At 41.5% G+C, this 57671-nt stretch carries 55 protein-coding genes (2 of these 55 running past the window's edge); 42 read left to right on the forward strand and 13 right to left on the reverse strand.

All coding sequences use genetic code 11. The annotated features are described in order from the left end of the window. Both ACXAC4_RS04330 and ACXAC4_RS04335 read left to right on the forward strand, forming a co-directional pair. On the forward strand, window positions 1–56 hold the end of the coding sequence (locus ACXAC4_RS04330) for a flagellin N-terminal helical domain-containing protein (RefSeq protein ID WP_475159287.1). The gene continues 730 nt to the left of window position 1, outside the view; only the last 56 of its 786 coding nucleotides appear in the window; its start codon lies beyond the left edge, outside the window; it ends in the stop codon at window positions 54–56. A gap of 163 nt (window positions 57–219) precedes the next feature. After that, on the forward strand, window positions 220–1662 hold the full coding sequence (locus tag ACXAC4_RS04335; RefSeq protein WP_349287155.1) for a sigma-54 dependent transcriptional regulator: 1443 nt from the start codon (window positions 220–222) through the stop codon (window positions 1660–1662). 95 nt (window positions 1663–1757) lie between these two features. Here ACXAC4_RS04335 and ACXAC4_RS04340 read toward each other — a convergent pair whose 3' ends face one another. Continuing rightward, a complete protein-coding gene (locus ACXAC4_RS04340; protein ID WP_475159289.1) occupies window positions 1758–2363 on the reverse strand; it encodes a DNA-3-methyladenine glycosylase I in 606 nt (201 codons plus the stop codon). Window positions 2364–2712: 349 nt separating this feature from the next. On the opposite strand from ACXAC4_RS04340, the gene ACXAC4_RS04345 reads away from it, so the two are divergent. The 29 genes from ACXAC4_RS04345 (at window position 2713) to ACXAC4_RS04485 (ending at window position 31660) form a co-directional block, all read left to right on the forward strand. Continuing rightward, complete coding sequence (locus ACXAC4_RS04345; protein WP_475159291.1) at window positions 2713–3849, forward strand: sensor histidine kinase; 1137 nt, start codon at window positions 2713–2715, stop codon at window positions 3847–3849. After that, the gene (locus tag ACXAC4_RS04350) at window positions 3846–5255 is read left to right on the forward strand and encodes a sigma-54-dependent transcriptional regulator (protein WP_475159292.1); all 1410 of its coding nucleotides are present in this window, start codon (window positions 3846–3848) and stop codon (window positions 5253–5255) included. The genes ACXAC4_RS04345 and ACXAC4_RS04350 overlap by 4 nt, the downstream gene beginning before the upstream one ends. Before the next feature lie 200 nt (window positions 5256–5455). Beyond that, entirely contained in the window at window positions 5456–5794 is a 339-nt protein-coding gene (fliE, locus tag ACXAC4_RS04355) for a flagellar hook-basal body complex protein FliE (RefSeq protein WP_058029194.1), read from the forward strand. Window positions 5795–5815: 21 nt separating this feature from the next. Beyond that, on the forward strand, window positions 5816–7522 hold the full coding sequence (gene fliF, locus ACXAC4_RS04360) for a flagellar basal-body MS-ring/collar protein FliF (RefSeq protein WP_349287159.1): 1707 nt from the start codon (window positions 5816–5818) through the stop codon (window positions 7520–7522). Further along, on the forward strand, window positions 7515–8558 hold the full coding sequence (gene fliG, locus ACXAC4_RS04365) for a flagellar motor switch protein FliG (protein ID WP_058029196.1): 1044 nt from the start codon (window positions 7515–7517) through the stop codon (window positions 8556–8558). Before fliF ends, fliG begins: the two co-directional genes overlap by 8 nt. Window positions 8559–8561: 3 nt before the next feature. Beyond that, complete coding sequence (gene fliH / locus ACXAC4_RS04370) at window positions 8562–9380, forward strand: flagellar assembly protein FliH (RefSeq protein WP_475159296.1); 819 nt, start codon at window positions 8562–8564, stop codon at window positions 9378–9380. A gap of 18 nt (window positions 9381–9398) precedes the next feature. Next, window positions 9399–10730, forward strand: a complete 1332-nt coding sequence (fliI, locus tag ACXAC4_RS04375) for a flagellar protein export ATPase FliI (protein WP_475159297.1) — start codon at window positions 9399–9401, stop codon at window positions 10728–10730. Continuing rightward, on the forward strand, window positions 10730–11173 hold the full coding sequence (fliJ, locus tag ACXAC4_RS04380) for a flagellar export protein FliJ (RefSeq protein WP_475159299.1): 444 nt from the start codon (window positions 10730–10732) through the stop codon (window positions 11171–11173). The genes fliI and fliJ overlap by 1 nt, the downstream gene beginning before the upstream one ends. Window positions 11174–11259: 86 nt before the next feature. Further along, window positions 11260–13743, forward strand: a complete 2484-nt coding sequence (locus tag ACXAC4_RS04385) for a flagellar hook-length control protein FliK (protein ID WP_475159301.1) — start codon at window positions 11260–11262, stop codon at window positions 13741–13743. 45 nt (window positions 13744–13788) lie between these two features. Continuing rightward, the gene (gene fliL / locus ACXAC4_RS04390; RefSeq protein WP_138483370.1) at window positions 13789–14313 is read left to right on the forward strand and encodes a flagellar basal body-associated protein FliL; all 525 of its coding nucleotides are present in this window, start codon (window positions 13789–13791) and stop codon (window positions 14311–14313) included. Between the two features lie 10 nt (window positions 14314–14323). Then, on the forward strand, window positions 14324–15418 hold the full coding sequence (gene fliM, locus ACXAC4_RS04395) for a flagellar motor switch protein FliM (RefSeq protein WP_349287165.1): 1095 nt from the start codon (window positions 14324–14326) through the stop codon (window positions 15416–15418). Between the two features lie 23 nt (window positions 15419–15441). After that, window positions 15442–15840 (forward strand): flagellar motor switch protein FliN, encoded by a 399-nt coding sequence (fliN, locus tag ACXAC4_RS04400; RefSeq protein WP_475159305.1) that lies wholly within the window; start codon window positions 15442–15444, stop codon window positions 15838–15840. Continuing rightward, entirely contained in the window at window positions 15837–16235 is a 399-nt protein-coding gene (gene fliO / locus ACXAC4_RS04405; RefSeq protein WP_475159308.1) for a flagellar biosynthetic protein FliO, read from the forward strand. Before fliN ends, fliO begins: the two co-directional genes overlap by 4 nt. Next, entirely contained in the window at window positions 16228–16968 is a 741-nt protein-coding gene (gene fliP / locus ACXAC4_RS04410; protein WP_475159311.1) for a flagellar type III secretion system pore protein FliP, read from the forward strand. Before fliO ends, fliP begins: the two co-directional genes overlap by 8 nt. 1 nt (window position 16969) lies before the next feature. Next, the gene (gene fliQ, locus ACXAC4_RS04415) at window positions 16970–17239 is read left to right on the forward strand and encodes a flagellar biosynthesis protein FliQ (RefSeq protein ID WP_058029205.1); all 270 of its coding nucleotides are present in this window, start codon (window positions 16970–16972) and stop codon (window positions 17237–17239) included. Between the two features lies 1 nt (window position 17240). Next, window positions 17241–18020, forward strand: coding sequence for a flagellar biosynthetic protein FliR (gene fliR / locus ACXAC4_RS04420; protein WP_349287169.1), 780 nt, complete (start codon window positions 17241–17243; stop codon window positions 18018–18020). A 3-nt stretch (window positions 18021–18023) separates the two neighbouring features. Then, window positions 18024–19154 carry a flagellar biosynthesis protein FlhB gene (gene flhB, locus ACXAC4_RS04425; protein ID WP_349287170.1) on the forward strand — a complete coding sequence of 377 codons (1131 nt, stop codon included), beginning with the start codon at window positions 18024–18026 and terminating at the stop codon, window positions 19152–19154. A gap of 69 nt (window positions 19155–19223) precedes the next feature. Next, window positions 19224–21323, forward strand: coding sequence for a flagellar biosynthesis protein FlhA (gene flhA, locus ACXAC4_RS04430; protein ID WP_475159313.1), 2100 nt, complete (start codon window positions 19224–19226; stop codon window positions 21321–21323). A 22-nt stretch (window positions 21324–21345) separates the two neighbouring features. Next, window positions 21346–22815 carry a flagellar biosynthesis protein FlhF gene (gene flhF, locus ACXAC4_RS04435; protein WP_475159315.1) on the forward strand — a complete coding sequence of 490 codons (1470 nt, stop codon included), beginning with the start codon at window positions 21346–21348 and terminating at the stop codon, window positions 22813–22815. Further along, window positions 22808–23668 carry a MinD/ParA family ATP-binding protein gene (locus tag ACXAC4_RS04440; RefSeq protein WP_138483351.1) on the forward strand — a complete coding sequence of 287 codons (861 nt, stop codon included), beginning with the start codon at window positions 22808–22810 and terminating at the stop codon, window positions 23666–23668. The genes flhF and ACXAC4_RS04440 overlap by 8 nt, the downstream gene beginning before the upstream one ends. Before the next feature lie 26 nt (window positions 23669–23694). Continuing rightward, window positions 23695–24405 carry an RNA polymerase sigma factor FliA gene (locus tag ACXAC4_RS04445; protein ID WP_475164046.1) on the forward strand — a complete coding sequence of 237 codons (711 nt, stop codon included), beginning with the start codon at window positions 23695–23697 and terminating at the stop codon, window positions 24403–24405. A 38-nt stretch (window positions 24406–24443) separates the two neighbouring features. Beyond that, complete coding sequence (cheY, locus tag ACXAC4_RS04450; protein ID WP_010364893.1) at window positions 24444–24827, forward strand: chemotaxis response regulator CheY; 384 nt, start codon at window positions 24444–24446, stop codon at window positions 24825–24827. 21 nt (window positions 24828–24848) lie between these two features. After that, entirely contained in the window at window positions 24849–25622 is a 774-nt protein-coding gene (locus ACXAC4_RS04455) for a protein phosphatase CheZ (RefSeq protein ID WP_349287174.1), read from the forward strand. Window positions 25623–25637: 15 nt separating this feature from the next. Further along, a complete protein-coding gene (locus ACXAC4_RS04460; protein WP_475159318.1) occupies window positions 25638–27866 on the forward strand; it encodes a chemotaxis protein CheA in 2229 nt (742 codons plus the stop codon). Window positions 27867–27941: 75 nt separating this feature from the next. After that, complete coding sequence (locus ACXAC4_RS04465; RefSeq protein WP_349287176.1) at window positions 27942–29114, forward strand: protein-glutamate methylesterase/protein-glutamine glutaminase; 1173 nt, start codon at window positions 27942–27944, stop codon at window positions 29112–29114. Window positions 29115–29148: 34 nt separating this feature from the next. After that, the gene (locus tag ACXAC4_RS04470; protein WP_349287177.1) at window positions 29149–29919 is read left to right on the forward strand and encodes a ParA family protein; all 771 of its coding nucleotides are present in this window, start codon (window positions 29149–29151) and stop codon (window positions 29917–29919) included. Between the two features lie 7 nt (window positions 29920–29926). Then, on the forward strand, window positions 29927–30706 hold the full coding sequence (locus tag ACXAC4_RS04475) for a chemotaxis protein CheW (RefSeq protein ID WP_475159323.1): 780 nt from the start codon (window positions 29927–29929) through the stop codon (window positions 30704–30706). Window positions 30707–30730: 24 nt separating this feature from the next. Further along, on the forward strand, window positions 30731–31228 hold the full coding sequence (locus ACXAC4_RS04480; protein ID WP_138483340.1) for a chemotaxis protein CheW: 498 nt from the start codon (window positions 30731–30733) through the stop codon (window positions 31226–31228). Between the two features lie 84 nt (window positions 31229–31312). Continuing rightward, entirely contained in the window at window positions 31313–31660 is a 348-nt protein-coding gene (locus tag ACXAC4_RS04485; protein ID WP_475164049.1) for a DUF2802 domain-containing protein, read from the forward strand. Between the two features lie 37 nt (window positions 31661–31697). Here ACXAC4_RS04485 and ACXAC4_RS04490 read toward each other — a convergent pair whose 3' ends face one another. After that, window positions 31698–31994: an EscU/YscU/HrcU family type III secretion system export apparatus switch protein gene (locus tag ACXAC4_RS04490; protein ID WP_475159326.1), complete on the reverse strand. Its 297-nt coding sequence runs from the start codon at window positions 31992–31994 to the stop codon at window positions 31698–31700. Between the two features lie 11 nt (window positions 31995–32005). Then, window positions 32006–34786, reverse strand: a complete 2781-nt coding sequence (gene fliK, locus ACXAC4_RS04495; RefSeq protein WP_475159328.1) for a flagellar hook-length control protein FliK — start codon at window positions 34784–34786, stop codon at window positions 32006–32008. A gap of 60 nt (window positions 34787–34846) precedes the next feature. Between fliK and ccmA the strand changes: the two genes are divergently transcribed. From ccmA to ACXAC4_RS04545, 10 genes are read left to right on the forward strand one after another with little or no spacing between them, the layout of a single operon-like run. Beyond that, entirely contained in the window at window positions 34847–35509 is a 663-nt protein-coding gene (gene ccmA, locus ACXAC4_RS04500; protein WP_212747864.1) for a cytochrome c biogenesis heme-transporting ATPase CcmA, read from the forward strand. Then, complete coding sequence (gene ccmB / locus ACXAC4_RS04505; RefSeq protein WP_138559509.1) at window positions 35509–36195, forward strand: heme exporter protein CcmB; 687 nt, start codon at window positions 35509–35511, stop codon at window positions 36193–36195. Before ccmA ends, ccmB begins: the two co-directional genes overlap by 1 nt. A 1-nt stretch (window position 36196) precedes the next feature. Continuing rightward, window positions 36197–36934 (forward strand): heme ABC transporter permease, encoded by a 738-nt coding sequence (locus tag ACXAC4_RS04510; protein ID WP_138483332.1) that lies wholly within the window; start codon window positions 36197–36199, stop codon window positions 36932–36934. Window positions 36935–36936: 2 nt separating this feature from the next. Then, the gene (gene ccmD, locus ACXAC4_RS04515; RefSeq protein WP_058029222.1) at window positions 36937–37140 is read left to right on the forward strand and encodes a heme exporter protein CcmD; all 204 of its coding nucleotides are present in this window, start codon (window positions 36937–36939) and stop codon (window positions 37138–37140) included. Next, window positions 37137–37616 carry a cytochrome c maturation protein CcmE gene (ccmE, locus tag ACXAC4_RS04520; protein WP_475159331.1) on the forward strand — a complete coding sequence of 160 codons (480 nt, stop codon included), beginning with the start codon at window positions 37137–37139 and terminating at the stop codon, window positions 37614–37616. The genes ccmD and ccmE overlap by 4 nt, the downstream gene beginning before the upstream one ends. A 1-nt stretch (window position 37617) precedes the next feature. Then, window positions 37618–39570, forward strand: a complete 1953-nt coding sequence (locus ACXAC4_RS04525) for a heme lyase CcmF/NrfE family subunit (RefSeq protein WP_475159333.1) — start codon at window positions 37618–37620, stop codon at window positions 39568–39570. Next, window positions 39567–40139 carry a DsbE family thiol:disulfide interchange protein gene (locus ACXAC4_RS04530; RefSeq protein WP_475159334.1) on the forward strand — a complete coding sequence of 191 codons (573 nt, stop codon included), beginning with the start codon at window positions 39567–39569 and terminating at the stop codon, window positions 40137–40139. The genes ACXAC4_RS04525 and ACXAC4_RS04530 overlap by 4 nt, the downstream gene beginning before the upstream one ends. Next, entirely contained in the window at window positions 40136–40600 is a 465-nt protein-coding gene (locus ACXAC4_RS04535; RefSeq protein WP_058029226.1) for a cytochrome c-type biogenesis protein, read from the forward strand. The genes ACXAC4_RS04530 and ACXAC4_RS04535 overlap by 4 nt, the downstream gene beginning before the upstream one ends. A gap of 5 nt (window positions 40601–40605) precedes the next feature. Then, entirely contained in the window at window positions 40606–41880 is a 1275-nt protein-coding gene (ccmI, locus tag ACXAC4_RS04540) for a c-type cytochrome biogenesis protein CcmI (protein WP_475164050.1), read from the forward strand. Beyond that, the gene (locus ACXAC4_RS04545) at window positions 41881–42615 is read left to right on the forward strand and encodes an MlaA family lipoprotein (protein ID WP_349287185.1); all 735 of its coding nucleotides are present in this window, start codon (window positions 41881–41883) and stop codon (window positions 42613–42615) included. A 73-nt stretch (window positions 42616–42688) separates the two neighbouring features. On the opposite strand, the gene ACXAC4_RS04550 is transcribed toward ACXAC4_RS04545, so the two are convergent. Both ACXAC4_RS04550 and ACXAC4_RS04555 read right to left on the reverse strand, forming a co-directional pair. After that, window positions 42689–44704, reverse strand: a complete 2016-nt coding sequence (locus ACXAC4_RS04550) for a TonB-dependent copper receptor (protein ID WP_475159337.1) — start codon at window positions 44702–44704, stop codon at window positions 42689–42691. 137 nt (window positions 44705–44841) lie between these two features. Beyond that, complete coding sequence (locus tag ACXAC4_RS04555; RefSeq protein WP_475159339.1) at window positions 44842–46068, reverse strand: EAL and HDOD domain-containing protein; 1227 nt, start codon at window positions 46066–46068, stop codon at window positions 44842–44844. A 243-nt stretch (window positions 46069–46311) separates the two neighbouring features. Here ACXAC4_RS04555 and putP point away from each other — a divergent pair, with 243 nt between their 5' ends. Continuing rightward, a complete protein-coding gene (gene putP / locus ACXAC4_RS04560) occupies window positions 46312–47796 on the forward strand; it encodes a sodium/proline symporter PutP (protein ID WP_475159341.1) in 1485 nt (494 codons plus the stop codon). A 79-nt stretch (window positions 47797–47875) separates the two neighbouring features. On the opposite strand, the gene ACXAC4_RS04565 is transcribed toward putP, so the two are convergent. The 8 genes from ACXAC4_RS04565 to lptD form a co-directional block, all read right to left on the reverse strand. After that, window positions 47876–49513 carry a methyl-accepting chemotaxis protein gene (locus ACXAC4_RS04565; protein WP_475159343.1) on the reverse strand — a complete coding sequence of 546 codons (1638 nt, stop codon included), beginning with the start codon at window positions 49511–49513 and terminating at the stop codon, window positions 47876–47878. A 391-nt stretch (window positions 49514–49904) separates the two neighbouring features. After that, window positions 49905–51920, reverse strand: coding sequence for a HAMP domain-containing methyl-accepting chemotaxis protein (locus ACXAC4_RS04570; RefSeq protein WP_475159345.1), 2016 nt, complete (start codon window positions 51918–51920; stop codon window positions 49905–49907). A 113-nt stretch (window positions 51921–52033) separates the two neighbouring features. Next, complete coding sequence (locus ACXAC4_RS04575) at window positions 52034–52831, reverse strand: symmetrical bis(5'-nucleosyl)-tetraphosphatase (protein WP_475159347.1); 798 nt, start codon at window positions 52829–52831, stop codon at window positions 52034–52036. Window positions 52832–52833: 2 nt separating this feature from the next. Beyond that, window positions 52834–53223 (reverse strand): Co2+/Mg2+ efflux protein ApaG, encoded by a 390-nt coding sequence (apaG, locus tag ACXAC4_RS04580; protein ID WP_138483307.1) that lies wholly within the window; start codon window positions 53221–53223, stop codon window positions 52834–52836. Then, a complete protein-coding gene (gene rsmA, locus ACXAC4_RS04585) occupies window positions 53207–54013 on the reverse strand; it encodes a 16S rRNA (adenine(1518)-N(6)/adenine(1519)-N(6))-dimethyltransferase RsmA (protein WP_138483305.1) in 807 nt (268 codons plus the stop codon). The genes apaG and rsmA overlap by 17 nt, the downstream gene beginning before the upstream one ends. Next, window positions 54013–55002, reverse strand: coding sequence for a 4-hydroxythreonine-4-phosphate dehydrogenase PdxA (pdxA, locus tag ACXAC4_RS04590; RefSeq protein WP_475159351.1), 990 nt, complete (start codon window positions 55000–55002; stop codon window positions 54013–54015). The genes rsmA and pdxA overlap by 1 nt, the downstream gene beginning before the upstream one ends. 7 nt (window positions 55003–55009) lie before the next feature. Then, window positions 55010–56302, reverse strand: coding sequence for a peptidylprolyl isomerase SurA (gene surA / locus ACXAC4_RS04595; RefSeq protein ID WP_138483301.1), 1293 nt, complete (start codon window positions 56300–56302; stop codon window positions 55010–55012). 17 nt (window positions 56303–56319) lie between these two features. Next, window positions 56320–57671, reverse strand: the 3' portion of a protein-coding gene (gene lptD, locus ACXAC4_RS04600; RefSeq protein ID WP_475159356.1) for an LPS assembly protein LptD. Its footprint extends 898 nt past the window's final position; the window shows 1352 of its 2250 coding nt (coding positions 899–2250); the start codon falls outside the window, past its right edge — the gene reads right to left on this strand; it ends in the stop codon at window positions 56320–56322.

A 57671-nucleotide genomic window follows, 5' to 3' on the forward strand; every position in this document is an offset into this window, starting at 1 on the left:
TTGCTTTACGAGGCCAGGCGAATCAATCTGCCTCTTCTGTTTTAGGCCTTCTTTAACTCATTGATGTACATATCAATACAAAAGTATTGATATACCTCATACTTAGTGGCATTTTTTTGGCGATAGAGTCAAAAACTTGCCACTTAGGTATTGCATCCCTGACATACTCCCTTACAATCTTTTATTAAGTCACATTGATAGAAGCATTGGACTCCTTAAATGGTTTTAATCTTAGATAACAATAATAATCGCGCGAATGGTTTATCAGCTGCTCTTAACTTTGTAGGGCAACCTGCGCAAATGGTTTCTGAAAGTGATTTTCAGAAAGAGATGTCTAAGACTAAAGATGCCATAGTCGTCCTCGGTGCCCTTGCAGAGCTTGATCACGAACAAGTCATTAAAGCCTCTCCTGCGACTCCATTTTTGTTAATAGGCGAAACGCTCAAACCACTTTTAGATCTCGCTAACGTCATTGGTTTAATCTCAGAGCCATTTATTCATGATGTAACCATGCAATTGTTGCATGATGCTCAGCAATACCTTCGAATGCTACCTAACAAAGCTGATGCGACAGCGGGCAAGAGTTTCGATGGTTTAGTGGGTGAAACTGAGGCGGTTAAGCAAGTTCGCTTTTTAATTTCACAAGTTGCGAAAACTGATGCCAATGTATTGATTTTAGGTGAATCAGGCACAGGTAAAGAAGTCGTTGCACGAAATGTTCATCTTTTATCCAAAAGAAACTCAGGGCCATTTGTGCCGGTGAACTGTGGAGCCATTCCTGGTGACTTATTAGAGAGTGAATTATTTGGTCATGAGAAAGGCGCTTTTACAGGGGCGATTTCAGCACGAAAAGGCCGCTTTGAACTCGCTCAAGGTGGTACCTTATTTCTAGACGAAATTGGTGATATGCCATTGCAAATGCAGGTAAAATTGCTTCGAGTGTTGCAAGAGCGTAGTTATGAGCGAGTGGGCGGTACAAAAGCAATTCAGGCTGATGTTCGAATCATCGCAGCGACTCACAGAAATTTAGAAACCATGATAGAAGGTGGCAAGTTTCGTGAAGACTTATTTTACCGTTTAAATGTTTTCCCAATCGAAAATCCTTCTTTGCATGAGCGCGCAGATGATATTCCACTGCTATTAAATGAGCTTATGCGCCGCGTGCATGAGCAAAGTGGTAGCACAGCTAAGTTTACAGAGCGTGCAATTGAGAGTCTTAAAGCCCACCCTTGGCCTGGTAATATTCGAGAGTTGGCTAACCTTGTTGAGCGTATGGTGATTATGTTTCCTGAAAAGGTGGTCGATGTCACTGACTTGCCGACTAAGTATCGTCATATTGAAGTTGAGGCGTTTGAACCAGAGTACCCTGAAGAATTGCTTGAGAAGGATGCATTTAACGAATTATTTAGTAGTGGCTTTAGCGACTATGATGAAGAGTCGGTTGAGTTTGACTCTGGGTTCGATGACTCTGCAAATCAGTTTGGCCTGTTGCCAGATGAAGGTATTGAATTAAAAGAGTACTTGGCTGAATTAGAAGTGAGTTTAATTACGCAAGCTTTAGAGCGAAACGACTACGTGGTGGCCCGTGCAGCGGAAATACTAGGTGTACGTCGTACAACGCTCGTAGAAAAAATGAAAAAATATAATTTAAATAAAGACTAAACCAACTACCCATAGATATTGGTAACTGAGCCAGTGAATTATAGTAAAAAGCGCGTTCAATACGCGCTTTCTTATTTTCTTAAATCTTCTGTCTTTTACCTAAGTTCTTTTGCAAAGTCTTTATCGCAGCATAGATCAATGATTTCTTGCTTTCGAAAGCAGGCATTATCGTGATCGTTGACCATACCACAAGCCTGCATATGGGCATAAACGGTGGTTGGGCCTAAAAACTTAAATCCACGTTTCTTTAAATCTTTTGCAAATTTTTCACTGATCTCGCTGGTGGCTGGGTAATCTTCTCGGCTATGTATTTGATTCACGATCGGCTTATTGTTAACAAACTGCCATTGGTATTTCGCGAAGCTACCAAACTCTTGCTGTATCTTTATAAATGCCTTGGCATTGTTGATAGTCGCGGCAATTTTTAATTTATTGCGAACTATGCTTGGATCAGCCATTAAACTTTCTATATCTTCACCTGTCATAGCTGCAACTTTATTGACGTCAAAATTCTTAAAAGCAGCTCTGTAGCCATCGCGCTTTTTTAAAATAGTGTACCAACTCAGTCCTGCTTGCGCTGATTCAAGGGTGATAAACTCGAAAAGTTTTTGGTCGTCAAATACTGGGATACCCCATTCTTCATCGTGATAAGCAACGTAATCTGGTTTTGTTTCGTCTAGCCAAAGGCAGCGTGTGCACATTTTTTGTATCTCTGTTGGTTGATATCAATCCTCAATAATACTTAATCATTTTGAGGGGCTAAAACTGACGCTAGCTTTGTTGAAAATTTCTCATTTAGAACAACTAAATAGCAAAATTTTCGCCTTGCTATCGACAAATTTTACTTACCTCAAAATAGATAACTTAATTAAGAGGATTGGTATGAGTATAAAAAGAGTATATATAAGGCTGTATAAAAAAACAGTGTCAAAAATGTAACACTTAATAAATTGAGTTTTAAAGTCAGGTTAACCATTGAAAATAATAGCTTTTTAATTTTGGCACATAACCTGCTTTGTTGGGTTAGTTTAAAGTTTTGAGATTAACGTTATGGCACTAGCACAATTAGCCCAGACATCACATTTATCTCCAGTAACGCCTCTAAGTCGTCGACCTGATTTAGAGTTTAACCCATGTTTACTGCAGGAGGCTTATGTGGGGGAATTAAGCGACTTACGCCAACAAGCAAGTTGGTTAAGTCATCTAGTTGATACTATGCCTGCTGGCGTTGTGGTACTCGATGGTCAAGGTATGATTGCCAAAGCAAATCAAATTGCCATTGATATGTTGGGCGAGCCGCTAGAAGGTGAGAAATGGTTTAATATCATTCAGCGCTCTTTTAGCCCACAACAAGACGATGGACACGAAGTGTCATTGCGAGACGGTCGTTTGATCAAGCTTGATATTACTGCACTTGCACCAGAGCCGGGTCAATTAATTCTAATGACCGACCTAACAGAAACCCGTCGTTTACAGAAACGTATGGCGCACATGCAGCGTTTGAGCTCTCTAGGTAAAATGGTTGCATCGTTAGCGCACCAAGTTAGAACGCCACTTTCGGCAGCTATGCTGTATGCAGCTAATTTAGGTAGTAATAAAGTGCCTGAAGCATCTCGTTCACGCTTTCATGAAAAACTGATGTCTAGATTGAAAGATCTCGAATCGCAAGTAAACGATATGTTGCTGTTTGCAAAAAGCGGTGAGCAGCAAGTGATCGAAAAAGTGTCTATGCAGCAACTGCTTAGTGAAGTGAAAGCGGGTGCAGATGCCATGGTGGCGATGAATAGTAGTGAGCTTGAAGTAAATTTACCAGAACCAGACATTGAGATTTTAGGTAATAAAACAGCGCTCGCCAGTGCCATCCAAAACTTAATTCACAACAGTATTCAAGTGATTGGCAAACATGCCCACATCACATTAAGTGCAGCGCGTGATGAAGAGTCAGACAGAGTCAGAATTTCAGTGTCTGACAATGGCCCTGGTATCGATTTAGCGCTGTCAGAAAAAATATTTGAACCTTTCTTTACCACAAAAAGCCAAGGCACAGGCCTAGGTTTAGCGGTTGTTAGCTCAGTGGCTAACTCACACAAAGGTAAAGTAGAAGTCACCAATAATGAACACGGCGGGGCATGTTTTAGTTTATTACTGCCAATTTCATTCAGTACAAAGCAATTGGAGGTTGTATGAGTCATTCAATTTTAGTTGTTGAAGATGATGCAGGATTAAGAGAAGCATTAATCGATACACTTCAACTTTCAGGTTTTGATACGGTTGAGGCGAGCTCTGCCGAAGAAGCGGTGATGCTTTTGAAAAAGCAAACCTTCTCGATTGTGGTCAGCGATGTACAAATGGGCGCAATGAGTGGTTTGGATTTACTTAAAACCATTAAGCTTAACTACCCAGATTTGCCTGTGCTGATGATGACGGCTTATGCAACTATTGACGATGCAGTAGAGGCCATGCGTTTAGGTGCTATTGATTACATGGCAAAACCGTTCGCGCCAGAAGTACTTCTGAATATGGTTAGTCGTTATATGCCGGCAAAAGAAAAAGAAACAGAGGGCCCTGTGGTTGCTGATCCACAAAGTCTGCAATTACTTGAACTTGCCAATAAAGTCGCTAAATCTGATGCAAGCGTTATGGTGCTAGGGCCAAGTGGTTCGGGTAAAGAAGTATTGGCTCGATTCATTCACGATAAATCAGAGCGCAAAGATGAAGCCTTTGTAGCCATCAATTGTGCGGCTATTCCTGAAAATATGCTTGAAGCTACTTTGTTTGGGTATGAAAAAGGTGCGTTCACAGGTGCTATTCAAGCATGTCCGGGTAAATTCGAACAAGCACAAAAAGGCACCATTTTATTGGATGAAATCACCGAAATGGATTTAGGTTTACAAGCAAAGCTACTTCGCGTGTTGCAAGAGCGAGAAGTTGAGCGACTTGGTGGCAGAAAAACCATCGACTTAGACGTCAGAGTTTTGGCGACCAGTAACCGTGAACTTAAAGAAGCGGTGGCTGAAGGTAAGTTCAGAGAAGATTTATATTACCGCTTGAATGTTTTTCCTCTGATGTGGCTGCCACTGAATGAGCGCCCAGGTGATATCGTAGTGTTAGCTGAGCACTTGTTAGTAAGACATACCAGCAAAGCAGGTAAGCCAGCAGTGCAATTAAGTGATAGTGCAAAGCAAAAGTTATTATCACATTCTTGGCCTGGTAATGTCAGAGAGCTTGATAATGTGGTTCAACGTGCTTTGATCTTGCAGCAAGGCGATACTGTACATGGTGAAGATATTTTTATTGAAAATTACCAACCAAACTTAGTAACTACAAGAGCAACGAATATGGAAGTGGCGCCACAGATCAATGTGGAGCAACAGTCGCGACATGTTGAGCCTGAAATCAGCGACATAGAAAATTATGATGCTGCAAATTATAAAGCGACTTTACAAGATAAAGAGCATCAAATTATTTTAGATACGCTTCATAAGTGTAATGGTAAGCGTAAAGACGTTGCAGAGGTACTGGGTATGAGCCCAAGAACTTTACGTTATAAGTTGGCAAAAATGCGTGATATGGGGATCTCATTACCAGCATAACTTTTCTTCTCTATAAGAGGTCAAAATCTTGGCCTCTTTATTATACCTTGCCTCAAAATAGATCGCTTAATTAAGAGAGTTGGTATTATTGTCAAAAAGTCGACTCACATTATATTAACTTAACACACTGAAAATAAAGGGGTAATTTGTGGCACACTTTGTGCTTTTACAAGTTATATGTTTTTATTGGAGTGGGTGTTATGAAAATCCAACCAAACTCTCTTTATCAAGAAATGCAGTCTCTAGCAGTAGAGGCAACGAGAAATACCATTAAAACCAATGAAGTTGCAGTGCAAAAAACCGCGGCGACTTCTTCAGCGCAATTTGGCGATTTGCTGTCAGACGCAATCAATACGGTAAATGGTTTACAAAAAGATGCTAAATCAAAAGTAACGGCACTAGAGATGGGTGATAGAAGTGTTTCACTTGCCGAAGTCATGATAGCATCACAAAAATCATCAGTGGCTTTCGAAGCAACGGTACAAGTGAGAAATAAACTTGTAGAATCTTATAAAGAAATCATGAATATGCCAGTTTAATCTGGGTAGTGGAGTAGCACCGTGGCAACGAATCAATCAACCGATCTGACTTTAACCGATGGCACTGCTGGCGCTGGCTCTGAAGAGCAGCAAGAGCAAAAGTCGGGATATTTGAGCGCATTAAGTGGCGTTGATATGCTTCGCCAGGTGACTATTATCATTGCTTTAGCTATTTGTTTGGCAATAGCAATTGCGATTATCATTTGGGCACGCCAACCTGATATGCGCCCACTGGGCCAGTACCCAACCGAAGAGTTAGTCCAGACTCTAGACTTTCTAGATGCTCAAAAAATTGATTATGAGCTGGAAGGCAACACCATCATGGTTGCCGAAACCGATTACCAAACCATAAAACTACAAATGGCCCGTGATGGTTTCACACAAGCGCCAAGCTCTGGCACAGATATTCTGATGCAAGACATGGGCTTTGGTGTGAGTCAGCGCCTAGAGCGTGAGCGCCTCAAGCATAGTCGAGAACAGCAATTAGCTCGTACCATAGAAGAGCTGCAAGATATCAACCGTGCCAAAGTTTTGTTGGCTATTCCCAAAGAAAATGTATTTGCGCGTCGCGAGAAAAAGCCGTCAGCTACCGTGGTTATTACTCTAAAGCGTGGCAGAACGCTTGGCGGTGAAGAAGTTGATTCGATTGTAGATATCGTGGCTTCAGCAGTGCAAGGTTTAGAACCAGCTCGTGTTACCGTCACAGATCAAAACGGTCGTTTGTTAAATTCAGGTTCGCAAGACTCTCTGGCTGCACGCTCGCGTAAAGAGTACGAAATTGAACGTAAGCGTGAACAAGAATATTTAGAAAAAATTGATAGCATCCTTATTCCTGTTGTTGGCCTCGGTAAGTATACCGCACAAGTAGATTTAACTATGGACTTTAGCGCAGTTGAAGAAACACAGAAACGCTATAATCCAGACTTACCTGCTGTACGCAGCGAAACGACTTTCGAAGAAAGCAACATCGGTGGTATTACCGCAGGTATTCCTGGCGCGCTATCGAACCAACCACCAGTTAATTCAAATATTCCTGAGATTGCAGGTGGCGCTAACGGTCAAGGGTCATCGCCTTCTCGTTCACAAAAAGAAGCCACTCGTAACTATGAATTAGATACAACTATTAGCCACAAGCGTCAGCAAACAGGGGTTATTCGTCGCATCAGCGTGTCTGTGGCAGTGGATTATCTGCCAAAAGCAGATGAAGAAGGCAATATGACAATGGCACCACGTAGCCAAGAGGAGTTGATGAATATTCGTCGTCTACTTCAAGGCGGTGTGGGCTTTGATATGCAACGTGGTGATGCGCTAGAAGTCGTAACTGTCCCGTTTGTTCGTGAAGATATCATTGAGCAAGCTGATCTGCCTCTGTGGGAACAAGATTGGTTTATGAAAACAATCCGTCTTGCGCTTGGTGCATTGGTTATTATCGTGCTTATTCTAGCGGTTGTTCGTCCGATGCTGAAACGCCTGATTGACCCAGATGACACACTAGAAGACTTTGATGAAGATGCGTTAACAACCGGCGTAGACTTAGGTGATAGCACATTAGATATGCTGAACAATGAGTTTGATTCATCAGCAGTTGGCTTCTCATCAGATGGTACTTTACAATTACCAGACTTACACGGCGACGAAGACTTACTGAAAGCAGTAAGAGCGCTTGTAGCCAATGAACCAGAATTATCATCACAAGTTGTGAAAGCGTGGTTAACGGAAGATGAGTAACGAAGAAGAACAAAAACAGCTCCCAGCAGCTTTTGATGTTGAGAAACTCGATGGGGTTGATAAAGCCGCCATCTTATTACTGAGCTTAACTGAAGAAGATGCTGCACAAATTTTAAAACATCTTGAGCCAAAACAAGTGCAGAAGGTCGGTATGGCTATGGCAGCCTTAGACGATCTTTCACAAGCTAAGATCAGTGCGGTTCATAACCTATTTATTGAGCAGATCCAAAGCTTCAGTACCATAGGTTTCCAATCTGAAGACTTTATTAAAAAAGCACTTACGGCTGCACTTGGTGAAGATAAAGCGGCAAGCCTAATTGACCAAATTGTCATGGGTTCTGGAGCGAAAGGTCTAGACTCATTGAAATGGATGGACTCAAAGCAAGTTGCCAATATTATTCGTAACGAGCACCCGCAGATCCAAACCATCGTATTAAGTTATTTAGAGCCAGAACAGTCCGCCGAAATTTTGTCGCAATTCCCTGAAAAAGTCCGCCTAGATTTGACTATGCGTATTGCGAACTTAGAAGAAGTTCAGCCAGCCGCACTACAAGAGCTAAACGAGATTATGGAGAAACAGTTCGCAGGTCAAGCCGGTGCGCAAGCTGCGAAAATGGGCGGCTTAAAAGCGGCAGCAGATATCATGAACTACCTAGACACCAATGTTGAAGGTCAGTTAATGGATTCAATCCGTGAGCATGACGAAGAGATGTCACAGCAAATTCAAGATCTGATGTTTGTATTTGAGAACCTGATGGATGTTGAGGATCGTGGTATTCAAGCTATTCTGCGTGAAGTACAACAAGATGTATTGATGAAAGCAATCAAAGGTACTGACGATGCACTAAAAGACAAGATCTTAGCTAATATGTCTAAACGTGCAGCTGAGATGATGGCGGATGACCTTGAAGCAATGCCACCAGTGCGTATCAGTGAAGTAGAAGCAGCACAGAAAGAAATCTTATCTACAGCTCGTCGTCTTGCAGATTCAGGTGAGATTATGCTGGGAGGTGGTGGCGGTGAAGAGTTCTTATAATCGATGAGTGATAAAAAGTTTTATAAAGGCAGGCCGGTTGAAGGCGAAGCCATTGATGAATTGCTAAAAAGCTGGCCAATTCCGGATGTCAGCGAAGATCCGACCAAGTTCTCAGGCCGTTCTACGGCATTTGGGCAACCGCTTGAGCAAGTTTATCAAAATCAGCAGCATACGCATGAAGATGAACCAGAAACGCAAGAGCCAGAAGAGTTTCCTACACTGACGCTTGAAGAGCTTGAGCAGATCCGTCAAGACGCTTATGAAGAAGGCATCAAGCAAGGTCACGAACAAGGTTATATCGAAGGATTCGATAAAGGTGTTACAGAAGGAAAAGAAGCCGGTTACAAAGAAGGCCTAGAAATAGGCAAAGAGCAAGGATTGAACGATGCCAAGCCATTAATTGAAGAGAAGTTGCAGTACTTAGGTCAGTTAATTGAAGGTATGACTGCGCCTTTAAATAAGGTCGATGAAACGGTAGAGAAGCAACTTGTTCACCTTGCCAAATTATTGGCGGAGCAAGTGGTGTTTAAAGAGTTGCAAACTCATCCTGAGCTTATTTTAGTGGCGCTGAAAAAAGCTATTGATGCTTTACCTATGGGAGATCAAGCGGTCAAAATTCACTTGAATCCAGAAGACCTAAATTTAGTAGAAGAAGCCTATGGCGTTGAGCACCTTCAACAACAGCACTGGCAACTGGTGGCTGAACCAACACTAGACAGAGGCGGTTGTGAGGTAAAAACAGCCCAGTCTTCGATAGATATGACACTTAAAACACGATTAACCGAAATTATGGAGAAGTTTTTGCATGATAGTGGTATCTAATACCAGAAATTATCATGCATGAGTGTCCAAAGTCCTTTAGCTGAGCGTTTAACACGCTATCAAAAACACATTAAGCCATTTGCTACGCCTGTTGCTGGCAGCTTGACTCGCGTGGTGGGGTTGACCCTCGAAGCGCGAGGTTTGAGTGCACCAGTTGGCAGTCAATGTAAAATCGAAACCATTCGCGGTTTTGTCGATGCCGAAGTGATTGGCTTCAATGGCGATACACTTTATCTCATGCCAAACGATCACATTTCTGGTGTATTACCAGGTGCCCGAGTGATCCCACAATTAAACGAAACCGGTCTACCAGTTGGCATGTGCTTATTAGGTCGAGTCGTCGATGGCCTTGGAAGACCATTAGATGGTTTAGGTGCTATTGAAGCAGAGCACTATCTTAAGTTTGCTCAAGATCCAATCAACCCACTGGCGAGACGCCCAATCAGCCAACCTATGGATGTGGGTGTGCGTGCAATAAACTCGATCATTACTGTTGGGCAAGGCCAGCGTATGGGATTATTTGCGGGCAGTGGTGTGGGTAAATCAGTTTTACTTGGCATGATGACCCGTGGTAGTGAGGCGGATGTCATTGTTGTAGGTTTGGTGGGGGAGCGTGGCCGCGAAGTAAAAGAGTTTATTGATGAAATTTTAGGTCCAGAAGGTAGACGCCGGTCAGTTGTGGTTGCGGCTCCTGCTGATGCTTCTCCTTTGATGCGTTTAAAAGGCTGCGAGAGTGCAGTTACTATAGCAGAGTACTTTCGCGATCAAGGTTTAAATGTCTTATTACTTTTAGATTCAGTGACACGTTATGCTATGGCGCAGCGTGAAATAGCACTGGCAGTCGGTGAGCCGCCAGCGACTAAAGGCTACCCGCCTTCAGTATTTGCAAAGCTACCTGCGCTGGTGGAGCGAGCCGGTAATGGAGGTGAAGGGCAAGGATCTATAACGGCATTCTTCACTGTTTTAAGTGAAGGTGATGACATGCAAGACCCCATCGCCGACTCAGCGCGTGCAATTCTAGATGGACACATTGTTTTATCCCGTGAGCTGGCTGACAGCGGCCATTACCCGGCGATAGACATCGAAAAGTCTATTAGTCGAGTTATGCCACAAGTGGTTTCTGAGCCGCATATGCAGCAGGCTCGTGTACTTAAACAAGTTTATTCAATGTACCAGCAAAACAAAGACATGATCACATTAGGTGCTTATCAACAGGGAAGCGACCCCATGCTAGATCAAGCCATACAAATGATGCCGCAAGTGAATGGTTTCTTGCAGCAAGGTATGAAAGATGTACTGCGCTATGATGAATGCTTACAAGGCCTCGCACAGTTACTAGGACAAGGCTAATGGCTAAAAATAAATTAGAATTATTACTCAAACTTGAGACCGATAAAGAAGAGAACTTACGCATTAATTATGTGCAAGCGCAGCAAAACTTTGTCAGTAACCAACAAAAACTTCAGGGCCTAAACGACTTTCGATTGGAGTATAGTCAACAGCTTCATAACAGAGCCAAGCAAGGAATGAGTTGTGAAAGCATCAAACAGTACAATTCTTTCATCAACAAAATTGAAGAAGCGATAAACCAGCAAGCAACAACGGTGAGAACGGCGAAACAAGTTGAAGAGCAGCGTCGTAAATTGTGGTTAGCTCAACAAGCGAAAACTAAGGCGATTGCAAAGTTAATTGAAAAGAAAGCAATTGAAAAGCAAGCCAAAGAAAATAAAGCTGAACAAAAAATGTTAGACGAGTTCGCAACGAATATATTTATGAGACGGATTGCAAGCTAGCTTGGCTTAAATATTGCTTTATTTTTACAGGTTATAGAATTTAATACTAATGCGGCTTACGTTTGCCGCTCTGAAAAGGTGTAGATATGCTTAATTTAAAATTAGAAGTGGATCTAAAATTGAGCCAAGCTGAAAAAGCGCGATTTGCCAGTGAAAAAGAGCAAGCAGACAAAAACGCCTTTCATTCAGAGTTAGAGCGAGCTGAAAATGCATCAACGAGCATTGATTCAACGAAAGTTACAACTAAAAATAGTGCGAGTGAACAAGATGCTATTGAAATTACCCAAAAGCCAGTGAGTGAGCACAATGAGAAAGTCAGTGATGTAGACAAACTCATGGTGGCAGACTCTAAAAAAGCAGGGGCTTTATCTAATAGTGATCCAGAGCAGAAAGAGTCGAGTGAAACGCCTTTAGTAGAAAACGCTCGCGAAGCGAGTGAACAAGCTGTTGATGATAAGAAAAAAAACTTAGAACAAATAGCTACGACAAAAGACACTGAGCAAAAAGCAAATATTAGTTTTTATCATGGACAACAAGATCATGAGCAGGTGAGTGCCGAAGGTCAACAAGCGACTAAGCCAGTTACTGATAATAATGCTTTGAATGCTAGTCAAGTCGAACAACCTGAAGTTGCCAAGCCAAATAAACAAAATATTAATACACCTAGTCACACTGGTACGCTTACAAATGCTCAAGTTGAGCCTTCAACCTCTGATAAATTACTTGCTCAGATCCAAGCTTCGACAGCTCAAACTACCGATGTAAAACAGCACCTCGCGCCAGTGCCAAAAGCATTGAAAGACGTGCTAAAACAGTTTGATAGAAGTAAAGAAGTTCTGCCTGTAAACACTGAGAAAGAAGCGGATAAAATTTCACCACCAGACTTAGGGCGAGATGAAAATGAAGCGGTAAAAGTAATGCCTGCTAAATCTGAGCTAGTTTCATTACTTGGTGGGAAAATGCAAGTGGATACTAAATCATCTAGCCACACTGGTGAAGTCAACGCTACATCGTCATTAGCAAGTAAAGCAACTCAAGAACCTCAGGGTCTATCTAAAGACGGCAAACCGAAAATTTTAAATGAACAAATACAATCTCAACCTGTTGCTCAGTCAGGTAAGGTGAATGAGGAGCTTACGGAGTCGGTTAATAATCAGGCTAGTAAAAGTGAAAAGTTAATTAGCAATGTAGCGGTACAGCAAACTTCACCTAAATCAAGCGAAAAACCATCATCTATGCTAATGAATGAGGTGCAACCAGATGCTGATGTTAACCAAGTGTCAGATTTAAATGCGATTAAGAAATCTGATATTGATGTTACTCAAAAATCAAATGAACAAAACAATAGATTATCTCAAATACACGCTGATAAAAGGGTAGATACTTTAACAACTGACTTTAAGCAATCTGTAAAAGAGCCCACAGCAGATAATGTTTCTATTTCTAATGACGCAAAAGTAGTGACACATCTAGATAAGGTAATTGAACGCCAAGAAGGCAGTAACCGAGTTACAGATAAAGTGGTAAATTTGGCAGATAAAACCCCTGTCAACCCTAGTGCTTTAGAGCAGCAAATAAAGTCGCTGCCAAACCAAGAGAAACTTGCACTACAGCACTCATTACAACAGGCCGTTGATAGTGGAAAGTTAGATGATGTGCAATTGGAACGTGCTGAACAGACACTATCAATACTTAAATCAAGTATTGATATGCATGACCAAGATGCTAAAAAAACTGAACCAAAAACAGCCAGCGCTATTGGTGTTATGGGAACTCAGAATAAAGGCAATGCTGATTTAGCTAACTACAACAGTACAAAAGTAACAGCTCAAAGTTTATCTGAGACAGCTCAAGCATCTGTAGAACAAGCAAAGAATGAGCAAGTTTCAACTGCTGATTTATCAGACGTAATGCAGGCTAATAATGAACAGTTTACAAAGCAAGGCCGTAAAGCTGAGATGAGCCCGCAAACAGAGAATATTTTCAAGTCGATAATACAGCAGACACCATTAGCGAATATGCAATCAACACACGATTTAGATATTTCTCAATCAGTTCAACAGTTTGATAATGTATTGCAAAATGCGCAAACGCAGCAAAGTGCAGCCGTCACTCAAAAGGCAAGTACTGACCCAAATATTGCTCAAACATTTAACCTGCAGAAAAATGATGCGGTAAAAGCATTACATGACAAAGTAAATGCAATGCTGAACATTAATAATAAAGAAGCGGAGATTCGCCTCGATCCGCCAGAGTTAGGCAGTATGCAAATTCGCATTCGCAGTGAAGCAGAACAGGCCCAGGTGAATTTTGTGGTTCAAAACCAGCAAGCAAAAGAGGCATTAGAACAATCTATGCCTAAACTTAAAGAAATGCTTGCTGAGCAAGGTATCCAGCTAGGAGAAAGTAATATTCAACAGGATTCTGGTTCAAGTTCTGAGCAAGGTACTGATGAAGCTCAAGAACTTGGTAATTCAAAGCTTGCTAATCAGGAGTCACAAGCGCAAAATAGCCAACAAACTAGAACAAATTCATCAAGCAGTGAATCCGGCATAGATTACTACGCATAACTGCTGCTAATATTGATTAGATTAGAATAAACTTGAAGGCTAGGCATGGCAGAAGAAACTGATTTAGAAATTGAAGAGTCGGGTGGCGGCAAGAAAAAGCTCATTATTATCATTGCTGCGGCTGTAGTGTTAATTGCAGGTGCTGTTGGGGCTTTTTTATTTTTATCAGGTGATGAAGAGCCGGCTGAGACTTTAGCGGAAGAAACGGTTGCGACAGAGGCTGCTTCTGAGTCTTCAGGTGCAGAACTTGGTAGTGCATTATACGTGGCGATGCCAAGACCTTTCGTATTCAATGTGCCAGGCGCAAGCCGAGATCGAATTGTCCAAATTAAAGTACAACTTCTTGTTCGTGGTGACGTTAATGAAGAAGTTGCTAAGAAACATATTCCACTTATTGAAAGTACACTGTTAGGTGTGCTTTCAACTACAACTGCTGACGAGTTGAGTACGTCAGCGGGCAAAGAGACAATTCGTCTAACGGCCTTAGATAAAGTACAGGCCGCGATGGAAGCTGTTGAAGGCAGTAAAGTGATCGAACGCGTGTTATTCACCGGCTTTGTTATGCAGTAGCGAGGGTTAAGTGAGCGATTTATTATCCCAAGACGAAATTGATGCGCTCTTACACGGTGTTGATGAAGTCGAAGAAGACGAGATAGTTGAAGAGGGCGGCGAGTCCTCTGCTGGTGCACTGCAGTATGACTTCTCTTCTCAAGATCGTATTGTTCGTGGTCGTATGCCGACCCTTGAAATCGTTAACGAACGATTTGCAAGGCATATGCGGATCAGCCTATTTAATATGATGCGCCGTACCGCTGAAGTCTCTATAAACGGTGTACAAATGCTCAAGTTTGGTGAGTACATACATACCTTGTTTGTCCCAACCAGCCTCAACATGGTGAGATTTAGACCTTTAAAAGGTACTGGCTTGATCACCATGGAAGCGCGCTTGGTATTTATCTTAGTAGATAATTTCTTTGGTGGTGATGGCCGTTACCATGCAAAAATCGAAGGCCGAGAATTCACACCAACCGAACGTCGTATCGTGCAGATGCTTCTTAAAATCATCTTCGAGGACTACAAAGAAGCATGGGCGCCTGTAATGGATGTGTCTTTTGAGTACTTAGACTCAGAAGTAAACCCAGCGATGGCGAATATTGTGAGCCCAACTGAAGTGGTTGTTATAAGTTCATTTCATATAGAGCTTGATGGCGGCGGCGGTGACTTTCATATCTCACTACCTTACTCAATGCTTGAGCCTATTCGAGAGCTGTTAGATGCAGGTGTGCAATCAGATACAGAAGATACTGATTTGCGCTGGAGTAAAGCGTTACGTGATGAAATCATGGATGTCGAAGTAGAGCTATCTACGCAACTGTTAGAAATAGATTTATCATTAGAACAGGTTATGGGCCTCAAAGCTGGCGATGTTATTCCAGTTGAAATGCCAGAGCATATAACTGTTTTTGTTGAAGATTTACCAACGTTTAGAGCGAAAATGGGCCGTTCTAGAGATAATGTTGCACTACAAATTAGTGAAAAAATTAAACGCCCTGAATCTGTTAAGTCTGAGCTTCATGTTTTCACAAAAGGCGGGAAAAAGCTCGATTCTGACGCTGAGCTGGCAGAGCTAGAGGAAGATCTACACCTATCAGAGGGTGTGGATTTAGATTGGTAAGGTTAACTATTAGGTTTTAAGTTATGAGCGATGATCAAGATACTATGGATGAATGGGCTGCGGCCTTAGCAGAAGCAGAAGGAGCTGATGACGGCGGCGATGTTGCAATTGCAGAGCTCGATGAACTTCAAGATTCGTCTCAAAGTTTATCTGCTGAAGAAAAGCGTAAGCTTGATACTATTTTAGATATCCCGGTCACCATTTCGATGGAAGTAGGTCGTTCTAAGATTAATATTCGTAATTTACTTCAGCTTAACCAGGGGTCAGTTGTTGAGCTTGATAGAGTTGCGGGTGAGCCGCTGGATGTGCTTGTAAATGGTACGCTTATCGCTCACGGAGAAGTCGTTGTCGTGAATGACAAGTTTGGTATTCGTCTTACTGACGTTATCAGTCAAGTTGAGCGAATTAAGAAGCTACGATGAAAAAGGGGTTGCTTCCGGTTGCAGGGTTTTCCGCTCCGGCACTTGCTGGGTCAAGTAATATTGGTCTGAGTAGCGATTTAGTATCAATGAGCCTATCACTTTTTTTGGTGTTAGGCTTAATTGTTGGTATGGCGGTACTTTTAAAAAGGCTTAATCCTAGTCTAGGTAATAGCCCCGACTTTAAAGTTGTTAGAAGCTTTCCTTTGGGTAACAGAGAACGTTTGATGGTGATTGAGCTTGATGGCAAGCACCACCTCCTGGGGGTCACTTCTCAAAACATTAATTATTTGTATCAGCTCGAAACGCCCTTGAGTGACCAAAATACCCCTGCTTTTGCAAAAGAGTTAAGCCGCTTTATGATGCCGGCCAATAAGAAGAACAAAGCAGATGATTAAGTTAAGTATAGGCATATTATTTTTGCTACTAGCGCCTTTTGCTGGTGCAGAAGGAATAGAAGCGCTGAGTGTTACTACGAATCCAGATGGGTCCCAAGAGTATTCTGTAACACTACAAGTTTTGGCTTTAATGACAGCTCTAAGCTTTATACCTGCGGCAGTCATTATGATGACCTCATTTACACGTATTATTGTTGTGTTAGCCATACTTCGACAAGCAATCGGTTTACAGCAATCTCCTTCAAATCAGATTTTGCTTGGTATGTCGCTGTTTTTGACCTTCTTCATTATGGCGCCAATATTTTCACAAATTAATGAAAGAGCGGTTCAGCCCTATCTCAATGAAGAGCTCACTTCGATCCAATCACTAGAGCAAGCGAAAGAGCCAATTAAGGCCTTTATGTTGTCACAGACAAGAATCAAAGATCTTGAAACCTTTGCGAAAATTGCAGGCTATGACAAGCTTGATAGCCCTGAAGACACCCCCTTTGTGGTGATTATTCCGGCATTCGTGACGAGTGAATTACAAACCGCATTTATTATTGGTTTTATGTTTTTCATCCCATTTTTGATTGTTGACCTCGTCGTAGCCAGTGTTTTGATGGCCATGGGTATGATGATGCTATCGCCAATGATTGTTGCCTTGCCATTTAAGATCATGCTGTTTGTTCTTGTTGATGGTTGGGGGTTAGTTATGGGGACGCTTGCTCGAAGTTTTGGCCTAGGAGTCTGATATGGAACCAGAAGTTTTTGTCGACATATTAAGTGACGCACTATTTGTTGTTATCAAACTCGTTGCTGCTATTGTACTTCCCGGTTTAATGGTGGGCTTAGTTGTTGCTGTGTTTCAAGCGGCGACCTCTATTAACGAACAGACACTCAGCTTTTTACCTCGTTTGATTATCACAATAATTGCATTGATAGTTGGTGGTCATTGGATGACTCAGGTTTTAATGGACTATTTTCAAGGGTTGATAATGCAAATACCTGAAATCGCAGGTTAAAATGGAATTTACTTTTGCTGTAATTTTACAGTGGCTCAGTGACTTTATCCTTCCTTTAGTGAGAGTCACAAGCATGATGATGATTATGGCCGGTCTGGGTGCGAAAAGTGTACCGACTCGCATAAAGTTAGCATTGTGCGTTGTGATCACCTTTGCAGCGATGCCTATGCTGCCCAAGTCTCAATTTACAGACTTATTTTCTTTTGCCATGGTGCTGGTAGTCATAGAAGAGATGATTATTGGTTTTGCCATTGGCTTTGCGTCAATGCTGCTATTAAATACGTTTATCATTGCAGGTCAAATACTAGCAATGCAAACCGGCTTGGGTTTTGCGTCAGTTGTTGATCCTGCGAATGGCTTGAGTGTCCCCGCTGTGGGTCAGTTTTACCTGATCCTTTCAACACTACTCTTTTTTGTTTTTAATGGCCATTTGATGATGATCCAAATGGTGTTATACAGCTTTGAAAGTATCCCTATCGGTCAGTTTACTTGGTCAATTGATAATTATTGGCAAATCGTGAATTGGGGAGGGTGGATGTTTGCAACAGCCTTGGCACTTTCTCTTGCTCCCTTAACCGCGATGTTAGTGATTAATCTTTCATTTGGTATTATCACTAGGGCTTCACCCCAAATGAATATTTTCGCGGTTGGTTTTGCATTTACGCTTGTTGCTGGTTTAATGATTATATGGGCGACTCTGGGTAACTTCATTGTGCAATATGAATTTCAGTGGCTTAAAATGACAGAGTTACTTTGTAATTTAATTGGCTGTACGGTGTAGAGAATGGCTGAAGATTCTGGTCAAGAGAGGACCGAAGAACCCACAGATAAAAAAATAAATGAGTCTCGTAAGAAAGGGCAAGTTGCCCGTTCAAAGGATCTTGGCACTACTTTCGTGCTGATCTTCTCAGCGATTGCTTTATTAATGTATGGACCTGCAATCGCGAAAGGCCTCTATAACATTATGGGTCGTGGGCTAACATTGAATCGAAATGAAACTTACGACACCACGAAAATGTTCTCTGTTTGGGGAGAAATGTTTTCTGAGTTATTTTTTCCGATGGCTATGTTTGTATTTATCATCACAATCGCAGGTATCGTTGGGAATACTTTGCTGGGAGGCTTTAACTTCAGTTGGCAAGCAGCTGCACCCAAGGCAAGCAAGATGTCTCCTATGAAAGGGATCAAGCGTATGCTGGGTCCTCAAGCAGCCATAGAGTTAGTGAAAGCTATTCTTAAATTTGTATTGGTTGCTGGCTTCGCAATTTTATTAATACAAATGTTTTTTTATGAAATTCTACACTTGAGTATTGAGCAGGTCCCAAGTTCAATTATTCATGCCCTAGAAATTCTGGCTTGGATGTTTTTGGCGCTTAGTTGCACAATGATAATCATCTCAGCAATAGATGCGCCTTACCAAAGCTATAACCACCACAAGCAACTAAAAATGACGTTGCAAGAAGTGAAAGATGAGTACAAAAACTCAGAAGGTGATCCGCAAATAAAAGCGCGAATTCGACGAACACAACGCGAAATGTCACAAAGGCGCATGATGCAGGATGTGCCAGATGCCGATGTCGTTGTTACAAACCCGACTCACTATTCAGTTGCGCTTAAATACGACACAGAAAAAGCAGGAGCACCGATTGTGCTTGCTAAAGGTGTTGATGAGTTAGCAATGCAGATAAGGAAAATTGCTAAAGGTAATGAGGTCCCTATTGTTGAGTCTCCCGTCTTAACACGCTCACTCTATCACACCACTGAAGTTGGCGATCAAATTCCAGATCAACTTTTCACTGCCGTGGCACAAGTTTTAGCCTATGTATTTCAGCTAAAACGTTATCAAAAAGGTCGTGGAAGAAGACCAACAAAGCTCAGTAATAACTTGCCTATCCCAGATGATGTAAAACATTAAATCCTGTAAATTTATTGGCTCACTAATTGCTTTATTAGACCAGTGTCAATATTTTGTAGTTGTTAAGTTATGGATTTTAAAGCAGTTTTACAAGGTCTTAATGAGAATAAAAAAGACTATGCAAAAGGGGTCGGAACACCATTATTAGTGCTTGCGGCTTTGGGCATGGTAATTTTGCCTTTACCTCCATTCCTTTTAGACATCTTATTCTCTTTTAATATCGCTTTGGCTTTGGTGGTATTACTCGTTACTGTTTACACAATGAAACCACTAGAGTTTGGCATGTTTCCAGCGGTTCTACTTATTGCAACCATCATGCGATTAGCGTTGAATGTAGCCAGTACTCGTGTTGTATTACTAGAAGGCCACAATGGCGGAGATGCTGCTGGTAAGGTAATTGAAGCGTTCGGCTCTGTGGTTATTGGCGGTAACTATGCCGTTGGTCTTGTTGTCTTCTTAATCCTGATTATTATCAACTTTGTAGTTATTACCAAAGGTGCTGGTCGTATTTCTGAAGTGTCAGCACGTTTCACTCTAGATGCCATGCCAGGTAAACAGATGGCAATTGATGCTGATTTAAATGCTGGTTTTATCAGTGCAGATGAAGCACGCAAACGCCGCGACGAAGTAACACGTGAAGCGGATTTTTACGGTTCAATGGATGGTGCTAGTAAGTTCGTAAAAGGTGATGCGATAGCAGGTATTGTAATCCTAGCCATCAATATTATTGGTGGTTTATTTGTTGGTATGATCCAACACGACTTAACATTTTCAAGAGCCATGGAAGTATATACATTACTTACCATTGGTGATGGCCTGGTTGCACAGCTGCCTTCTCTTTTACTTTCAATTGGTACTGCAATCGTCGTTACTCGCCAAAACGAATCTCATAACATGGGTGAGCAGTTTAAAACTCAGTTAGGAAATGAGAAATCTCTCTATATTGCTGCTGGTATCTTAATTACAATGGGTCTAGTACCTGGCATGCCACATATTGCATTTTTAAGTTTAGGTGCGCTTCTTGGTTACTTGGCTTATTACACGCAGCAGCAAAAAGCAAAAGCAGAAGAGGAGCAGGCTCAACAAGAAGCCAAAGGTGGAGATGTTGCAGCTAAACAACAAGATCAAAAAGAGCTTGGCTGGGATGATGTTCAACCGGTCGATGTGATTGGCTTAGAGGTTGGCTATCGTTTAATTCCATTAGTTGATCAGGCTCAAGGTGGTGAGCTTTTAAGCCGCATTAAAGGTGTTCGTAAAAAGCTTTCACAAGAGCTTGGCTTCTTGGTTCCTCCAGTGCACATCAGAGATAATCTTGAATTAGATCCAAATGAATACCGTATCACCCTTATGGGGGTAGGTTCAGGAAATGGCGAATTAAAACATGGTGATGAATTAGCCATAAACCCTGGGCAAGTATTTGGCCCAATCAATGGCGTAGCAACGACTGATCCTGCCTTTGGTTTAGAAGCTGTTTGGATTAAGCCGGAGCAAAAAGACGAGGCGCATTCATTAGGTTACACTGTTGTAGATGCAGCGACTGTTGTCGCAACTCATATTAGTCAACTGCTTACAAATAATGCCTCATTACTACTAGGGCATGAAGAAGTACAAAATTTATTAGATATGCTTGCTAAGTCACACCCTCGTTTAGTAGAAGGCTTAGTTCCAGATATTCTACCTCTTACTACGATTGTTAAAGTGCTGCAAAACTTACTGAATGAAGGCGTTGCAATTCGTGATATGCGCTCGATTGTTCAGACTCTTGTTGAGTATGGCCCACGCAGTCAAGACCCAGATGTATTAACCTCTGCAGTGAGAATTTCACTGCGTAGATTAATCGTTCAAGACGCTGTCGGCGGTGCCGACGAAATCCCTGTCATAACATTGGCGCCTGAGTTGGAACAGATGTTGCATCAGTCACTTCAGAACGCAGGTGATGAAGGGGCTGGAATCGAGCCAGGCCTTGCGGAGCGACTTCAAACATCATTAAGAGAAGCGCACCAAACGCAAGAAATGCTGGGCGACCCATCCATCCTTCTAACCTCAGGTATGTTAAGAAGTGTGCTTTCAAGGTTTGTCAAACATACGATCCCAGGTCTTCGAGTGATGTCATATCAAGAAGTACCAGATGAAAGACAAATTAAAATTGTAAGCTCAGTTGGACAATAGATAGGAATTAAGGGGTTGTAACATGAAAATTAAACGTTTTTTTGCCAAAGATATGCGCACAGCACTGAAAGAAGTAAAAGAAGAGCTTGGCGCTGATGCTGTGATTATGTCGAACAAGAAACTGGCAGATGGTGTAGAAATTGTTGCAGCCGTAGATAATGATAGAGCGCCAGAAGCACCCGTTGAGGCGCCACAAGTAAATACAGCGCCTGCGCAGCTCCAAGCTACACAACCGCGCTTTGTTCGCCCTGAACCGCAGCGTGCAAAACCAGAGCCTCAGGCTCAAGTTGCTGATAGTTTACAGGCACTATTAGACAGGCAAGCGCCGAAGCCCCGTTCACCTGAGCTTGCTTCTATGTTCTCTCAATCTGGCATTAATACCGAAGAAGTATTTAAGCCTCGTCAAGCGACTGAAGAGCGATATGAGCGTCCAACCTCAACGCAAAATTTCAGGGCTGAGTCAAATGTTAAAACTCAACAGCAAGCGCAATCATGGAATTTTGATGATGACCTCGATACAGGCTTTGCTGATGATTTTGAGCCTGCGCCTAAAAAAGTCGATGAAATGGCAACCATGAGAGAAGAAATGAATGCCATTCGTCAATTACTTGAACATCAAGTTTCAGGCTTAATGAAGCAAGAAATGGAAAGAAGAGACCCAACGAGAGCGTGTTTAGTTGACCGTTTACAAGGTATGGGCGTTGATAAAGAAGTTGCTGAACAAATGGCTTGCTTCATCCCTGATGACGTTTCTCGTAAAGAAGCTTGGAATTCATTGCTTGAAATGGTAGCTAATCAAATGCATACAACCAACAACGATATTCTTCGTCAAGGTGGTGTATATGCATTAGTAGGTCCAACTGGTGTAGGTAAAACAACGACAGTCGCTAAACTTGCTGCATTAGGCGCGCAGAAATACGGTGCAGACAAAGTTGCGTTAATCACAACTGATACTTATAGAATTGGTGCTTATGAGCAACTGGCAACTTACGGCAGAATTATTGGTTGTCCAGTCAAACAAGTAAAAGATGCCAATGAATTAGCAGAAGTTTTATATCATTTACGCAATAAGCGTCTAGTATTAATAGATACTGCGGGTATGAGTCAAAGAGATATCCGTTTAACAGAACAACTTAATACGTTAATGAGAAGCTCTAGAGTCGATATTAGAAGTTATTTGGTTTTAAGTGCAACATCGCAAATGCATGTACTGCAAGAAGCGGTTCGTCACTTCCAAAAAGTGAATTTAAGTGGTTGTATTTTTACAAAACTTGATGAATGTCTAAGTTTAGGCGAGATTATTAGTATTGCGATTCAAAATCGCTTGCCAATAGGGTATCTTACTAACGGTCAACGAGTGCCAGAAGACATTCGTGTAGCAAATGCTCATAAAATGGTCAAAAAGGCTGAGCAATTGTATTTAAAGAGAATAAAAGCACAACATTCGCGACGTGTACCTGTAGCGTCTCAGACAGTAGGAATGTATGATTAACACAGTATTAGATCAAGCAAGTGGCCTGCGTAGAATGAATCAAAATGGCAACCATGGCGTAAAAGTAATTGCAGTAACGGGTGGTAAAGGAGGGGTTGGTAAAACCAATGTCTCATTAAATACGGCTATTGCACTTGGTCAGCAAGGAAACAGAGTGCTCGTCTTAGATGCTGACTTAGGTTTGGCAAACTGTGACGTGATGCTTGGTTTAAGAGTAGAAAAAAACCTGTCTCATGTCCTTTCGGGTGAGTGTGAGTTAGATGAGATCTTAGTTGAAGGTCCTGCTGGTATTAAAATTGTACCGGCTACCTCAGGATCGCAAAATATGGTTGAATTGACACCTGCAGAGCATGCAGGTCTCATCCGCGCATTTAGCGAGCTAAATACAGAATTTGATATTTTAATTGTCGATACCGCAGCGGGTATTTCAGACATGGTTCTTAGTTTTTCTCGCGCAGCACAAGATGTGATGGTCGTTGTGTGTGATGAACCGACCTCAATTACAGATGCTTACGCACTTATCAAGGTGCTTAGTCGTGAACACGGTGTTTACCGTTTTAAAATTGTTGCTAACATGGTTAGAAGCTTACGCGAAGGGCAGGAGCTTTTTGCTAAACTTTCGAAAGTTACTGACAGATTCTTAGATGTTGCACTAGAATTAGTTGCAACCATTCCGTTTGATGAAAACATGCGTAAATCTTCTCGCCGTCAAAAAACCATTGTTGAGTTATTTCCAAACTCTCCGGCAGCGGTTGCATTTAGAGGGTTAGCGAGTAAAGCAGTTAAATGGCCAATACCACATCAACCTTCTGGTCATTTAGAGTTTTTTATTGAACAGCTAGTCAACGGATAACTATGTCGTCATCGATGGGTAAAGCGATGGGCTATCAAACTACAGACAACCTTAATAGAGTGATAGAGCGTCATACCGGTCTTGTCAAAAAAGTGGCGTGCCATTTGTTGGCACGTTTACCAGCAAATATTCAGTTAGACGATCTTGTACAATCAGGCATGATAGGTTTGATTGAAGCCAGTAAAAACTTTGACGCAAGTAAGGGTGCAAGTTTTGAAACTTTTGCGGGGATCAGGATCCGAGGCGCGATGTTAGATGAAATTCGCCGTGGAGACTGGGCACCAAGAAGTGTACATAAGAATAGTCGTATGGTTGCTGAAGCAATTGCTAATCTAGAAAGCGTCCTAGGTCGAGAGCCAAAAGACACTGAAATTGCTGAAAAACTTGATATTACTCTGGATGAGTACCATCATATTCTACATGATGTGAATGCAAGTAAAATCATTGGAATTGAAGATTTGGGGGTTGATGAAGACGTAATCACTCCTGTTAACAATGATTTAGCGCTAGACAAACCGTTCAATAACGTTAAAAATGAACGCTTTAACGAATCGTTGCTAACGGCGATTCAATCGTTACCCGAAAGAGATGCGCTAGTCTTATCTCTTTACTATAACGATGAAATGAATTTAAAAGAAATAGGGCAAATACTCGATGTAAGTGAATCTCGAGTAAGCCAAATTCATGGGCAGGCAATGATCAGGCTTAGGGCTAAAATCAATGACTGGGTCAATTAGAGTAATAATAATAGGTTCAAACCTCACTGGAGGATGTTTTGGATAAAAACATGAAAATTCTTGTGGTTGATGATTTTTCTACGATGAGAAGAATAATCAAAAACCTGCTTAGAGACTTAGGTTTTACAAATGTACAAGAAGCAGACGATGGCAGCACAGCTTTGCCTATGCTTCAAAATCAAGAATTTGACTTCGTAGTCACGGACTGGAATATGCCAGGTATGCAAGGTATCGATCTTCTTCGTGCTATACGTGCAGATGACAGTCTTAAGCATATTCCAGTACTTATGGTGACGGCTGAAGCGAAAAAAGAGCAAATTGTTGCTGCGGCGCAAGCTGGTGTAAATGGTTATATTGTAAAACCTTTCACTGCTGGAACACTTAAAACAAAACTAGAAAAAGTGTTTGAACGTTTAGGCTAGATAATTAAGAAGGAGAGGCGGATGTCAGCACCTTCTGTGCCTCAAATAACACTTGAGCAAGCTAAGCAACTTGTGACTTATCTTGAGCAAGGCGAGCAAGATAAAGCAGATAAGTTAATCATGGAGGCTGCAAGTAAGGAGCAATCTGAGCTTTTTGCTGAAGTGGGCAAATTGACCCGTCAACTACACGAGTCATTGAAAAACTTTGAGCTTGATACTCGTATTTCTGATTTGACGACAGAAGCCTTACCGGATGCTAAAGAACGTTTGAATTATGTCATGGAAATGACAGAAAATGCAGCCAATAAAACGATGGATGCAGTTGAAGCAAGTCTGCCTCTCGCGCAACAGCTTGCAGACGATTTATCTGATATAAAGCCAACTTGGGATAGACTCATGAGACGTGATATCCAGCTTGGTGAATTCAAATCTCTTTGTCATGATTTAGATAAGTTTATGCAAGGCTCACAAGCAACTACGGATGAACTTCAAGGGCATATGACAAATGTTTTAATGGCTCAGGATTATCAAGACTTAACAGGTCAGGTCATTCGACGTGTTATCGAATTAGTTAGAGAAGTAGAAGACAGTTTAATCCACTTACTAACTGTATTTGGTACAGCAGAAGAACCTCAATCAAAACAAAAAGAAAATATTGAAGAGGTTCAGATTGCTGAAATGGATCCTGCAGAGTTATCAGGACCAGAAGGTCCGATAATGAATGCTGAATCTAGAGAAGATGTCGTATCTAATCAAGATGAGGTCGACGATTTATTGTCGAGCTTAGGCTTCTAATAGGAGAGTGTGTACATGAGCTTTGAAGTCGATGAAGATATATTACAAGACTTTCTTGTTGAAGCTGGTGAAATATTAGAGTTGTTATCTGAGCAGCTTGTTGAGCTAGAAAATAACCCTGAAGATAAAGAATTATTAAATGCAATCTTTAGAGGCTTTCACACTGTAAAGGGTGGTGCAGGCTTTTTGAGTATGACTGAGCTTGTAGACGCATGTCATGGCGCGGAAAACGTTTTTGATGTGTTAAGACAAGGGCAACGCTCTGTTTCTCCAGAACTGATGGACGTCATTCTTCAGTCCCTAGATACCATCAATGAAATGTTCGCACATATTCAAAATCGTGAGCAACCAGATCCTGCAGACCCAGCATTACTTGAAACACTTCATCAATTGAGTAAGCCTGAATCAGAAGACGAACAAATTTCTATTCCAAATTCAGAACCAGACCCTGTTGTTGAGGATGCTCCTCAAGCAGACTTATCTGCTGATGATATTCTTTTTGATATTGATACCGATGAAGTTGCTGGTGAATCTGCCTCAGATAGCATCGATGAAATAACAGAAGATGAATTCGAAAGCTTACTTGATGAGTTACATGGGGCTGGTAAAGGCCCAGCTGTAGAGCAAACTACTTCAGCGGCTTCAACTGCTTCAAACTCAGATGATGGTGATATTACTGATGATGAGTTTGACAGTCTTTTAGATGAGCTTCATGGCGTTGGCAGTTTCGGTTCGATTAGTTCACCTCCTCCAACAAGTACAAACACTAGCACTAGCCAAGCCCCTTCTTCACCAACTCCAGCATCCCCTTCGAGTGATGATGAAATAAACGATGAAGAGTTTGAGGCATTGTTAGATGAGCTTCATGGTAAAGGTGGTGCGCCAAAATCTTTAGAAGGGGCTGATTCCAACAAGCCTGCTCCAAGTATTGAACCTAAGCAGCCCGAACCTGTTATAACTAAACCAGTTGCTAAACCAAAACCGGCACCTCAACCAGCAAAGCCAGCTTCTTCACCAGCTCCAGCTGCAAAAGCGCAAAGTGCACCTGCATCGGCCAAAAAGCCCCCTGCGCCTCAAGCTGAGACGACCGTCCGTGTTGACACTAAGCGTCTAGACCAAATCATGAATATGGTCGGTGAACTGGTACTAGTCAGAAACCGCCTCGTTAGTTTGGCAAATAACTCTAGCAGTGAAGCTATGGGTAAGGCGATATCTAACCTTGATGTAGTTACCGCAGATTTACAAGGTGCGGTAATGAAAACACGAATGCAGCCAATTAAGAAAGTGTTTGGCCGATTCCCTCGTGTTGTTAGAGACTTAGCACGTAGTTTAAAGAAAGATATTAATCTTATTCTTGAAGGTGAAGAGACCGATTTAGATAAAAACTTGGTTGAAGCACTTGCAGATCCACTCGTTCACTTAGTTAGAAACTCAGTTGATCATGGTATTGAAATGCCAGATGTTCGTGAGGCATCAGGCAAACCTCGCACAGGTACAGTGACGCTCTCAGCCTCTCAGGAAGGAGACCATATTCTGTTGACCATTAAAGATGATGGTGCAGGGATGGATGCTGAGAAACTGAAAAAGATTGCGATAAATAAAGGCGTTATTGATTCGGACCAAGCAAGTCGATTATCTGACACTGAAGCTTATAACTTGATTTTTGCTCCTGGCTTTTCAACAAAAGAAGAAATTTCAGATATTTCAGGCCGTGGTGTTGGGATGGACGTAGTTAAAACGAAAATCACTCAACTTAACGGCTCTGTTAATATTCAATCAGAGCTCGGTGTGGGTACTATCCTTGAGATTAAAGTGCCTCTTACACTGGCTATTTTACCAACCTTAATGGTTGTAGTTGGCGAGCAAACATTTGCTTTACCTCTTGCTGGTGTAAGTGAAATTTTCCACTTAGATCTGACAAAAACAAATGTAGTAGATGGCCAGCTAACGATCATTGTGCGTGAAAAAGCAATTCCTTTATTCTACTTAGAGCATTGGCTAGTTAAGGGTGCCGATAGATCAACGAAGAAAGCCGAAGGTCATGTTGTTATAGTGCAGATAGGTACTCAACAGGTTGGCTTTGTGGTTGACTCTCTCATCGGCCAAGAAGAAGTTGTGATCAAGCCATTAGATGCATTATTGCAAGGTACTCCTGGCATGGCAGGTGCGACAATCACTTCAGATGGTGGCATAGCATTAATCTTAGATGTGCCAAATATGCTAAAACACTATGCAGGTAAATAACCTGAGATAGCAAAACAGTTAAAAGGTGGTGCGGATGCACCACTTTTCGTTCTTAAGAATTCATAGAGTATGCCAATGGCAGTAAAAGTTTTAGTTGTAGATGATTCAAGCTTTTTTAGGCGTCGAGTCAGCGAAATTTTAGAGCAAGATAGTGATATTAAGGTAATTGACTTTGCTGTTAATGGGCAAGAGGCGGTTGAAAAAGCGGCTTCATTACGTCCAGACGTTATTACTATGGATGTAGAAATGCCTATTTTAGACGGAATTAGTGCCGTAAAAAAAATTATGCAGGCTAACCCTACGCCAATCCTGATGTTTTCTTCACTAACTCGAGAAGGGGCAAGTGCTACTCTAGATGCGCTTGATGCAGGTGCATTAGACTTCTTGCCTAAAAAGTTTGAAGACATAGCCCGTAATAGCGAAGAAGCAATTAAGTCTCTACAAAACAAGGTGAAAGAAATCGGGCGAAGAAGACTTCCTCGTTCAGTTAGCAGCTATTCGCGACCAGCAGTGAACAAGCAAGCGGCTACTCAATCACCGGTGGCAGACAGGTCTGCAGCAGCATCTCGCACATCAAGCATTGCTCAACCTGATAGAAGTTTTCAAAGAGCAGCTGTTCAGCCAGCATCAAGTTCAACTGCAACAGCTAAACAGTTCAAAGCGTCTGGAAAGCAATATAAACTTGTGGCAATAGGGACTTCAACAGGTGGGCCAGTTGCACTGCAAACCATACTAACGCAGCTACCTGCTAACTTTCCACACCCGATATTGTTGATTCAACATATGCCAGCTGCTTTCACACCCGCTTTTGCAACTAGACTAAATAGCCTTTGTAAGATAAAGGTAAAAGAGGCAGAACATGGTGATAAATTACAGCCAGGTGTTGCTTATTTAGCGCCAGGTGGTAAGCAAATGTTGGTTGAATCAAAAGGCGCAATGAAAACGCTTCGAGTTTTTGAGGATGATAGTGCAAGAGTGACCTACAAGCCGTGTGTTGATGTCACCTTTGCAAGTGCAGCAAAAGCTTATCAAGCTGATGTACTCGCGATAGTTTTAACGGGGATGGGTGCTGATGGTCGAGACGGCGCACGTTTACTCAAACAATCAGGTGCAACAATCTGGGCTCAGGATGAGCAGAGCTGCGTGGTTTACGGCATGCCTCAAGCTGTTACAAATGCAGGACTATCCTCTGAAAGCTTGGCTTTACATGACGTCGCAACAAGAATAAATAAAGAAATAGGTTGTTAATCTATTTGTTCAAGCACTAGGAAGTAATTGTTTCGTGAAGATCTGGACTGTAGCAAATCAAAAGGGAGGCGTTGGTAAAACAACGACTACGGTGAGTCTTGGCGGTATTCTTGCCAAGCAAGGCAAACGCGTTTTGCTTATAGATACAGACCCTCACGCATCTCTGACTTATTATTTTGGTATTGATTCTGAAGAGTTAGAAGTCAGTGTTTATGACATATTTGCTCGAGGGACGGCAATGGAGAGCGAGGAAATCCTCCAAGCTTTATGCCCCTCAACCATTGAAAACCTTGATATTTTGCCGGCAACAATGGCAATTGCGACGCTTGATAGAAGCATGGGTAATCGCAATGGTATGGGCTTAATCCTGAAAAAAACACTGGCGAAAATAAGCGAACATTACGACTATGCGATTCTTGATTGCCCACCTGTATTAGGCGTGTTAATGGTAAATGCTCTTGCAGCCAGTGAACGTGTGCTAATTCCAGTGCAAACTGAGTTCCTAGCGCTTAAAGGTTTAGATCGTATGATGCGTACCATGGAATTAATGCAAAGCTCTCAAGCAAAACAATATAATTACACCATCGTACCAACCATGTATGATAAGCGAACCAAGGCATCGTTAGAGGCATACAAAACATTGCTTGCCAATTACGAAGGGTCTGTCTGGCCCGGTGTTATTCCGGTTGACACAAAATTTAGAGATGCCAGTTTGGCACAGCAAGCGCCAGTTGAGTTTTGTCCAAAATCTAGAGGTGTATTTGCGTATAAAGCACTACTAGAGTATTTAATGAAGGGTAGTTAGAAGCTATATGAGTAAACACTTGTTTGCTAATGAAAAGGTGATGAAGCAGTATCTTGGCGCATTATTACAAGAAGATGAGCCTCAAGAGACTGCGCTTGCCCCTGTGGCAAAATTACTCGAGCGTGTACCTGAGATTACTGAGACAGAGTTAAGCCAACCAGTCAATAAAGTTGTACCAGATATCATTGAGACTCAACCTGCCCCGGAATTAGAAAGCCCTGAGGTTGTTGAAATCCCAGAAGGTGAGTCGAAAGATCTTGAGTTAACAAAAAATAATACTATTATCAAAGAAGAAGCTATTGTTGAACCAAGTTTAACAAGTGTTCAAGAAGAGTATGGTGAAAGTGAGTTTCAAGCACTATTTTTTGAAGTCGCAGGGCTAACTCTTGCTGTTCCTCTAAAGTCTTTAGGTGGTATTCACCAACTAGGAGAAGTAACACAGCTTTTCGGCAAACCTAAGTGGTTTAAAGGTGTCATGCTTAACCGTGAAGAAAAGCTAAATGTTGTTGATACTGCCAGATGGGTTATGCCTGAGAAGTATACCCCAGAGCTTGAAGAAAAACTGGATTATCAATATTTAATTACACTCGGTGATAGCCCATGGGGGCTGTTGGCTGAAAACTTAATAAATAACATTACATTAAAGCCTGAAGACATTAAATGGCGTGTAAACGGTGGCAAGCGACCTTGGCTTGCTGGCGTCATTAAAGAAAAAATGTGTGCTTTGATTGATGTAGAGAATTTAAACCGCTTACTAGAGCAAGGCTTAGATAGCCAAGAGCAGTAACTCAGAACTTTATGGAGTATAACCATGAGCCAAGATAGACTACTTTCTGCAGACAATAATGCCGACAGTAATGATGAAGTTCTTCAATGGGTAACTTATAAGTTAGAAGACGAAACGTATGGTATTAATGTAATGCAAGTGCAGGAAGTGCTGCGTTATACTGAAATTGCACCAGTTCCAGGTGCACCAAGCTATGTTCTCGGTATTATCAACCTACGTGGTAACGTAGTTACTGTTATTGATACTCGCGCACGTTTTGGTTTGATGAGTGCCGAGGTGACAGACAATTCTAGGATTGTCATCATCGAAGCAGAAAAGCAAGTGATTGGTATTCTTGTTGATAGTGTTGCTGAAGTTGTGTACTTACGCAGCTCAGAAATTGACAGTGCACCAAACATTGGTACTGAAGAAAGTGCTAAGTTCATCCAAGGCGTTTCGAACCGTGAGGGTGAGCTACTTATTCTTGTTGATCTGAATAAGTTACTTAGCGATGATGAGTGGGATGAGTTGAGTCACATATAAGTGCTAGCTGTCGTTCAAGAAAATCTTGCTTTTATTGTAGTTACTATTACCTCAGGCATCCTTTTTTTAATATGTCTGGGGTTTATTTTTGGATTGCAAAAAAAGTTAGAACAAAATCATAAAAATCAGAAGTTTTTAAAACAACAACTCGAAGAATCTAATGCTCAAACTGAGATACTACGCAGTGAAATAGCGGAGTTAAGATCAGGTTTAATGAGTATTGGCAAGCGCTTACTGGCTTGCGAAAATTTTGCGAAAGATTTAGCCCAGCAGCAAGCTGCACAAAAGTACGATGATCCAGATGCAAAAATTTATTCTCGAGCGGTTAAAATGATTGAGCTAGGTGCCGATCTCGAAGAGATAATGCAAGAGTGTGAAATACCTCGAGCAGAAGCGGAATTACTTCTTTCATTGCACCAAAAGCAATCTTAAATAAAAGCGCTGAGTACTTTCCTCGGCGCTTTTTGTTTCAAGCCTTTATATTCAACTTCTTATTAAAACCTTCCCAGCCAGGTGGAAACCTTCCTCTTAAAACATAAGAAAAAGCAATTAACTCGGCGATGACATAATAGAGCTCTTTAGGGATCTCTTGGTGTAACTCAAGTTGATTTAATGTCGACGCCAATTCGGCATCTTCATGGATCATAATGCCTTTTTCTTTGGCTAGGGTAATGATCTCATCGGCTAAGTCACCAAACCCTTTACAGACAACCTCAGGTGACTTGCCCGCTTCATATAGCAAGCCAATAGCTGATTTTTGTTCCATTTTCTCTTCCCCTAAACCTGAATATTGACGATAGCATGCTGAGTAAAAAACAAATCAGCTTTTTCACTGTCTTCAGTTAACTCGATGTCACCCACTTGCAGACCATGAGCACTTAATTTCCTTCTCAAAGTATCAAGGTGCGGCGCAGCTATTGCACATACATGAGAGGAGTTTCCTGTTATTTGACATTCTAGTGATTTATCCATGAGTTCCGCTTGCACTGAGAGTTTCCCAGTAGAAGCGAAGTCGAAGTTTAATCGGATATACCAAACCGTTTTTTCAGGTAAATTGCCTTTTGCTGGTTTTTTATAATTGCCTATTTGTAAATGTGTCTGTTGGCAATTGTCAGGGAGCTTTGTTGGTAAAAACAAACTGACTAATAGTTGGGTATCACTAGTTTGGTTTTGATTTTGGTTGATGTTTGCTGACTGAACCATATTTTGTTGCAAACTATTATTGAGTTGCACGAGTTCACTCATTAAAGGTGAGTTTAAATTAGGTATGTGTTGCTGAAGTTGGCCGATATTCTGTGCTTTAAAATTGGGTTGTAGGGTTTTTAACAGTGCATCGAATTTCGCTTGAGTTGTACTGTCGTTATTTTCATTTTGCATCAATTTTGGCGCAGATAGAAATGTGAGCAGCAACTTTTCAACGTTATTCAGTAAGCTACTACTTTGTAGGTTTGTATTTATATTGCTTTGAGTCGCTGCGCTTGCAAGTGGGTTTGGTAAGTTAAGCTCATTGGCAATTTGCGCTGAAGAGTGCTGTTTCTCATCTATCATTCTAGAAAAAGCTTGATGCACCAAACGCGTAAGGTCTGGTGACTTTTCATCCCTAAAGCGTGAGAGTTTATTAATCTGCTCTGAGCTTACTTCCGGCACCAATTTCTCGGCTTTATCTATTTGTAGCTCAGATATAAATGGCTTAATCAAAAGTTTCTCGAGGCTACCTGAAGGCACATAATGGTTCTTTATGATTGATACTACATTTTGGCTAGGAAGCTTAACTTGGTTTGAATCATTCATTATTTCAGATTGGGGGCTGAGACTTTGTTGTATAGCATTAGTATTTTTCGCAACAATTTTACTTTGTTGTATTATCGACCCCATACTGTTTTGCATTGAACTTTGAGTATCTGAAGCAGCCCCATTTTTAACATTAATTTGCTCTTTTCCTGCCTTATTATGTATTTGCGATACTGCACTTTGTAGGTCTGATGAAGCAGAAGTCGTAGAGCGAATTTTTATTTCGTTAATAGCAGTTTTTGGTGTTTGTAATTGCTCACTTTTATTTGCGTTTTTATTTCCTAGAAAGGGGGAGGTTAGCCCTCTTTCTGCGTTAACTTCGTTGCTTAAAGGTGTTCTTTGAATTGACTCTTTAGATATAAACCTTTCTTGCGTAGCCATTTGAGCTTTGTTGGAGTCTATTTCAGTCTTCACCTGTTTGGCTTTTGGCTGATGTAATGATGACTCTTGTTTAGGTGAGGGCATTGACTCAGATGGAAGTTTATTTGGATCACTTACACTTGATGTCGTGGATGCTTTAGGCGTTGCTTTCAAATTTTCCTGAGAAAATAGTGAGGTTGCTAAAAGGTGCTCAGGTACTTTGAGTGGTGTCGTAATCGTAAATTGAGGTGTAAAAGCTATTGTTTGTCTGATCTGAGAAAATAGCTGCACAATCGGATCTGATTTTAAGTTTTTGGCTTCAGGGTAAATGAACGTTTGAGATGCGGGTGTTTTGCTCAAGCTTGGTAATTTATTCACAATAACCGAGATATCCACATTTGAAGAAACAGTGTTCTTAATGTTTTTCTCACCGATCAACATAAAAGGCGCTGCAATAATATTTTGTAATGCAGCTCGCACTGCTTGCTTTACGTCTTTAAATGAAACATTTAGCAAAGGCTTGTCATAATGCAACCCCGATTTGAGAGGCGCCTCGTTTGTGGGCCTTTCCAGTTTTGTAGCCTGTGTAAGCATTGACTTAGCTGAATGCTTTAATTGAATGGTATATTGTTTCGACTTTTCGCTAATTTCAAGGCCATGCATGGTGGAAGTAAGTGTTGCAGCCCGCCAGCTTTTGTCTTGGGTATTTTTTGAAAGCAGTTCTATATTTCTGAGTGATAAAGCGGCTTTGGTGACTGGGTGTTGAACTTTTGGCGCTTTCTCAGAAAAATTAAGCATCATAGAGGGAAAGCTATTTGTTAGGCTCTGTGTAATTTTATTTTTGGCGATTGGTTGTTTGAGCAGTTGCTCTCCAAAGCGATCACTAATTGTGAGTAACACCTGTGCAGTATTGGCGTTTAATTTTGCAATTAATTTAGGCTCTGCGGCGAGTATTTTTGCAAGGCTTGGATTGATTGCTAGGTTTACGTCAAGTTTCGGAAGTTGAAGGCTCGCGGGTGTGGTTTTTATTTCAGCGTGTGTCGTGATATTTGGGCCAATTGAATCTCCTTTTAAAAAGTTTAACAGAGAGAGTAATTGGTCAGTAGCCTTTATATGCAGACCCTGTTTTGGGGTTTGTAATGCTAACTTTAACCCCGTTTCATCGAGCTTAACAATTGCTTCTGGTAGTTCGAGCTTTTGGCTTTGAGGCTCTATAGCAAGGCGAACTGTTTGCCAGCGTCCATTTATTTCGATGTCCATACTGATTGAATCAGATTTTATCGAAATGTTTTTGGCTAAGAACGATTGCTCAATCGAGTTATGCAAAGCGCGTCTATTTGCTTCGCTTAAAGTTGAGATAGACTCAGATGAGACCGAGTTCAGGTTTATAATTGGCAATTCATTCATTATTTTAAATCAAATTTTCAGTAATCGGTCGCAAAGCTCTGTTCGTATTACCATACCATTATGGTAGACTATCGCCCAATTTTACGCACCGAGAATACTAATTTGCTAGAGGTTAAATCTGTCACTTGCGTCAAGCAAGAACGCTGTTTATTTGAAGCGCTTAGCTTTACACTCGGATCTGGCAAGATTATGCAAATTGAAGGCCCAAATGGTGCGGGAAAAACCTCTTTATTGAGGATCTTGTCAGGCTTTGCTCAACCAGAAGAGGGTGAAGTACTGTTCGAGCAGCGTTCAATTAATGATTATTACGATGAATTTGCTGCTGAGTTATTATTCATTGGGCATAAAACGGGTGTAAACACCCAACTTACAGCATTTGAAAATGTCTGTCATTGGTTGCGTGTTCACGGTTATAACGATGAAAGTCAGGTGTATGACCTATTAGGCAAGTTAGGCTTAGTGGGCCTAGAAGATGTACCTGTCAGAACACTATCAGCAGGTCAGCAACGCCGAGTTGCACTGGTTAGGCTTTGGCTTAACAGCGCAAAGCTGTGGATTTTAGATGAGCCTTTTACAGCCCTAGATAAAAAAGGCGTTGCCATGTTGCAGTGCCGCTTTAATGAGCATCTCGAGCAAGGCGGGTCAATTTTATTAACAACGCACCAAGACCTCACGCAGCATTTTGAACAATTACAAACTTTAGTGCTGGAGTATCGACACTAATGCAAGTAAATCATTCTTATTGGCAGCTTTTTAAAGCTGTATACAGCAAAGATGTCACTTTAGCATTTAGGCAACGTGCAGAAATAGTAAACCCGTTATTGTTTTTTCTAATCGTCATTACCTTGTTTCCTTTAGCAATTGGCCCTGAGCCTGGGTTATTAGCCCGCATGGCGCCAGGTATTATTTGGGTCGCAGCGCTACTGTCTACCATGCTAGGCCTTGATAAGTTATTCAGAGATGATTATCACGATGGTTCATTAGAGCAAATGATTGCCTCACCTTATCCATTGTCTTTGTGCGTGTTAGCGAAAGTCTTTGCGCATTGGACCATCACTGGTTTACCTATGGTTCTAATGGCACCCATGTTTGCACTTTTGATGAACCTTGAGTCTCAGGCGCTCGGTGCAACCATTTTAACCTTATTAATCGGAACCCCATTGTTAAGCTTTATCGGTGCCATCGGCGCTGGTTTAACAGTGGGCTTACAAAAAGGAGGTATTCTAATGAGTTTACTTGTTTTACCTCTTTATATTCCTGTCCTAATTTTTGCAACCTCGGCCATTGATACCAGTAGCATGTCGCTGGCATATGGCGGACAGCTTGCAATCTTGGGTGCGATGTTAGCAGTTGCCTGCATTGCCGCACCTTTGGCCATATCGTCAGCATTAAGAGTGAGTGTAAGTTAACATGTGGAAATGGTTACATCCCTACGCTAAAGCAGATCGTGCATACCAGTTGTGTAACACCTTACTGCCGTATTTTGCCGTAATTACCGTTGTCTGTTTAGTTGTTGGTTGGGTCTGGGGCTTAGCGTTTGCGCCAGCAGATTACCAACAAAAAGACAGCTACAGGATCATCTTTATTCATGTGCCTTCAGCCATTTTGTCTATGGGCGCGTATTCTTCAATGGCGATTGCCGCAATTGTGGCGCTCGTCTGGCAGTTGAGAAATGCTGAGTTAGCTGTAATCGCGATTGCGCCTGTAGGGGCTGCAATGACTGCAATTGCTCTCATCACCGGTGCTGCATGGGGTAAGCCTATGTGGGGAGCATGGTGGGTGTGGGATGCACGCTTAACCTCAGAGCTCATTCTTTTATTTTTATATCTAGGGGTTTTATCGCTCTATCATGCGTTTGAAGATAAAAAGGCGGCGGGTAAAGCGGCTTGTATCTTAGCGATCGTAGGTGTGATCAATTTACCTATTATTCATTTCTCAGTTGAGTGGTGGAACACGTTACATCAAGGTGCAACCATCACTAAGTTTGATACGTCGGCAATTGACCCTAGCATGTTGTGGCCTTTATTTATCAACATCGCAGGCTTTGCTGGTTTTGTGGGTGTGATTACACTGATTCGTTTAAAAAATGAAATCCTTCAGCGTGAAAAACACCGTCCTTGGGTACGCAGTTTAGTAAGTCGAGGTTAACAATGCAGTTCGAATCTTTTAGTGACTTTATTGCTATGGGTGGCTACGGCTTCTTTGTGTGGCTTTCATATGGTTCTTGTGCCGCTATTTTGGCTGGTATTCTAATTAGTTCTCTTAACGATGGTAAGAAACTAAAAAAAGAAGTAAAAGCGCAAATGTTGCGTGAAGAGCGTATTAAGAAAGCAAAAGAGGAGGCGCAAGCATGAACCCTAGACGTAAAAAGCGCATGTTTGCTGTGCTAGGCATTATCTTTGGTCTTGGCTCAGCGATTGGCTTAACTTTATACGCATTACAAGAAAACATTAATTTGTTCTATACCCCGTCAGAGCTCATAAATGGTAAGGGTGAAAACTATGAAATGCCCTTTGTAGGTCAAAAGTTACGAATTGGCGGCATGGTTGTACCAGGCTCAGTAAAGCGCGATGAAACTTCGTTAGATGTTGAGTTTAAGCTCATTGATAACGGCCCGATGGTGACTATTCGCTATCATGGTATTTTGCCAGATCTGTTCCGTGAAGGTCAGGGTATTGTCGCACAAGGTACTTTAATTGAGCCTGATGTGATTGAAGCCTTTGAAGTTTTAGCCAAGCATGATGAAGAATATATGCCTGCTGAAATTGCAGAAGCCGTTAAAGGTATCAAACACGAAAAACCAAAATATAATTTAAATAACGAGAATTAGTATGATCCCAGAAATTGGTTATTTCTCGCTTGTACTGGCAATGGGCTTAAGCCTATTGCTATGTATTTTTCCTTTATGGGGCGCTTACACCGGTAATCTTAGGTTAATGCGAGCAGCGCCTTCTTTAGCTGTTGGTCAGTGTCTTTTTGTCCTATTTTCTTTCGCAATTTTAATTTATGTCACGCTGACTGATGATTTTACCGTCGCGTATGTGGCACATCATTCAAGCACAACCTTACCTTGGTATTACAAGGTTACGTCGACTTGGGGTGGCCATGAAGGTGCTATTTTATTATGGCTCGTAATGCAGTCGTCTTGGACTGCATTAGTTGCGCTTATGTCGAACTCGTTACCTTGGGTTTTACGTGCGCGCGTACTTGGCGTGCTGGGTTTCTTGGGTGTTGGCTTTATGCTTTATACCTTATGGATGTCGAGCCCATTTGAGCGCTTACTGCCTTATTATCCAGTAGAAGGGCGTGATTTAAATCCGCTTCTTCAAGACCCTGGTATGATCATTCACCCGCCATTGCTTTATATGGGTTATGTGGGCCTATCTGTATCCTTTGCGTTTGCTATAGCGGCATTACTAACTGGTAAGCTTGATAATACTTGGGCTAAATGGTCTCGTCCATGGACGATGGTTGCGTGGGGTTTCTTAACATTAGGTATCACTATCGGCAGTTGGTGGGCATATGCTGAGCTTGGCTGGGGCGGCTGGTGGTTCTGGGATCCGGTTGAAAACGCTTCACTGATGCCATGGCTAGTTGCCACAGCATTACTGCACTCTTTAGCTGTGACTGAGAAACGCGGCGTGTTTAAATCTTGGACGGTATTACTTGCGATTACTGCGTTTAGTTTATGTTTGCTGGGTACCTTTATCGTTCGTTCAGGGATCATTGTCTCAGTGCATGCCTTCGCGACTGATCCAGACCGAGGGTTATATATTCTGTCGTTTTTAGGTGTTGTGGTTGGCGGAAGCTTAGCGTTATATGCTATGCGCGTTTCAGAAGTTTACAGTGAGGGACGCTATAAGTTTGCTTCTCGAGAGGTGACTCTTTGGGCAAATAATATCTTTTTAGTGGTTGCAACCCTCATTGTATTACTGGGCACCTTGTTGCCTATGATCCATAAAGAGTTAGGCCTGGGCACCATTTCAATTGGTGTGCCTTTCTTTAATCAAATGTTCTCTATTTTGGTTGTGCCTTTCGCTTTATTACTAGGTATTGCACCTATGATGCGTTGGAAGCAAAACCAATTACCGCCTATGGTGAAAAAGTGGGGGGGCATGTTGATTTTAGCTTTGGCGCTGACGGCATTGTGGTTACTACCTAACTATGAATATGTTGCGCCAATGACGTTTATCGCAACGGCGCTTGCAGTGTGGATCACGCTAGGCACATTGCTAGATGTTTTTGATAAGGCGTCAGCACAAGATAGCTTTGCTCATGGTTTAAAACGTTTAGGGTTAAGTTATTGGGCAATGGTACTTGGCCATATTGGTATTGCATTTGTGATAGCCAGTGTGACACTCACATCAGCGTATTCAGTTGAACGTTCAGTTAGTATGAAACCAGGTGACGTGGCACAATTAAATGAGTACAGCTATCGCTTTGACGGTGTAAAGGAAATTCGTGGTCCTAATTACAGTGGTCATGCGGGTGTGGTAACTGTGCTAAAAGACGATAAATTCATCGTTGAGTTATATGCTGAAAAACGCCTATATGATATCGGGATGCAATTTATGACAGAAGCCGCGATTGATGATGGTTTCTTCAGAGATTTATATTTAGCACTCGGTGAGCAATTGAGTGAAGGTGCATGGTCATTACGTATTTATCACAAACCTTACGTTCGCTGGATGTGGCTAGGTGGTATTTTAATTTCACTTGCCGGTTTCATGGTTGTGGCAGATAAGCGTTACCGTAGAAGAAAGGTAAAGGGAGCTGTAGCATGAATAAAAAGCTATTAGGGTTTATTCCTTTTTTAATCTTTATCTTCTTATGCGTTTTCTTATACCAAGGCCTGTTTGGTAACCCAAGAGAGTTACAAACCGGTCGTATAGGTCAAACGATGCCTAGCTTTGTTTTACCTGATTTAATGGATGAATCAAAACAGTGGCGTGATACCGACCTAAAAGGTGACGTATATTTACTGAATGTATGGGGCACTTGGTGCCCAACCTGTATCGCTGAGTTAGGCTATCTTACTGAGCTAAGAGAGCGTGGGGTGCGCATTATTGGGTTGTACTATGAACAAGCCTATGACCCAGACTTTGGCGATCAATTTGATATTAATGCACTGCGTGATGAAGTGCAGAATATGCTTGATAGAGCTGGTAACCCATATCAATTCAATATTTTAGACCTAGACCGCACACTGGCACTTGATTTAGGCGTCTCAGGTGCGCCGGAAACTTTCCTTGTTGATGCCAATGGTACGATTTTATTGCACCACACAGGAGATATAAACCCTCGAGTTTGGCGTGCTAAGTTTGCACCTGTTATGCAGGAGTTATCAGAATGAGAATTTTAACTTTGTTATTTCTGAGCATTTTAAGCTTCTCAGCTTACAGTGCCCAAGATGAATATGAGTTTGCGAATGCTGAGCGTGCAGCAACCTTCAAGGCTCTGACACAAGAGCTTCGTTGTCCGAAATGTCAAAACCAGAATATCGCTGATTCAGATGCCATTGTCGCTAAGGACTTACGTGACAAGGTGCTAGTGTTAGTTAACGAAGGAAAATCAAAGCAAGAAGTCATTGACTACATGATTGACCGTTATGGTTACTTTGTTCACTACCAACCGCCGGTTACACCTGCAACCATTGTACTTTGGGTATTACCAGTATTAATTGTGATCATTGGTTTTGGCTTTATTGTCTTTCGACAAAAGAAGGCTTCAAAGAAACAAAAGTGGAATGCGCAAGACGAAGAAAAACTCGCGCAACTGATCAAGCAGTATCAACGTCAGGAGCATAATTCATGAGCGCAATGACGCAAATGTGGGGCATGTTTGCTCTATTATCAATTCTTGCCGCTTTGTTTGTTGTGGTGCCATTTTTACGACGTGAAAAGGTCATCGCGGTTGATTCTGATGCCAATGCAGAGCGTATTGCTATTTATCAACAGCGCTTAGATGATTTAGAGCAAGAGTTTGCGGATAAGAAAATTGAGCAAACAGCTTACAACGAATCAATTGTTGAGTTAAAGCGCCGCTTGCTTAATGAGTTGTCTCCTGAGAAGCAACTTAATGCTCGAGGTAATAACCGTATATTCGCGCTAACCGGTTTGGCTTTTTTAGTCGCAGTGAGTGCCGTATTTTATGGCTTTACAGGCAGTCAAAAGCAAATAGAAGATTGGTACACTGCCATCGATAGGTTGCCAGAATTTGGTGAACGTGCGGTTTTACAGCAAGGCGAACCACTGTCTCAGAATGAACTTCAAGCATTTGCTTTAGGTCTGCGCACAAAGCTGGCAGAAAGTGGCGATGATGCCGTTGCTTGGATGCTGTTAGGCCGTGTTGCTATGTCACTGGGTGATAATGATATGGCCAAGCAAGCTTTTGAAAAAGCACTGGTTATGCAGCCTGATAATAACAATGTATTGGTGAACTTCAGCCAAGTATTGCTAATTGAAGGTACTGAGCCGAGCATGAATCGCGCTGCGAGAATGCTTTCTAAAGTTTTACAGTCTGATCCAAGTAATATGGACGCGATTTCGCTATTGGCATTAATTGCATATGAGCGTCAAGACTGGGAAGAAGCGAAAGCCGCATTTGAAGTACTACAATCTTCTATGACCCAAGATGACCCTCGCTTTGCCATGATTTCAGAGCGTATTCATGATATCGAGCATAAAATCAATCCTGATGCTCATGCGCATGAAGAAAGTCAGCCTCCTGCAGGTGCATCATTGACGGTATCTGTGTCGTTAAATGATTCTATAGCAAGTCAGTTACCAGACAATGCGACGTTGTTTATTTTTGCTAAAGCCCATAATGGCCCTCCAATGCCATTGGCTGTGAACAAATTAAAACAATTTCAATTTCCGATTACTGTTACACTTGATGACAGCATGGCTATGATGCCTGATCTGAAACTTTCTAATTTTGAAAAAGTTGAGATCACTGCCCGAGTTTCAAGTGATGAAGCTGTAACGGTGCAGACGGGCGACTTAGAAGGTCAATCAGACGTGATAGCCTTAGATAATGCGCCGTCAATTGTGCGTGTTGAGATCAGTCGTGTAATAACCAGCACAGGAAGCTAAATGTTAAAACCTATATTATCTGCGTTTGCTGCACTCATTATTTCAGGGTGCGCAACAGTTGCCCCAGAAAAAGTTGATGAGCGAGATCCGCTTCAAAGTATCAACAGAACGGTGTATGACTTCAATATGGATGTACTTGATGCATATATTTTGAAGCCTGTCGCCGAAGGATACCTAGCCGTAACCAATGATCCGGTTAGAAAAAGTGTCTATGCGTTTACGACCAATATTGCAGCTCCCACTGATGCGGTTAACTCATTATTGCAGGGAAAACCAAAAGATACAGGCATTAATACTGCGCGGTTCTTGGTGAATTCAACGGTGGGTATTTTTGGTCTCTTTGATGTTGCAAGCTCATTAGGTTTAAAACATAAAGATGAAGATTTCGGGCAGACTTTAGGTGTATGGGGCGTTGGCGATGGCGCATATTTAATGTTGCCAGGTTATGGACCGTCTACCGCTAGAAACATCACGGGTGACGTGGTAGACAAGTTTGTATTACCTGAACTTGCGATGTCTACACCTCAAAGCCTATTAGTTTTTGCTGTAAGAGCAATTGATACGCGTGCGAGTTTATTATCGCAAGAGAAGCTACTTCGTGAGTCACTTGACCCGTATGTGTTCATGAAAGATATCTACTTCCAGCGTCAACTTTACGAGCTGCATGATGGTAACCCACCAATCAAAGAAGAAGAAGTTGAAGATTTTGATGAAGACTTCTTAGAGAATCTTTAAGAACGCAAGCATACTTAATAGAAAGCCAAGTCAATGACTTGGCTTTTTCTTTATCTAACACTAATCCTAAGAGTTAAAAGCGCCAGTTGAGGTTAAGCCAAGCAGTTAACCCCGCTTCATTCACTCTGCTGGTCTGCTCATAGCCATTTACAGCCGCACCTGCACGACTTAAGTGCTCGCTGTAGGCTTTGTCGAGTAAATTATCTATCCCAAAACTCCAGTCTATGTTTTGATTTTGACTGTAGTTAGCATTTATTGACAGCACACCGTAACCGGCGGACTTTGAGACGTCTTGACCGGCGATATTACCCTGACCAACAGCAACACGATGTTGCTTTTGTACAACACGCCAAAGCATGCCAAGCTGCCAATCTTTTAGTGCGTAATCAAGTGTAAAACGAGCCTGTAAAGCAGGTTGTTGCGCCAATGGTCTATGATCAGTTAGGTTTGTAGCCCGTACCCAACTGATACTTGCCCCAGTTGATAACGACTTAGTGAGTGAATATTTGCTGTCTAACTCAAAACCAAAGCTCTCAGAGTCAACGTTACGCGTTACTTTTGCCGATTTACCCATTTTCTCAAACGTATTGTCGATGAGAATAAAATCATCGGTTTGATTGTAGAAAACAGAAGCTGAGCTTTGCCAATTATCAGTTTGGTGGACTAAGCCTAAATCGAATTGACTTGTGGCTTCATGCTTTGTGTTAAAAGCACTTGTTGTCTCTTCGCTGCTTCGACCCGCTCCTAATAATTCCCAGTAATCAGGAAATCGTTCTACATAACCGAAGCCTGCAAAGTAACTGGTATTTTCGGTTTGCGCTTGAAATCTTGTAAACCCACTATACAAAGATGACTTTCGGGTCTGAAAAGCAGTTGGGTTAGGGGACATCATCATTGAGCCGACCATTTTACGGTCATCCGTTGCTTGCCATCTGTCTATGCGTAAGCCCGATACCCATTGTTTGTTTTCTTCTACACTAAATTCGTATTCTGCAAATACCCCAAGCTGCTCAAAACGTCCGTCGGTAGTACGCATTTGATTGTCAATTGGCATCATATTGATATTCATAGACATACGATTTGTATGCTCATTACTTTGATGGTCAACGCCAATGCTAAACTTGCTCGTTTTATTATACTCACCGTGTGCTAAAAACTTACCGCCGTAAGTTGTTCTGTCGGGGTTCATCGTTCTAGGCGTTTTGTTCATTGGTGTTGCAACGAAATCACGTAATGAGAAATTGTCCATAATATGATCGACATAGTTGTAAAAAGCTTGCCCTTCAATGCGTTTAATGACTGTGCCTTCAAGTAACCAATCGAATTTAATAGCACTGTGAGTTCTGTCAAATAAACTTCCGTCCATTGCTCTATCTGCATAAGCAACTTCGCCATCACTTCGGCCAAGAGAAAGGCTAATAATCTTATCGTCACTTGGTGTGTAAGCGAACTCTAAATCGGTATTCCACTTCTCGTACCCTGAATGCACGTGCGTACCATTGCCGTCCTTATAATTGTCTGCTTTGTTATAGCTGGCTGATATATTGGCAAAGTAGTCTTGATCTCCAAACTTTAGCTGAGAATTAATACCTCTACGTCCTGCATTGGCAAGCACTAGGTTGCTAAAACCCTCTAAGCCAGCTTTGTCCATTCTGTAACTATCACGCTCAAATAATACGGTCGCAGCGCTGTTACCTGGTCCATATAATACTGTTTGTGGGCCTTTTATTACGGTAAGCGTGTCATAGGTTTGTGGCGTAATATAAGCCGTTGGAGGGTCCATACGATTTCCACATCCACCCAAGGTGAGGTTGCCATCTGTTAGAATATTCAAGCGCGAACCTGCTTGACCTCTAAAGACTGGATCTGAGCTTGCAGCCCCTTTTTTGATTAATGAAAAGCCACTGATACTTGAGAGTAAATCTGACCCATCTTGAGCAGGCAAGGGCTGCCTTGGCAATTTAGGATCGGTCTTTATATTGAGTGGTGTTTGCATTGGTGCTATGACAACGATTTTTTCTATGTCATCAGCGACAGCATAGCCACTTAATACGGTGCAGATAAGTCCACTTAGAATTGATTTTTTCATTTAAAAGCCCAGCAATTGAAAGAGTTGTGGGCAGTGTATAGATTTTTATTTGAAGAGGGATGTGACAGATTGTCGCACCTAAGCAGGTTTTTAGGCACGACATCTTTGTTATTGATTTATATCAAATTAACTTGGAGTTAAACGCACTCCATGACTTTTAGCTGCTCGTTACCCCAAGCTAGAGCTTGATTGTATATTTCAGGCAGTAAATCGTTGCTAAACTTTATGCGTTCACAGTATTCACAGGTCAACTCCCAGTCTGCCTGCTCATAGGCTTTTATTAGGCCTAAGTATTGAGCAAGTATGCCTTGTTTCTGCACTAAGGCCTCTTTGATCAAATTACTTAAAGGCAACTTTTTCATAACGCCTTCCATACTTTCATCTAAAATCGCATCCATCAGTGACATCATGCCGACTAAAAAAGCCATGCCAGTGTCTTGGATCCCTTTGTGTTTTTGTGCGAGCAGTTCACAAAAGCGAGCACGAGTTAACGACAGTTTGATTAACTCGACAGGTTTTTCAGATGAAACTTGAGCAGCAAACAACAAAGATAAAAACTTTTTCAGTTCTTGGTTGCCAAGCACGACCACAGCTTGTTTGATTGTGCTTATTTCAGCACGGCGCTTGAAAGCTGCGGAATTTGAATAGCGAAGTAACTTATAAGATAAGTTGACGTCTCTTTCAAAAACAGAGGTGATTTTTTTGATATCTACATCAACTACAGAGGTTTCATAAAGCAACTCTGCAAGTGCCATTTCTGAAGGCGGTAGGGATTTGCTTTTCACCATTTCAGGTTTTGCAAAAAAGTAGCCTTGAAAGTAACTAAAGCCAAGTGCCACGGCCTTTTCAAATTGCTCATTGGTCTCAACTTTTTCAGCAACGAGCTTAATATTCTTAAAGTCTTTGGTGGCCTCAATAAGTTCAGCAATTTCTGCATCTGAGGTGATCAGGAGGTCGACTTTAATTTGGTCTATGTATGGATAAAAATGACGCCACACTTTTTGGTGTTTGTAGTCATCGAGGGCTAGAGTATAACCTTTACTTTTTAGCTCTTGAACTGCAGCAAGTAACCGTTTACCAGGTTGAACGGTTTCTAGAATTTCTATAACGACTTGTTCACTGGGTAACATGGTTGGGTAACCTTTGAGAATGGTATCCAGTGTAAAATTAATGTAAGCAGGTTTGTTGTCCGTTAAGTCTTCTAAACCAAAATTGAACTGACTGCCTTCAATAAGCTTAGAGGTGGCTTCATCTCCGTCTATATTGGGGAAAACATTATCTACGCCATCGCGAAACAGTAGCTCATAACCCATAAGCTGTTTGTTTTGGTCAAAAATAGGTTGTCGGGCTGCATAAAAATACATGTACTACTGATCCTGTTACTTACTTTTACATCGTAAATATAAAATATAATGCGTATTAAATCATTAACTAATTTGCAGTTAACAACCCAATGTTAATCCTTTGTTCCTAGTTTGGTGTGTGCTTTTGATGTTAACCGCACGTGGCTGGGGTTAGTTTTTCATACATGTTATAGTCATCTTCATAATAAGATTAATATTTATTCACCAACCAAGATTCTCTTAATGAGTAAATGGAGGTAAGTTTTGGAAACAGGTACTTTAGTATCTCTTGTATTATATTTTATCGTGATGTTAGGTATTGGCTTGTATGCTTATCGTAAGTCAACCAGTGATGTTTCAGGCTATATGCTAGGTGGGCGCAGTTTACCTCCTAGTGTAGCGGCACTTTCTGCCGGCGCTTCAGACATGAGTGGTTGGATTTTGATGGGCTTACCGGGCGCAATGTTCGTGACCGGTTTCAGCAGCACTTGGATTGCGACAGGTTTAGTGATAGGGGCTTGGTTAAACTACTTATTAGTTGCCCCAAGGCTGCGTGTTTATACTGAAGTTGCGAACGACGCCATCACCATTCCTGATTATTTTGCCAATCGCTTTGAAGATAGAGGCAATGCGCTAAGAATTGTGTCGGCTTTAGTCATTATCATTTTCTTTACTTTATACACTTCTTCAGGTGTTGTAGCTGGCGGTAAGCTGTTTGAGAACTCATTTGGTATGAGTTACGAGTCGGGTTTATATATTACAACGGGAGTAGTAGTACTTTATACTTTATTTGGTGGTTTCCTAGCAGTAAGCCTAACAGACTTTGTACAGGGCTGTATTATGTTCATTGCACTGGTTTTAGTGCCTTTAGTGACTTTCTCCCTTCTGGAAAACCCCTTATCTTCTACGCTTAATGAGCTGAACCCTGAAATGTTAACTTGGATTGGTGCTGGTGGTGCAATTGGTGTTATCTCAGCGATGTCTTGGGGCTTAGGCTACTTTGGTCAGCCACATATCATTGTACGTTTTATGTCAGTCAGAAGCGTAAAAGATATGCCAGTAGCACGTCGCATTGGTATGAGCTGGATGATAATTGCAGCCTTGGGTGCTGTCTTTACTGGCCTTTTTGGTGCTGCATATGCCTATGAGAAAAATCTTGTTGTTGACGATCCTGAAACAATATTTTTGATTTTGTCACAGTTATTATTCCATCCACTTATAGCAGGTTTCTTACTGGCGGCTATTTTGGCAGCAATTATGAGTACAATTTCTTCTCAGTTATTGGTGAGTTCAAGTTCATTAACAGAAGACTTTTACAAAATCTTTATCCGACGTGACGCCACGGATAAAGAACTTGTATTAGTGGGTCGCATCAGTGTGGCGCTGGTTGCATTGTGTGCCATCTATTTGGCGTATGACCGTGACAGCTCAATTTTAGACTTGGTAAGTAATGCGTGGGCAGGATTCGGTGCAGCATTTGGTCCGCTAGTATTATTTAGTTTACTTTGGAAACGCATGAACTTTGCTGGTGCATTAGCTGGTATGTTAGTTGGAGCGGGCACCGTTCTTATTTGGATTTATGCGCCGATCCAAATTAATGGTCAGTCTTTAAGTAGCTTAATTTATGAAATCGTACCTGGCTTTATTCTTTCTTCAATAGCTATTGTGGTAGTGAGCTTAATCACTGACGAACCATCTTCGCAAATCAGAGATAAATTCGCTGAGTATGAACAAGAGTTAAATGCATAGTTTGTTTCTTAAGTAATGAGAAGGGAGCGATATGCTCCCTTTTTTTGTTTTTACTCACTACTGATTGATAACCTTTTACTTAATGGATCTTAAACCCCTTCACAATTTCAGATAATTGATGACTGGCTTGTTTTAAACTTAAGCTGGCTTCAGTAAGTGCATGTGTCGTTTCTAGAGAGTGATCGGTGGCTTCTGATAGGTCGGTTATACGAATATTTACTTCCTGTGCAGCTGTGCTTTGCTCTTCTGTTGCACGTGCTATATGGCTATTCATATCTGTAATTGACATGATGAGTCGCTCTATTTCATTTAACACTTCATCGGCTTCTGCGACTTGCTTTACTGTATTTTCAGAGATTTGCTGACTCGCCTGTACAGCACTCACCGCTTCCTGAGCACCTTTTTGCAATTTCTCAATCATGGTTTGAATTTCGTCAGTGCTTTGCCCTGTACGGCTAGCAAGGGTTCTTACTTCATCAGCTACAACTGCAAAGCCACGACCTTGCTCACCCGCTCTGGCTGCCTCTATTGCTGCATTTAAGGCCAGTAAATTGGTTTGTTCTGATATTCCTCTAATTACATCTAGTACAGAGCCTATATTATTACTTTCTTCAGCAAGTACTGTTGTGACTTCACTGACTTCTTGAATGTTACTCGATAAGGTTTCTATTGCATTGATAGTTTTCGCGACGACTTGCTTACCATTGTTACTGTTCTTAAGCGCGTCATTAGCTGCATGTTCTGCGGCTTCGGCATTTTCGCTTACTTCCCTGATCTGCATACTCATCTGTTCAACCGCAGTGGCAACTTGTCGACTATTATCATTTTGATGTTCAATATGATTCAAATTGACTTTACCTGTTTCATCTACTGAGTTTGAAAGTCGTTCGACCTCAGTCGCACTGTGAGAAACGCGCTCTATAGAGTGGCGCATTTTTTCAGTATAGGCGTTAAAGTAATTCGCTAATTGTGATATCTCGTCTTTGCCTGACTCATCTAGCCGTTGGGTGAGATCACCTTCGCCATGGGAAATGTTCTTCATCATTTCAGTCGCTAAATTGACGGGGTTGAGAATACTATTGCTAATTAAAGAAATCAGTGCGGCTAAAATGATAAGCAAGACAACTACATCAATAATCATTAAATTTCTAAGTTCTGCAAAGTCTTCTTCAATGGAATCAAGATAAACACCAGAGCCCAAAATCCATTGCCAAGGTGCAAACCCTTTAACATAAGAGATTTTGTCTACAGGATCATCAAAACCTGGTTTTGGCCATTTATAAGGCACAAACCCTTCACCTTGTTGACGGACAATTTTGACCATTTCCATAAATAGGTATGTGCCATCAGGGTCTTTACTCGCTGAGAGTGACTTGCCGACTAATTGCGGTTTCATTGGATGCATAACCATATTAGGGTTGTAATCATTGATCCAATAGTAATTGTCAGTGTCGTAGCGGAGCTTAGAAATAGCATCAAGGGCTGCTTTTTGAGCTTGCTCTTGAGTCAACTCACCAGATTGTTGCAAGTCGTGAAAATGCTCTATGATGCCAAAGGTGTTCTCCACGAGGTTTTTGGTTTTTTCATATTGTTGCTGTTCTAGACTAGAAAATTGCTGTGGTAGACTCGTTAAACTTAGTAATACTAGGCCCAATGTGACCACGCCAAGTATCATCAGCAGCCGTTGAAATATTGAGAAGTTTCTTAAAAACTGCATACATTCACCACCTTTTTATATTTAAACTTGTCTAAGCTACGCAAAACAGCTTTTGCGCGAAGAAGCATGCCTTTAGATCTGTATCTATTAATAAAATTTAGCTTAGTTTAGAGATTTGATTTTGTCACAAATTGAGTGATCAAATATATTCAAAACAGGGGTTTATAGTGTTTTTTTATTCTAGATCAAGGCAATAGGAGATTGGTCTTAAGCCAAAAGTTGTATAGTGTTTTATATTACTAATTCTCAGTAATAATTAATCATTTTTAGGGACTAAAACTAACTCTAATTTTCCTTGCCTCAAAATAGACCGATAAATTAAGAGGATTGGTATAAATGAAAATGCAATAAAAAAGCCCTCAGAAGAGGGCTTTTGAAGACATAATTTTATCTAGACTCTAAACTGTTCTACAGACTGCCTCAGCTCTTCAGCGAGCTTAGCGACTTCTGAACTTGAAATCGAAGTCTGGTTCGAACCTTCAGCGGTTTGCTCGGCGATAGCAACAATAGATTCAAGACGTTCGCTGATCTCTTGGGCTACTTGTTGTTGCTCGTTAGCAGCATTTGAAATTTCTTCACTGACGTCATGAGCTTGAGAAACTGCTTGGGTTATACTGTTTAAGGCTTCGTTAGCTAAGTCACTCTGTTCAACACAAGAAACTGCTTGTTGCTTGCCTTTTGACATAGCGTTTACTGCTTCTTCAGCACCCGCTTGCAGAGATTCAATCATTGATTGGATCTCTTGAGTCGACTCTTGAGTTTTGCTCGCCAGTGACCTAACTTCATCTGCAACAACGGCAAAGCCTCGTCCTTGTTCGCCCGCACGCGCAGCTTCGATGGCTGCATTTAGTGCAAGCAGGTTAGTTTGTTCAGCAATGCCTCGAATAACATCTAAAATACCACCAATAGATGCACTGTCTTGATGTAGCTTGTTGATAACACGAGATGCTTCGTCAACTTCAGATGCGAGTTGCTCAATTGTATGCTTGTTCTCATGTGAAATACCTTTCACACGCTCAGCCTCTTTGTCTGCATTCTTGATTTCTAGCAATGCCTGATGAGCGCTGTTACTGACACCATGAGAGGTACTGCTCATTTCTGTGGTCGCTGTTGCAGCTTGCTCAACTTGAGCCTGCTGACTCTTAATTGCTTGACTAGACTCTGTGGTGATCATAGATGTTTGCTCTGAAGCTGCAGCCAGTTGAGTAGAGCGAGATACAATACCAGTAATTAGCTCTCTTAAACTGGTGATAAGCGTGTTACAGCTTCGCGAAAGCTCGCCGAATTCATCTTGCGCGCTGTCATCTAAGCGTTGGGTCATGTCACCACTTGCAACTATGGTTAGGATCTTATTCACTTCCGCAAGCGGTTTGGTAATAAGTTGAACGGTCACATAAGCAACACCCACTGCTATAAGTGTTGCAGCAAGCATACCAACCCAAGTCCATAGATTAGCTGCACTCACATCATCACGCACGCCAGTCTGAAGCTCTAAAGCTACTTCATTTGCTAACGCTACTAGTTCAGAGAGTTGTTTTAATGCGGCCTCAGTAGCCAATTCTGAATCGTTAACAGCCTGTCGAGTTTTAGCTTCGGTTTGTAATAACGCACGTTTATTACCAGCTAAACCAGTTTGACCTTCAACTTGTTCCTTTAAATCACCATAATAGCCTTCTAAATCTTCTAAATAAGAAGGTTCGAGGGAGTTTACCGGACCTCTGATCAACTCTATATTTCGAGCAATTTCTTTGATAGCAAAGTTTTGCTCGTTAGCAATAATGTCAACGGTGTTTGCGTTATCAGCGGCAATTAGATCGTTACTGCTTGTAACTAAGTTAGAAAAGTGATTCTCAAGGCTTGATGCTGCTTGGAAAGCCCTTTGGCTAGTCGCTTTTAGTTCACCGATATCAAGGATATCAAGCACGCTCGTTGTGGCATCTTCTGCTGCTAGCTCTATTTCTTCAAGTTGCGTTACCAAATCTTTTTTAATTTGCAGGGTACTGGCTTTATCGTCTAACAGTAAATTTACAGTAGGTAGAAATTTGTCAAATGTATCACCTACTTTTTGCGCACGTTGAGATAAATCAGGGTTGCTTTGTACGACCTGTTCCAACTGACGGTAAGCGTTTTTGAAGTTTTTTTGCCGTTCTTCAAATTGAGACTTCAATTGAGCTAGCTCTGAAGGTTGGGATGCGAAAAAGCTACTCTGTGCGAGTTTACTCATCTGTGTGAACTCTACTTGTAGCTCAGAGCTATTAGTTAATGCTGGCAGAGAAAGGTTATTCACTTGCTGAGATGAGCTGTCAATATTTGCAATTCTCAGGAGAGAATTACCCCCAATCATAAGGAGTAACAAGGTGATGAAAATAAACCCACCCCAAATACGTTGACTAACAGTGAAATTCATATCGATTCCGTAAGTTGCTTAAGACAGTAAATATATCGGTCTGGTAACTGATAAGTTAAGTATTTTATAGCAGATGTAGCAAAATAATTCAGTAAAAAGGGAGGATTAACAAATTATTTGCTCAAATATCGTTCACCTGTATCAAGGTTCATTAAGGTCATGTTCCCACCCCAGACACAACCAGTGTCTAAAGCAAGCATGTTTTCAACATGGGTTACCCCATCAAGGGCTGCCCAGTGACCAAAGACATAACGATTTTTATCACTTTCAAAGCGCTCATGTCTAAACCAAGGCATTAGAGTACTTTGCTGAGGGCTGCCTTTTTCAAAAAAATTCAAGTTTCCTGATTGCTCTAAGAAACGCATTCTTGTGAAAACATTAACAGTGATTTTGAAATTTGTTAAAAAGTCTTTGCTTGGAGTATAGGCTGGATCTTTACTGCCATACATATTTTCAAAGAAGATATTTGCTTCATCACTTCGGTAGTTTTGCTCTGCAATATGTGCATAATTTAATGCTTGCTCGATACTCCAATGCGGGTGAATACCAGCGTGAGAGAGAAAGGTCGAGTGATCTTTTAGATAAACTGCGAGCGGTTGTGTTCTTAAATACGAAACATAGTTTTCGCAGAATTTACTTGAAAATACGGGGGCTAAATTGTCTTTTGGGTTTGGTTGCTTACCGAGGAGATAGCAAGCGATAAAGTGTAAGTCATGATTACCAAGAGTAACGGTTAAGGCATCTTGGTTTTGATATACAAAATCTAGGCAAGAGAGGGAGTCAGGTCCACGCGCAATAAGATCACCTACAAGGTATAGATGATCTTTACTTGGATTAAACCCGACTTCAGATAGCAGTTTTATGAAGGGGGTAAAACACCCTTGCAAATCGCCGACTGCGTAATTAGCCATGATTAATGCAAAATGTTTGGCCGAGAAAGCCTGAATACATCAATCGGGGCTTGAAACTCTGTACCAAACTCGTTTCTCATCACATAGTGCCCCTGCATCGTGCCAACCGGTGTGTCTAGCACCGCGCCACTGGTATAGGAATAAGATTCGCCAGGAGCAATAGTCGGACGTTCACCAACGACGCCTTCGCCCTCAACTTCAGTTTCTTTGCCATTCGCGTCAGTAATTAGCCAGTAGCGGCTCTCTAATTTTGCGTTACACAAACTATGATTTTTGATAGTGATAGTGTAGGCAAAAACATACTTATCTTTTTCTGGTTGAGATTGGTGCTCAACATACATGGTTTCTACAGACACCTTTATAGGTGATCCTAAGTTACTGCTTGTTGTCATAAATCCAATTTGCGATATCAATAAATTGAGTCAGAGATAAACTTTCTGCACGTAATGAAGGGTCGATGCCTAAGGCTGTGAGCTCATCCGCTGTTAACAGGTTTGAAAGACTATTACGCAGTGTTTTTCTGCGCTGGTTGAACGCCTCTAAGCATACAGTGTTCAATAACTTAGTGCTTTTCGCTGTTCGCTGCTCAGGCTTTTTAGGAATTAAGCGTACGACTGCAGAGTCAACTTTCGGGGCTGGTTTAAAGCACTCAGGCGGCACATCAATTACTGGCATTGCATGACAGTAATACTGTGTCATCACACTTAAACGACCGAACGCTTTAGAGCCTGGGCCTGCAACCATACGCTTAACGACTTCTTTTTGAAGCATAAAGTGCATATGTTCAATATTGTCTACAAACTCAAATAAATGGAATAGTAATGGCGTAGACACATTGTATGGTAGGTTACCGAAGACTTTTAACTTCTCGTCGTCACGGATAAGGCTTGCGAAGTCGAATTTCATCGCATCGCCCTGATGAACAGTTAATTTAGGTCCTAAGAAAGGATGTTGCGTTAATCTCTCTGCTAAGTCTTTATCTAGCTCGACAACGGTTAATTGACCACTTAAATCAGTGACTGGTTCAGTGATAGCACCTAAACCAGGGCCAATCTCAACCAAGTTATCTGAAGGTTTAGGGTCAATCGCGGTGACGATTTTGTCGATGATCATGTCATCGTGTAAAAAGTTTTGTCCAAAGCGTTTACGTGCTCTGTGACCTAAATGTACGTTATCTGTCATTAATTCATTGCTTTTTTTGAGGCGAGCGTGATAGCTTCGCGGATCGCTAAATCAAAACTACCGACTTCGATCTGCCCTGTGGCGGCTAAATCTAAAGCAGTACCATGATCAACGGATGTTCTAACGAAAGGCAAACCGAGTGTTATGTTCACTGAATTACCAAAGCCTTTGTATTTTAGCACAGGCAAGCCTTGATCGTGATACATTGCAAGCACCGCATCGGCATTATCTAGGTATTTAGCTTGAAAAAGTGTATCTGCTGGTAGAGGGCCAACAAGAGTCATGCCCTGACTATTGAGTGATTCAAGTGCAGGCTCAATCGTTTCAATTTCTTCTCGTCCTAGATGACCGCCTTCACCGGCATGAGGGTTGAGACCACAGACTAAGATTTTTGGTTGAGCAATACCGAATTTTGTTTGCAAGTCATGATTTAGAATATTGATAACTTTTGTAAGGCGGTCGTGCGTGATTGCTCTTGATACATAAGCAAGTGGTATATGAGTTGTAACAAGCGCGACTCTTAGTCCTTCAGTAGCCAGCATCATAACAACATCTTGCGTATTCGATTGTTGTGCAAAAAACTCAGTGTGGCCGCTAAAAGAGATACCTGCTTGGTTGATGATACCTTTATGAACCGGGCCAGTGACAACTGCGGCAAATGTGCCGTCCATATTCTTTTCAGATGCGACTCTGAGCGTCTCTAGTACGTATTGACCATTCGCTTCATTTAACTCGCCAGGTGTAACCTCAACGCCTTTATCAATTTGTAGATAAAATAAGCTACCGGCAGGGGCTGAACTAGGGGCGTCATTGTCTTTAAAAGGAATTAGGTTAATTGTTTCTCCTAATTCCTTTGCGCGCTTTTCTAAAATAGTTTTATCAACAACAGCGACGAGTTGTACAGGCCACGCTTTTTGTGCCAGCTTGATAACTAAATCAGGGCCAATGCCAGCTGGCTCACCCGGTGTTATAGCGATACGAATGGTCATATATTACCTATTCAGTAGGAAAAACATCGATATTTGCTTGCTCTCGCATTTCATTCATCCAACGCAAACTTTCTTCTTGAAACTTTCTGTTATAGAGGATGCCATGAGCACGATTTTTCTTAGCAAAATCAGTTTTATCAGCAACACGCTTATCGAGTAGTTGAACGATGTGCCAACCAAATGTTGATCTAAATGGTTCGCTGATTTCATTTTTATCAAGAGAAAGCAAAGTATCTCTAAACGCAGGCACGTATGTCGTAGGATCTGTCCAGTCATACTCACCGCCTTTTAATGCAGAGCCCGGGTCTTCAGAATGTTCTTTTGCTAATTCTGCGAAGTCAGCGTTACCTGCACGTAAGTCTTTAACAAAACCAGCAAGCATTGAGCGCGCTTTCTCTTCACTTAAGATAATAGAAGGCTTGATTAAGATATGGCGCGAGCGTACTTCAGTGGTTTCAACCACCTGTCTGCCACGAATATCTTGTACTTTTAAGATGTGGAAGCCGGCGCCTGAACGAAGTGGACCAATAATATCATCTTTCTTTTTACCTTTAACTGCTTCAGCAAACAGTGAAGGCATTTCATTGATCCCCATCCAACCTAGTTGACCACCATCAAGCGCTTTAGCGCCGCTAGAAGAGGCAATCGCAATGCGTTTGAAGTCTTTGCCATCGTTAAGAAACTTAATAACGTTATTGGCTCGGTCTCTGGCATCTTCTAGTTCTTCAGGAGATGCTTTGCTTGGCACTTTTACTAAAATATGGCCAATGTCATATTCTTCAGACTGACCTGTTTGCTGCTCAAGAATGGTTTGTAAATTAGCGATTTCTTGAGGGTTAATATAGATACGGCGGTCGACGTTTGCGCGTCGCACCTGACTGATGGTGATTTCTTGCCTAATTTCTTCTCGATAGGCTTTGAAACTCTCACCGGTCGCTTCGATTGATTTTCTTAAATCAGCGATTGTTGCACCTTGTTCAGATGCAATATTTGCAAGCGTTTGGTCTAATTGAGCATCTGAGATTTCTAAGCCCATTCTTTCAGCTAGTTGTAATAATAGAGATTGGTCAACAAGCCTGTCTATTGCCTGTATACGTAGTGTATTATCAGAAGGTAACTGAGTATTTTGCTCTTTTGCTTGTTGTTTTACTCGAGAAATAACTTTATTTACTTCGCTTTGCAATACAACACCATCATTGACGGTTGCGACTACTTTATCTAATTGTACTCGCTCAGCTAATGCTGCTTGACTAAAACCTAACCCCATTAGGGCGGCGATTAACAACGTTTTTAAATTCATAATGCTCTATTATTTTACTAATTATTCAAAAAATAAGGTCGACGGTAGCCAAAAATACCCTGTTGTAGTAATCGGCTTACATCATAGCTTGATTTACCACCTAGCCCTTTGAGTACAAAGTTAAGACGAATGCTGGTATCAAACTGAGCCTCATCTTGGTTAATTGTTTTATTTAAATCGGTTTGAATTTGTCTATTACCAGTAAGCTGAACTGCCCAACAACAGCTTTCATATTGTAAACCGGCAAAAAGTTCAGTACTTCTCTTTGATACTAAATCTCTATGATAACTTGCAATAAATTGCCACTGTTGGTTTAGAGGCACGCTGGTAAAAAAACCAATTTGGTCTATTTCATACCCTGAGACATCGTTTGCATAACGATGGTTCAATTGTACAAGCTGATTTTTATCGCCTTTATAATCAATCGTTGCATGAGATTGAATTAATTGTTTGGTGTCAGCGTCGTATTGAATACCTGCAGACAAATACCATCTACGATGCCAATGTATCATGCTTTCTGCAGCAAACAAGGCATTATAGTTTGTTTTATTCAATGGATTCTGGCGAGTTGGCTTAACATTACTATCTAAATAAACTATTTGCCCAACACTTAAATTAAAGCGTTCTTGGTTTTTATTATCAAAAATACGTGTTGTTGCACCTATCGTAAATTGATTAGCTTGGGCAATGCGGTCGACACCTGAGAAACGTTGTTCTCTGAATAAGCCTGAAAAGTCATCCTGCATCTTAGTGGTATCGTATAGACCGATATTGTCTTGATCTTTTTTTGGTACGTATAAATATTGTAATTGAGGTTCAAGCGTTTGTACGCCGTTTTCCGCAACCAATTTGGTTGCGCGTTCAAGATTCATTTGTGCATGCAGTCTTAGTTTCGGCAAAGTCCTGCTTACTCGTTCATCAAATTGTGCTTCGTTGAAGCTTCCGTTTTGTTGATAGTAAGTATGTAGCAGGCTTGCCTCGGATAAAAATGACCAAGCAGTGTCATTGATTGCGAAACTGGCTTTGGGTTCAAGATGTAATCTTGAGGCGTCTGTAATCACCAATTCATCATTTTTAAAGTGGCTAAATTCACCAATGAGTGACCAATCAATGCCTTGCCAAGATATTGAATCGGTGGTGTGCCAAGAGAGTTGCGGTAGAGCTGCGTAGGATTCTTGGTGGTCGCCTAGTACTTCAAAATTTTGCACTTTCAATTGCGCAGACCAAATGTCACCGAGATAGTTTAAAGTTCCGGTTCGGTATAGTTGTGTGTCAGTGACATTACCATATTCTGAATTTAAATCTGTTAAATAGTTATCGTCACTGACGTTGGTAATATCAATGCTTGCGCGCCAATTTTCATTAAAGT

It is taken from the genome of Pseudoalteromonas sp. AWM4_233 (assembly GCF_056158285.1).

Excerpts from the sequence above, each read along its gene's own strand:
- ACXAC4_RS04475 (WP_475159323.1), top strand. The coding sequence starts at position 29,927 with ATGAGTAAACACTTGTTTGCTAATGAAAAGGTGATGAAGCAGTATCTT.
- ccmA (WP_212747864.1), top strand. The coding sequence starts at position 34,847 with ATGGTAGACTATCGCCCAATTTTACGCACCGAGAATACTAATTTGCTA.
- fliN (WP_475159305.1), top strand. The coding sequence starts at position 15,442 with ATGAGCGATGATCAAGATACTATGGATGAATGGGCTGCGGCCTTAGCA.
- surA (WP_138483301.1), bottom strand. The coding sequence starts at position 56,302 with ATGAATTTAAAAACGTTGTTAATCGCCGCCCTAATGGGGTTAGGTTTT.
- fliH (WP_475159296.1), top strand. The coding sequence starts at position 8,562 with ATGAGTGATAAAAAGTTTTATAAAGGCAGGCCGGTTGAAGGCGAAGCC.
- ACXAC4_RS04480 (WP_138483340.1), top strand. The coding sequence starts at position 30,731 with ATGAGCCAAGATAGACTACTTTCTGCAGACAATAATGCCGACAGTAAT.
- ACXAC4_RS04535 (WP_058029226.1), top strand. The coding sequence starts at position 40,136 with ATGAGAATTTTAACTTTGTTATTTCTGAGCATTTTAAGCTTCTCAGCT.
- fliL (WP_138483370.1), top strand. The coding sequence starts at position 13,789 with ATGGCAGAAGAAACTGATTTAGAAATTGAAGAGTCGGGTGGCGGCAAG.
- ccmD (WP_058029222.1), top strand. The coding sequence starts at position 36,937 with ATGCAGTTCGAATCTTTTAGTGACTTTATTGCTATGGGTGGCTACGGC.
- ACXAC4_RS04455 (WP_349287174.1), top strand. The coding sequence starts at position 24,849 with ATGTCAGCACCTTCTGTGCCTCAAATAACACTTGAGCAAGCTAAGCAA.
- ACXAC4_RS04570 (WP_475159345.1), bottom strand. The coding sequence starts at position 51,920 with ATGAATTTCACTGTTAGTCAACGTATTTGGGGTGGGTTTATTTTCATC.
- ACXAC4_RS04510 (WP_138483332.1), top strand. The coding sequence starts at position 36,197 with ATGTGGAAATGGTTACATCCCTACGCTAAAGCAGATCGTGCATACCAG.
- flhF (WP_475159315.1), top strand. The coding sequence starts at position 21,346 with ATGAAAATTAAACGTTTTTTTGCCAAAGATATGCGCACAGCACTGAAA.
- ACXAC4_RS04345 (WP_475159291.1), top strand. The coding sequence starts at position 2,713 with ATGGCACTAGCACAATTAGCCCAGACATCACATTTATCTCCAGTAACG.
- ccmE (WP_475159331.1), top strand. The coding sequence starts at position 37,137 with ATGAACCCTAGACGTAAAAAGCGCATGTTTGCTGTGCTAGGCATTATC.
- ACXAC4_RS04440 (WP_138483351.1), top strand. The coding sequence starts at position 22,808 with ATGATTAACACAGTATTAGATCAAGCAAGTGGCCTGCGTAGAATGAAT.
- ACXAC4_RS04335 (WP_349287155.1), top strand. The coding sequence starts at position 220 with ATGGTTTTAATCTTAGATAACAATAATAATCGCGCGAATGGTTTATCA.
- fliR (WP_349287169.1), top strand. The coding sequence starts at position 17,241 with ATGGAATTTACTTTTGCTGTAATTTTACAGTGGCTCAGTGACTTTATC.
- rsmA (WP_138483305.1), bottom strand. The coding sequence starts at position 54,013 with ATGACAGATAACGTACATTTAGGTCACAGAGCACGTAAACGCTTTGGA.
- flhB (WP_349287170.1), top strand. The coding sequence starts at position 18,024 with ATGGCTGAAGATTCTGGTCAAGAGAGGACCGAAGAACCCACAGATAAA.
- ACXAC4_RS04340 (WP_475159289.1), bottom strand. The coding sequence starts at position 2,363 with ATGTGCACACGCTGCCTTTGGCTAGACGAAACAAAACCAGATTACGTT.
- ACXAC4_RS04565 (WP_475159343.1), bottom strand. The coding sequence starts at position 49,513 with ATGCAGTTTTTAAGAAACTTCTCAATATTTCAACGGCTGCTGATGATA.
- ACXAC4_RS04525 (WP_475159333.1), top strand. The coding sequence starts at position 37,618 with ATGATCCCAGAAATTGGTTATTTCTCGCTTGTACTGGCAATGGGCTTA.
- ACXAC4_RS04445 (WP_475164046.1), top strand. The coding sequence starts at position 23,695 with ATGGGCTATCAAACTACAGACAACCTTAATAGAGTGATAGAGCGTCAT.
- ACXAC4_RS04545 (WP_349287185.1), top strand. The coding sequence starts at position 41,881 with ATGTTAAAACCTATATTATCTGCGTTTGCTGCACTCATTATTTCAGGG.
- ACXAC4_RS04460 (WP_475159318.1), top strand. The coding sequence starts at position 25,638 with ATGAGCTTTGAAGTCGATGAAGATATATTACAAGACTTTCTTGTTGAA.
- ACXAC4_RS04490 (WP_475159326.1), bottom strand. The coding sequence starts at position 31,994 with ATGGAACAAAAATCAGCTATTGGCTTGCTATATGAAGCGGGCAAGTCA.
- pdxA (WP_475159351.1), bottom strand. The coding sequence starts at position 55,002 with ATGACCATTCGTATCGCTATAACACCGGGTGAGCCAGCTGGCATTGGC.
- fliK (WP_475159328.1), bottom strand. The coding sequence starts at position 34,786 with ATGAATGAATTGCCAATTATAAACCTGAACTCGGTCTCATCTGAGTCT.
- ACXAC4_RS04575 (WP_475159347.1), bottom strand. The coding sequence starts at position 52,831 with ATGGCTAATTACGCAGTCGGCGATTTGCAAGGGTGTTTTACCCCCTTC.
- ACXAC4_RS04555 (WP_475159339.1), bottom strand. The coding sequence starts at position 46,068 with ATGTATTTTTATGCAGCCCGACAACCTATTTTTGACCAAAACAAACAG.
- fliP (WP_475159311.1), top strand. The coding sequence starts at position 16,228 with ATGATTAAGTTAAGTATAGGCATATTATTTTTGCTACTAGCGCCTTTT.
- fliO (WP_475159308.1), top strand. The coding sequence starts at position 15,837 with ATGAAAAAGGGGTTGCTTCCGGTTGCAGGGTTTTCCGCTCCGGCACTT.
- ACXAC4_RS04550 (WP_475159337.1), bottom strand. The coding sequence starts at position 44,704 with ATGAAAAAATCAATTCTAAGTGGACTTATCTGCACCGTATTAAGTGGC.
- fliG (WP_058029196.1), top strand. The coding sequence starts at position 7,515 with ATGAGTAACGAAGAAGAACAAAAACAGCTCCCAGCAGCTTTTGATGTT.
- fliE (WP_058029194.1), top strand. The coding sequence starts at position 5,456 with ATGAAAATCCAACCAAACTCTCTTTATCAAGAAATGCAGTCTCTAGCA.
- fliJ (WP_475159299.1), top strand. The coding sequence starts at position 10,730 with ATGGCTAAAAATAAATTAGAATTATTACTCAAACTTGAGACCGATAAA.
- fliQ (WP_058029205.1), top strand. The coding sequence starts at position 16,970 with ATGGAACCAGAAGTTTTTGTCGACATATTAAGTGACGCACTATTTGTT.
- apaG (WP_138483307.1), bottom strand. The coding sequence starts at position 53,223 with ATGACAACAAGCAGTAACTTAGGATCACCTATAAAGGTGTCTGTAGAA.
- ACXAC4_RS04530 (WP_475159334.1), top strand. The coding sequence starts at position 39,567 with ATGAATAAAAAGCTATTAGGGTTTATTCCTTTTTTAATCTTTATCTTC.
- ACXAC4_RS04350 (WP_475159292.1), top strand. The coding sequence starts at position 3,846 with ATGAGTCATTCAATTTTAGTTGTTGAAGATGATGCAGGATTAAGAGAA.
- ccmB (WP_138559509.1), top strand. The coding sequence starts at position 35,509 with ATGCAAGTAAATCATTCTTATTGGCAGCTTTTTAAAGCTGTATACAGC.
- ACXAC4_RS04465 (WP_349287176.1), top strand. The coding sequence starts at position 27,942 with ATGGCAGTAAAAGTTTTAGTTGTAGATGATTCAAGCTTTTTTAGGCGT.
- ACXAC4_RS04385 (WP_475159301.1), top strand. The coding sequence starts at position 11,260 with ATGCTTAATTTAAAATTAGAAGTGGATCTAAAATTGAGCCAAGCTGAA.
- fliI (WP_475159297.1), top strand. The coding sequence starts at position 9,399 with ATGAGTGTCCAAAGTCCTTTAGCTGAGCGTTTAACACGCTATCAAAAA.
- flhA (WP_475159313.1), top strand. The coding sequence starts at position 19,224 with ATGGATTTTAAAGCAGTTTTACAAGGTCTTAATGAGAATAAAAAAGAC.
- ccmI (WP_475164050.1), top strand. The coding sequence starts at position 40,606 with ATGACGCAAATGTGGGGCATGTTTGCTCTATTATCAATTCTTGCCGCT.